The organism is Nocardiopsis sp. CC223A, from assembly GCF_030766825.1.
GTDB lineage: Bacteria > Actinomycetota > Actinomycetes > Streptosporangiales > Streptosporangiaceae > Nocardiopsis.
The window spans coordinates 57,672-113,144 of record NZ_JASFDV010000010.1; the positions used below are offsets into that span (position 1 = coordinate 57,672).

The following is a 55,473-nucleotide window of genomic DNA, read 5'->3' on the forward strand; positions in this document are numbered from 1 at the left end:
CTCATCCCGCCCTGGGTGAGGCGGCCGGCCATGACGTCAATGGGGTCGCCGGGCATGGCGCGGCCGAGGAAGAAGGTCACGTTGGCGACGACGAAGACGACGACGACCGCTTTGCGGACCTTGACCAGGGCGTAATGGCGCCAGAGCCGGAGGTGCGGGGAGAGGGGGGCGCCGTCGGGGGGCGGCGCCGCGGTCCCGGCTTCCGGCGGCGGTGGCGGTGCCGCGGTTTCGGTGGCCACGGGTCTCCTTCGAGCGGGGAGGTGGGGCTGTCGGAGGGGGCGGGGGCTCGGCGGGGGTGAGCGGAGGGTGTTCGGAATGCGCCCGACCCGTTCTATTAGGAAACTTTCCTAATAGAACGACAAAGTAGCCCGAAGTGTGTGGCGGACACCACCCTCGTGACCAAACGGCGTCCTTCGCGCGATGCGATCGGCATAGCAAAAGTCACGAAAAGTACATATGGGCATGAACTCCAATTCATCGGGTGGCCGGATCGTGCCACCGCCCGCAATACATGACTTTTGTCAGTGTTCATAGCGAATCGGAGGTACGTACGGTTACCGGGCCGATGCACACCCCCTCGGAGCCGCCCCCGCGGCCCGGGCCGGAACAGCAAAGGAACCCCCGTGCGCAGAGCACACCGACCGATCGCCGTGGGCACCCTGGTGTCCGCTCTGACCCTGTCGCTCGCGGCGGCCGCCCCGGCCGCCGCCGAGCCCGCCGACCCCCTGACCGTGTTCCACGAGCAGGAGGTCGAGTGGGCCCCCTGTGAGGAACGGCTCCTGGAAGGACTGGACTGCGCCTGGATCGAGGTGCCCCTCGACTACGCCGACCCCGGCGGCGAGCGGGCGTCCATCGCGATCAGCCGCCGCCGCGCCACCGATCCCGGGCAACGGCGCGGCATCCTGCTGACCAATCCCGGCGGCCCCGGAGGATCGGGCCGGTACATGCCCATCGAACCCCGGCCCGACCTCGGGTTCGACTACGGGTTGGGCACCCAGCGCGTCGCCGAGGTGTACGACGTCATCGGGATGGACCCGCGCGGCAGCGGCGCCTCCACCCCCTACCTCGACTGCGGCACGGACTTCCCCCTCCCGTCCCCGCGCCCCGACGACGACGGGTTCTCGGCCGTCACCCGGGAGGCCATCGCGACCCAACGGGCCTGCGAGAGCGCCCACGGCGACCTCATCCCGCTCATGACCACGGCGAACACCGCGCGGGACATGGACGTGATCCGCGCCGCCCTGGGCGAGGAGCGGACCTCCTACTACGGGGTGTCCTACGGCACCTACCTGGGAGCCGTGTACGGCAGTCTGTTCCCCGAACGGCTGGACCGCAGCGTCCTGGACTCCTCCGTCCTGCCCGAGGGCATGTGGCGGGAGCTCTTCCGCACCCAGAATCAGGCCTACAAGGCCAACGTGGACCGTTACACCGAGTGGGTCGCCGAGCGCCACGACACGTACGGGTTCGGGGCCACCCCCGAGGAGGTGCTGGCCACCGTCGAGGAGACCCGCGCCCGGCTGGAGGACGAACCCCGGGACGACGTCCCCGGCCTGCCGGAGGGCACGCCCTTCACCGCCGAGGACTTCGACTTCTACATCGGGTCGGCGTCCCGGAGCCAGATGTACTGGGACCTGGTCTCGATCGAGCTCGGGTTCTTCGTGAACGACGTGCCCTTCCCCGGGTACGAGGCCCCCGAGTACCCCGACCCCGAGGTGGAGCTCTCCAACGACTCGCTGCTCATGGCGGTGAGCTGCGAGGTCGAGTGGCCCTCGCGCCTGTCGGACTACTACCGGGACATGCGCGAGGCCCGCGAGTACAACCCGTACGGCATCGGCGCGATCTGGGACTCCCCGCAGCCCTGCACGTTCGCCTCGCGGGCACCGGCCGAACCGCTGGTGGAACTGGAGCGCGAGGGCTACGCCCCGGGTCTGGTGATCGCGGCCGAGTTCGACGCCAACACCGTCTACGAGGGCGGACCGCTCATGGCCGACCGGCTCGGCAACGCCCTCGTCACCATCACCGACGAGGGCGGGCACGGGTTCTACGGGATGCCCGGCCACGACTGTGCGACGGCGGCCGTGGACGCCTACCTGGTGGACGGTGCGGCTCCGCAGGACACGACCTGCGCCGGGCTGCCCCGGCCACAGGACGCCCCGTCGGTCCGGCGGGCACCGGAGGCGCGGGAGGCCGGGGCGGTCATCGCCGAGGTCATGTCCGAGCGCGGGGACCCGCTCCCGGTCCGGCGGCCCGGCATCGGCTGACCCGCACACGGGAACGGCCCGCACCGCCGGTGAACTGGTCCCCAGAAGTCGGACCGGTGATCGAGAGGCCAGGCCACAAGGGCCTGAGCCCGGTATCGGACCGGGCTCAGGCCCTCAAGCCGTGTGCGGATGCGCTCGGTGTCGTACCGGTGGACGTACTCCCCGGAAGCGGAACCGATTTCTCAGTCCGACTTCCGGGGAGCAGTTCAGTGCGGTGCGGGCCGTACGCCGCGGAGCACGTCCTACAGGTTGCTGCCTTCCAGGGTGCCGGTCGTGTCGCCCGCGGGGTCGTAGATCAGGCACAGCACCTCGCGGTCGCCCGCCGCCCACCCGTCCTCGGTCGGGAAGAGCGAGGTGAAGTAGAGCTCGGAGTCGTAGTAGTCGATGCCCACGAAGGGCTCGAACGCCGCCTCGCACAGCCCGTTGGCCGTGTCGGAGACGGAGGTCTCACCGGGGTAGGAGCCGGACTCGGCGATGTTCTCGACGTGGTAGACCTCGTAGACGTGCGGCTCCGCGCAGTCGATCTTGGGCACGGACGAGATCGAGTCCTCGTCCGCACCGAACTCGGTCAGGCAGTCGCCGAGGTAGATGTCGAAGACGTCGGTGTCCTCGGGGTCCATCGGGACCTCCGGGGTCTCCGCGGGAGTCTCTTCCGGGGTCTCCACGGGAGTCTCGGTCACCTCCGGGGAGGGGACCACCTCCGCGCCGGGACGCAGCGCCGGAGGCAGCAGCATCTCGGGACTGCACGCCGTCAGCGACAGTGCCGCGCCGACGACCAGGGGGCCGAGCACGAGACGCCCGTAGGGCGAACGGCGCAATTCCGACAACATGGCGACTCCAACAGGGGTTCCTTGGCACTTGTCGCCGACGGACCCGGCGACACTTATCCAGATGCGCCGGGGACGATCGTGGTTCCCGGTCCGAATGGAAAAATCCCGGCCCACCCGGTACGGGCGGGCCGGGCGGGAGGCTAGCGGGCGGCGCCGGCGAGGGTGCCGGTGACCATCTCGCCGTTGGTGATGAGGTAGCAGACGATCTCGCGGTCGTCCATGGCGGTCCAGCCCTGCTCGATCGGCGTGAGAAGGCTGAAGTAGATCTCCGACTCCTCGTAGGCGATGCCGACGAACTCCTCGAACTCGGCCGTGCAGACCTCTTCGCCGGTGGCGTTCAGGGACTCGGTGCCCGGGTAGTCGCCCTCGGGCAGCACCTCGATGTGGTAGACCTCCGCGTCGTGCTCCTCGGCGCAGTCGACCGTCGGGATACCACTGACCTCTTCGCCGCTGAAGGAGGCGTTCATCTCGGCCTGGGTGAAGCAGTCGCCGACCTCAAGCTGGAAGACGTCGTCCTGGCCGCTCGCGGCACCCAGCAGGCCGGTCACCGCACCGCAGCCGGTGAGGGCCACCGCGGCGGTGCCGGCCATCAGGGACAGGCCCAGTGCGCGGGGGAAGGAGGGGGAAAGCGACATGGGGACACTCCGGAGGATGTGGTGTGTTAGGGGAAGGGCCGGCCCGAAACGGCGGCGAGACAACATTTCACCAGGTGGGGGCCGGTGTCAATCCGTTTGTGGGAGATGCCCGGAGAGGGTGGGGTCCGGCGGGTCCGGCCGGCCTGCTTCCTTCGGGCCCGTGGGGGATGCGGTACAGCACAGCACGGGGTCACGACATTTCCCGTGTCCCCCGGGAGCGGGGTCCGGGACCCCGGGGATACGGGAAGGCCCCCGGTCCGTGACCGGGGGCCTTCCCGCAGTGTGCGTCATCAGGGACTCGAACCCCGAACCCGCTGATTAAGAGTCAGCTGCTCTGCCAATTGAGCTAATGACGCTGGTCGTCCATGCGCGGTCGGCGCCGCGCTGCGACCTGGTCGATCCTACCTGATCCACCGGAGGCCGTCGCGCCGCCAGGGCCGTGATCCGGGCCACCGCGACGCGGCCGGAGGGCCGCGACGTGATCGACCCCGGTGGAAGGTCACACCTTCTGCCGGGGCCGTTCGCCGTGCGTCATCAGGGACTCGAACCCCGAACCCGCTGATTAAGAGTCAGCTGCTCTGCCAATTGAGCTAATGACGCCAGTCGTATCCGGGGACCGGGCCCTGTGGGCCGTGCTCCCCGCGACGTCGTTAACTCTAGCAGGACTCACGGAGTGGTCGCGAACCGTTTGTCCGGCCCCCCACGCGGGTCAGGAGAAGGCCAGGACCAGCGCGACGACGACCGCGACGGCCGCGATCACACCGACGCCCGCGAGGACGAGCGGCAGGACGGGGCGGCGCTCGGGCGCCTCCGGTTCGGGGTTCTCATCGACGAAACGCTGGAAGTGCTGTGTGGCCCCGGCGGGGTCCTGATTCGGATCGTTGTTCTGTGTCATGGGATCGACACTAGCGACTCGTGTGACCCGTGAGCACCGCTGCAAACGAATTCGGGCTACATCACAGGTCCCCGCGACCGTTCACTTCGGTGAAAGGCGAACGTAAGAGGTCACCGCCAGACTCGTCACCGGCGGGCCGGAACGACCGGTACTTCCCCGCGGCCGCGACGGCCCTCCCGGGCCCGGCGCGCGAGTGCGCGGTCACACCGCGCACGGGCCGTGTGCCGGGTCCGTCCGCGCCGCTCCCCCGGCCGCACCGGCCGCCGCCCCCCTGCGGCTTCCCCACCTCATCCGGGAAACCCGAGGTCCGCGGGCTTCGGTACTTGCCGCGGAGCCGACCGCTTGGAATCCTGGAATCTCCCGCTTTTTCCCTTCCGCGCGTTGACTCTGCACCAAGACCGAAAGAAACTTTCCTCCATGGCGCACATTCCGAAGCCCACGGAAGGCCGAGTGGAATCAGGGATCCCACAGGTCCCCACCACCGTGCTCCGCATCCGTTCGCTGCTGCCCTCGCTGGCACCGGCCGAACGACGGGTCGCCCAGCGCATCATCGACGACCCGGAGCGGGCGGCGGCCTCCTCCATCACACAACTGGCGAAGGACTGCGCGACCTCCGAGGCCACGGTCATCCGCTTCTGCCGGACCATCGACTTCAGCGGGTACCGGGAGCTGCGCCTGGCGCTGGCCACCGAGGCCGGGCAGGCCCGCGGGGCCCGCACCACCGGGGCGCCCGAACCCGACGGGGACATCAACCCCGACGACACCCTGGTGACCGTGGTCCAGAAGATCGCCTACACCGACGCCCGCGCGGTCGAGGAGACCGGCGCGGCCCTGGACGTCGAGGTGCTGCGCACCGTCATCGACACGATGGCGTCCGCCCGGCGGATCGACGTCTACGGAGTGGGGGCCAGCGCGTTCGTGGGCGCCGACCTCCAGCAGAAGCTGCACCGGATCGGACTCGCCTCGTTCGCCTGGTCGGACGCGCACGTGATGCTCACCAGCGCGGCCCTGCTGGACGAGCGCGACGTGGCCATCGGCATCTCGCACAGCGGCTCCACCATCGACACCGTGCAGGCGCTGACCGAGGCCGGGCGCCGGGGCGCGCGTACCGTGGCCATCACCAACTTCCCGCGCTCGGCCATCGGGTTCGCCGACCACGTGCTGACCACCGCGGCCCGGGAGACCACCTTCCGGTCCGGGGCGACCGCCAGCAGACTGGCCCAGCTGACCGTGGTGGACTGCTTGTTCGTGGGGCTGGCCCAGAGCCGGTACGCCGACAGCAGGGCGGCCCTGGAGACCACCGCCGAGGCGGTGCGGGGACTGCGCATCAACGACGACCGCAAACGTCGCCGGGGCCGGCCCGACGACAGGACCACCGACGAGTGACCGTGAGGACATACGGCCGGACGGGTGACCGTGAGACCGTGACCTCATAGGACGCGGCCCCGCCCCCGAAGGGCGCCGGGCACGGCGGAGGAGAGGCCGTCGGCCGCAGGCCGGCCCTTCGGGGCGGGTGGTGGGCGACCGGCGGGCGGGGCAGAGGGCAGAAGCGGGTGCGGCCCCGGCGGCGGACCGGGGAGCGGACGGGAAAGGAACGGCAGCGGGTGCGGACCGAACAGGAGAGCGCTGTGGAGCACTACGGCGGGGAACCGCCCCCGGCCGACCCGTCGGCCCCCGGGGCGCCCCCGGGCGAGACGGTGATCGTGCGCGCCCCCACCGAGGCCCGCAACCCCCGCACTCTGGACATCGACCGGCTGTCGGTCCTGGAGGTCCTGCGCCGGATCAACGCCGAGGACGCCACCGTGCCCGCCGTGGTGGAGGCGGCCCTGCCGGAGCTGGCGCGGGCCGTCGAACTGGGGGTGGCCGCCCTGGAGAGGGGGGCGGCCATCCACTACTTCGGTGCGGGCACCTCCGGGCGCATCGCCGCCCAGGACGCCGCCGAGCTGCCGCCGACCTACGGGGTGCCGCCCGAGTGGGTGGTGTCCCACCACGCGGGCGGCGGTGCGGCCCTGGTCCGCGCCGTGGAGGGCATCGAGGACGACTGGGGGTCCGGGCGCTCGGACGCCTCGGGGCTGGCCCCCGGGTCGCTGGCGATCGGGCTGGCGGCCAGCGGCCGCACCCCGTACGTGGGCGGAGCGCTGGAGGCGGCCCGGGAGCGGTCCGCCGCGACCGTGCTCATCAGCGCCAACCCCCGGGCCCCGCTGGCGGACCGGGTGGACGTGCACGTGGGCATGGACACCGGCGCCGAGGTGATCGCCGGATCGACCCGGATGAAGGCGGGGACCGCCCAGAAACTGGCGCTGAACGCGTTCTCCACCGCCGTGATGGTGCGGATGGGGTACACCTACTCCAACCTCATGGTGGGCGTGGACGCCTCCAACGGGAAGCTGCGCGGCCGGGTGGTGACGATCCTGGCCCAGGCGACCGACGCCGACGAGCAGACCTGCGCGCGGGCGCTGACCGCCGCCGGGGGCGACACCCGCACGGCGCTGGTGTCGCTGCTGGCCGGAGTGCCGGCCGCCGCGGCCCGGGCGGCGTTGGCCCAGGCCCGCGGGCGGGTCCGGGACGCCCTGGCAGAGCTGTCCTGAGTCACTCCCCGTCTTCCCGGGCGGCGTCGAGGGCGTCGTCGACGGCGGTCTCGTAGCGGCCCAGGAAGGTGGGGTCGGGGCGGAACACCGCGGTGCCCAGGGCGGCCACCGCAGCGGGGACCTCCCGCGCCCAGCCGTAGCGGGTGGCCCAGACCCGTTCCCGGGCGGCGGCGTCGGCGACGCCGACCGTGTCGATGCCCGCCGCCCGGCACAGGCTCACCGCCCGGGGCAGGTGGAAGTCCTGGGTGACCACGGTCGCCTCGGTCACCCCGAACACCTCGCGGGCGCGCACGCACGACTCCCAGGTGGAGAACCCGGCGTAGTCGGCCGCGATGTGCTCGGCCGGGACGCCGGCGGCCACGAGGTGGTCGCGCATGGTGTCGGTCTCGTTGTAGTGCTCCACGCTGTTGTCGCCGCTCACCAGCACCACCTCGGCCTTGCCGGCGAAGTACAGGTCGGCGGCCAGCTCCAGCCGCCGGGCCAGCACCCGGGTGGGGAGCCCGTCGTCGCGCACCCCGGCGCCCAGGACCAGGGCCACCGGCCGCTCGGGCACGTCGGCGACGCTGGCGTGGCGGTACCCGGAGGTCCCGGCGACCACCCACACGAACGGGGCGAACGCCGCCACCAGGGCGAGGGCGAACAGCGGGAGCAGGAGGCGCCGGCGGCGGCGCGGCCGCTTCCCGGCGGTCGCGTCGGAGGTCTCGGCGGAGGAGCTCTCGGTGGAGGCTGCTTCGGAGGTCGTCACACCCGGGAGACGAGTGGGAACGGCCCGGGGTTCCGCCCTTCGCGCACCGGCCGTCATCGGTGTGCGCGCGGTGGCGGGCGTCACTAGGGTCGGGGGCATGTCACACCCCGAGAACCACGAACTCCCGCCCCGGCTGCGGGCCCTGGCCGACCTCATGCCCGGCGCCATGCGCGACGGAGCGGGCATGCACGAGTACGACGGCCGCATCGCCGACCTCTCCCCCGCGGGTGTCGAGGCCGCCCTGGAGACGCTGGGCGGCGCGGCTCTTGAGGATCCCCACGACGAGGCGCACCTGGCCGCGTTCGAGGCCGAGGCCCGGTATGCGCTGGGCGAGGCGCTACAGCACCGTGCCAACCCCCTGTACCACCTCGGGGAGCTCGACATCTCCGGCTACGACCGGGACTACGCCCCCGAGGCCGAGCGCCGCGAGGCCCGCGACGCCCACCTGGCGCAGTGGCCGCTCGGAGTGGACAACGCGATCGCCGCCCTGGACCGGATTCCCGCCCCGGTGGCGCGTTCCCTGGTCGGCGCCGTACGCGGGCTGGCCGAGGGGCTGCCCGAGGACGTGCCCGCCCGGCTGCGCGAGACCGCGCTGGCCGCGCACGCCCGCCTGGTCGCCCATGTGGAGCGGGCCGCCGAGGAGGGGCCCGAGGACGCCTCGCTGGGCGCCGAGGGGCTGGCCCGGCTGATGGGCACCGGGGAGGCCCTGGCGGTCGACCCCGAGGAGCTGGCGGAGCGGGCGCGGACCGAGCGCGACCGGCTGCGGGCGCGGCTGGCCGGGGCGGTCGGCCGGATCGCGCCCGGCGGGGACGTCATGACGGCGGTCCGGGAGCTGACCGCACAGGGCCCGAACGGCGACGAGGTGCTCGACGCCGCCCGCCGCTGGACGGAGCTGGCGCTGGAGTTCACCGCCGAGCGCGGCCTGGCTCCCTACGGCGACGGCGAGTGCCGGGTGGACCTGTCCCCGCCCGCCCACCGCTGGGCCACCGCGATGATGTCCTGGTCCGGGCCGTGGGAGGCGGACACCCCGTCCTTCTACTACATCACGCCGCCCGACCCCGCCTGGGGCGAGGCGGAGACCGCCGAGTGGCTGGAGATGTTCAGCGACACGACGCTGCCCGCGGTGAGCGTGCACGAGGTGGCCCCCGGGCACTTCTCGCACGGGCGGGCGCTGCGGCGCGCCCCCGGCCCGGTGCGGCGGGCGCTGCACTCGATGGCGTTCGCCGAGGGCTGGGCGCACTACGTCGAGGAGATGATGCTGGAGGAGGGCTTCGGGGCCTACGCCGCCGAGCGCTCCGGCGTCCGGGGGTGGACCGCCGACCACTACGAGGTGGGTGTGTGGGTGGAGGCCCTCATCCGGGTGACCCGGCTGTCGGTGGCCATCGGCATGCACACCGGGGCCATGACGGTGGAGGAGGCGGCGGCGCTGTTCTCCGAGGACACCCCGCTACAGGGCCCGGCGGCGCTGTCGGAGGCGCGGCGGGCCACGTTCGACCCCACGTACGGCCGGTACACGTGGGGCAAGCTGGAGATCCTGCGGCTGCGCGAGCAGGCCCGCGGGCTCTGGGGGGCGGAGTTCTCCCTGGGCCGGTTCCACCGGGCCCTGCTGGACCTGGGCTCCCCACCGCTCGGGCTGATCGGCGCCGCTCTCGAACAGGGTTAGCGGGCGGGGCCCGGCCCCGGGGACGGTCGCGGCCGTCCCCGGGGCCGAACACGGCTCCGGTCCGCAGGGGTGCCCGCGGAACCGGGCGGGGGTCAGCGGCCGCCGCCGAACAGGCGGCCGAAGAGCCCGCCCTGCGGCGGCTCGGGGGCGGCGGGGGCGGACGGCTCCACCACCTCGGGCTCCAGCTCAACGCCCACCGAGGTGCGGAACTCCTCGGGGTCCTCCGGCAGCCCCCAGGCCGCCAGGACCTCCCGGAACCCCGCGTCCTCCCAGGCCTGGGCGGGCAGCTCGGCGATCGCCCACATCACCTTGAGGGTCTCCTCGTCGTACTCGGCGTTGAGGTGGTCCTCGGCGGTGGACCCCTGGGTGCGCGGGCCCAGGACCAGCTCCAGCCCGGCCGCGGTGACCAGGGCGCGCGAGTCCTCCTCGCCCTTGATCAGACCGGGCAGGATGTCCAGGCGCAGGCGGCGGGCGCGGTCGCCCGCCCGGCCCAGCGCCAGGAAGCCCAGGACCTGCGGCGAGCGCTCGCCGCAGTGCGGCCACGACTCGTTGAACAGGCCCTCGTAGCCGCTGGTGGTGCCGCCGCCGCGGCCGATCCGGCGCAGCGCCTCGCGCGGGGTGTTGCGGCCGTGGATCATCACCATCGCCACCGACGCGGCGAAGGAGTTGTACAGGTTGCCGCCGGCCATCTGGTGGGTGAGGGCGACGGTGAGGTCGATGTCGTCCGGTCCGGCCAGCGCGCCCAGCGCGAACAGCTCCGCGGGCAGCGGATCGGAGCCGCCGACCAGGGCCTGGTCCATCATGTCGCGCAGGCTGGAGGGCGCCTGGCGGGCGGGGCGCAGGTCCTTGGCGAGCAGGATCTGGGAGGCGCCGGTGATGCCCGCGACGATCCGGTCGGCGTCGGGGGTGAGGAAGGCGAGCAGGTAGGAGGCCCACTCCCCGGCCCGGTCCATGCCGCCGCGGTTCTCCGCGCCCTTGAGCAGTTCCAGCAGGTCCGGGACGCGGGCGCGGATCGCCTCGAAGGTGTCCAGCTCGGCCTGGAGCAGGGCCGGGCCGTCGGGCAGTTCCAGGACGTCGAGCCGGTTGCGCATCCGGCGCCGCTGCTGCTCGTCGGGGGCCTCCTCCACCCAGGACCGGTACTGCTCGATGACCTTCCCGATGTCGGTGGAGGTGATCCAGGCCACCTCGTCGCGCCACTGCGCGAGGTCGCGGGGCTCGGGGAACAGGTCCTCGGCGTGCGCGGAGACCAGTTCCAGCAGCAGGCTCAGCGGGCGCCACCGGTCGGTGGCGGGGGTCTGCTCGGAGCAGGCGGCGTCGACGAGGAAGTCCACCGCTCTGGGGGCCGCCCGGTGGCCGGGGGCGGGGAACTCGATGATGTCGTGCAGTTCGGACAGGGCGGTGTCGCTGCCGGTGACCCCGGCCAGCAGGGAGGCGATGCGCTCGCCGCCCTCCGGGGCCAGGGCCGTCCAGTCCACGCTGTCGGGGTCGGCGTGCGCGTCGTTCGGGGTCGCGTTCATGCCCCCCAGTATCGCGGGATCAGGGGCCGGTCCGGGCGGGGGCGGGCCGCAGGACGGCGTCGCGCAGGGCCTTGACGGCGGCCCCGGCCTCGCGGGCGTACCCGATGACGGTGGAGCGGCGGCGGGCGCCCATGCTGGGGTCGCCCACGCCGACGGCGTCGATCCCGGCGGCCCGGGCCAGGGCGACGGTGCGGGGCAGGTGGAACGACTGGGTGACCATGGTGGCGGCGCGGACCCCGAACAGGTCGCGGACCCGCACGCAGGTGTCCCAGGTGCGGTAGCCGTGCGGGTCGGCGTCGATCCGGTCCGCCGCGACCCCGTGGGCGACGAGGTAGGCGGCCATGGTGTCGGTCTCCCGGCGCGATACCTCGCGGTTGTCGCCCGAGACGATGACGCGCTCCACCCTGCCCTCGGTGTACAGGCGCACGGCCAGGTCCAGGCGGCGGGCCAGCAGCGGCGAGGGGCCCTCGGCCCAGGCGGCCGCGCCCAGGACGACGGCGACCGGCCGGTGCGGGACGGTCTCCACCGTCCGGAGGCGCCCGGCGGAGGCGGCCGTCAGCCAGATGTAGGGGCTCAGCGCGACCGCGCACGCCCCGGCCGCCACGATCCACACCGACACCGCTGTTCCCCCGTCCGTTCCGGCGCCCCCGCGCGGGGGCGCACCCCATGATGGCAGCCCGCGGGTCCCGGTGGCCCGGGCCGCGTGGTCCGGGCGGGGCCGGTCACATGCCGAAGAGGGCGGACCAGGAGAAGGAGCGGCGGTGGCCGACCTGGAGGGTACCGCCGTGGCAGGTGCCGGTGATGACGAAGTGCGGGGCGGGCGGCCGGGGGATGGCGTCGGCGTCCACCTTCAGGCTCCCCAGCCAGGAGGTGTCCGCGGCGACCTCGGCGGTGGCCCTCTCGGGCAGGATCACCTCGGCGCCGCCCCAGGACACCTCCAGGTGGACCTCGACGCGCTCGTGGGGGATGTCGGCCTCGCGGAAGTCGAGCCGGGTGCCCCCGTACCTGTTGCGGACCTCGATGCGGCGCGGTACCTGCCAGCGGCCCTTGCGGACGACGCCGTCGCCGTCGGAGCGGACGATCATGACGTCCTCGGGGCGGACGGGGCCGGCCGACCGGTCGTCGGCCACGACGGGGCCGGGGCCGGCGGCCGCGCCGGGCGCGCCGGGCAGGTCGGCGGTGACGGGTTCGAGGTCGGCGTAGGTCTTGGCGCCGAGGGCGGCCTCAAGCCGCTCGTCGAGTTCGTCGAGGGTGATGCGCCCCTCGGCCGCGGCGTCCCTGAGCATCTCGGCCACCTGGTGGCGTTCGGCATCGGAGACCCGCAAACGGGTTCTGTCCTCGGAGACCACGACCGCACCGTTCCTTCCGTCGTACCGGTGGTCCAACGGTAGAGCACGGCCGCCGTGCAGAGGGAATGAGAATGTCCCGTCCCGCACGCTTTGGTGCGGGCGGGGCCGGGGTACCGGTCTGTCAGGGCGTGTGCCCGCGAGTGGTCAGGACTCTGCCGGGGTAGGACGGACCCCGGCAGAGTCCTGGACCGCACGGATGGCACGCGGCCCTCTCCCCTGTGCGTTACACGATCCCGCGCCCGGACGGCTCTGCACAGAGCGTGTCCGAAACCGGCCACTACGTGAAATGTCCCCGGAAAGCCCGTCTGCACCTGTGGGTGCCTTGGTGACCGTTCTTCCTCCGGGTTTTCGGTCGACCGGTTCTCAGCAGCCCATCCCACATCGGTGTTCCCGCGAACCCCGTCGGGATCAGGCATTGTCTCCGTGCGCTACCGAATTTCGGACAGCTGATAAACACCTTTGAGGACATCGTCGACTTCCACAGAACCGCAGGTCGGCGGGCACCCGTCCGCACAGTCGGAGAATGTTCGGGGGATGACTCGAACAGGCTTCCGCAGAACCCCCTCCCACCTGGGACGACGAACCCCCCGAAAAGCCCCGGGAACCCGACGGGAATCGGCCCGTGAGCGGCGTTTGCCGGAATTCCGCAGAGAGCATGTTCACAGGTGAGAGGGATCGCCGGCCCGGCCCCTCCGCCCCGACACCGCCCGCTCCGAACGCCTAGGCCCCGAGCCGTCACCTGGTCGAAGACCGGAGGAGACCCACGACGTGTCCGCCCTTGCGATCGCCCCGACCTTCCTCAGCGACTTCACCCGCCTCACACCCGACGTCCAGCTCGACACCCTGGCCGTGATGCGCGCCTACCAGGCCGGGGAACGGCCCGACCTGGAGCCCGTGGCGGACGCCGCCGACCCGCGGGTCCGGATCGTCGGCATCGCCCCCGACTGGTCCGGTGTCGTCGTCCCGGCACCCGCCGACGATGAGCCCGACGACGGGTCCGGCGACGGGTCCGGAGAACACCCGCGGACCCGCTACCGCCTGCTCACCGTGCTGCCGCGCGAGGAGGCGCTCCGCTTCGCCCGCCGCCTGCTCCCGGCGTCCCCGGAGATCGTCCCGCTCGGTCCCGGCGCCCCGGCCGACCCGCGCCCCAGCGGCCCGCCCGAGCTGGCCGGAGCCCTGCGCGCGCCCTTCCGGCAGTGGCAGGTCACGCTCCACCCGGACCAGCACCGGATCACCGAGGCCCACTACAACGGCGCCGTCCAGATCACCGGCGGCCCCGGCACCGGCAAGACCGTCATCGCCCTGCACCGGGCCGCCCACCTGGCCGAACGCGACGCCGCCGCGCACCCCGAGGACCACCGCGAGTCGGTCCTGCTGACCACCTACAACCGGGCCCTGGCCCAGTCCCTGTCCGACCGCCTCGACCAGCTGCTGCCCGACCCCGGGGTGCGCGCCCGGGTCCGGGTGGCGACCATCGACAGCCTCGCCCGCTCCGTGGTGCAGGCGCACGGTGTCCCGCCGCGCCTCATCGGCAAGGACGACCTGGCCCGCCGCTGGCGCGCGGTGGCGCTGGCCGACGGGCTGCCCTTCTCCGGCCGCTTCCTGGTCGACGAGTGGGAGCAGGTCATCCTCGCCAAGGGGCTGGAGCTGCTGCCCGAGTACATCCGCTGTGAGCGCAGCGGCCGGGTGCAGCACCTGGCACCCGAGCACCGGCGCCAGGTGTGGGAGACCATCCGGCGCTACGTCGGAGCCATGCGGGTGGAGGGGCTGTGGTCCTACCCGCAGCTGGCCGCGGAGGCCGCCCGCGTCCTGGGCCGCGGTGCGCCGCTGTTCCGGCACGTGGTGGTCGACGAGGCGCAGGACCTGCACCCGACCCAGTGGCGGATGCTGCGCGCCGCCGTTCCCGAAGGCCCCGACGACCTGTTCATCGTCGGCGACCCGCACCAGCGGGTGTCCGACAACCGGGTCTCGCTGGCCTCGCTCGGCATCAACGTGCGCGGGCGCGGCCACCGGCTCCGGGTGAGCTACCGGGTCACCCAGGAGATCCTCGACTGGAGCATGCCGATCCTGGGCCGCCGGGCGGCGCTGGGCATGGACGACGACGCCGACACCCTGGCCGGTTACCGCTCGCTGCTGCGCGGTCCGGCGCCGGTGGTGCGCGGCTGCGCCGACCGCGCCGAGGAGCTCACCGCCCTGGGCGACTGGGTGCGGGTGTGGCTGGAGGCGGGGGTCGACCCGACCGAGATCGCGGTGGCCGGACGCAACCACTGGGTGGTGCGCGGGATCGCCAAGGAGCTGACGGCCCGGGGCGTCCCGACCGCGCCGCTGGAGGAGTCCGGCGGCCCGGAGGCGGTGCGCGTGGGCACGCTGCACCGGCTCAAGGGCCAGGAGTTCCGCTGTGTGGCCCTGGTGGGGGTCGCCGACCACCTGCTGCCGCCCAAGGCCGCGATCGAGGCCGCCGACGGCGACCAGGTGGCCCTGGAGCACGCCTTCCAACAGGAGCGGACGCTGCTGTTCACCGCCTGCACGCGGGCGCGCGACGCCCTGTACGTGTCGCACGTGGGGCGGCCGAGCCGGCTGATCACCGAGGGCCGCTGACCCCTGCCTCCGGGCCGAACAGGGCGGGGCGCCGCGCGATCCGCGCGGCGCCCCGCCGTATCTCCCGGCCGGTCAGCCCGCGTACCGGCCGTTCAGGTCGGTGATGTTCATCCGGTCGGTGGCCGCCATCGGGCTGGAGACGTCGACGTCGGTGACGAACATGTACGGCAGCAGCAGCGGCGGCGGGAAGTCCGGGGTGAAGGTGATCGGGATGGGGATTCCGAAGATGTCGACCTTCATCCGGGTGACGTGCATGACGACGTCGCCGTCCAGGGTCATGGACGGCAGGCCCAGGCTCATCCGGGTGCCGTACTCCTGGAACCACAGGTCACCGTTGGTCACCTCGGCCCGGTTCATGGTGAGCCGGAGGTAGCGCTGGGGGCCGTTCGCGGTCGGGCACTCCACGACGCCGTCGTAGCGGGCACCGCTCATGGTCAGCACGTCGGCGGTCAGCCCGGAGGTGCGGACCGAGCCGCGGAAGCAGTCGTAGTCGGCGTCGACGGCGACCTCGGGGAGCTCGTCGGTCTCCTGGGCGGCCCGGCAGTCCAGGACCGCTTCGACGAACTCCTCCTCCGTCCGGGCCTGCGCCCCCTCGCCGGTGCGGAACTCGCATTCGGCCGGGTCGACCCCGGGCTCCTCCTCGGGCTCCTCTTCCTCTCCTTCCCCTTCTTCCCCTCCCTCCTCTGCGGGGTCCTTCTCGGGGTCCTCGGTCCCGGGGTCCCCGGTTCCGGGGTCCTCGGTCCCCGGTCCATCCGGGGCGGGGTCGCCGGGCGAGGGGGACGGTGACGGGGAGGGGGAGACCGGGGCGGAGGGATCGTCGGCGGGCTGCTCCTCGCCCCCGCCGTCCGGGAAGAACCAGTCCCAGGGCCAGCCCAGGGCGGGTGCGGGGGCCGAGGCCAGGACGAGGGCGGCCGCCAGGGGCAGGGCGAGGGCGGTCAGAGGACGGGTTCCGCCCTCGGCGCCGCCGGTCGCGGGCAGTTCGTCGGTGTCGGCGGCGTCCACCGTGTCATCGGCCGGGGCCCCCGCCCGTCGGCGCCCGCGCGGGCGCCGACGGGCCTTGGGACCCCATGCGAACACGAGCGACCCGCCGACGATACCGAGCAGCATGCCGATGACGAACCCGCCGAAGTTGGAGGTCACGAAGGTCACCAGGGCGAGCAGGACCCCGACCACCCCGAAGAACGTGTGCTGGGCGGGCTGGACCCAGCTCAGCACACCGAGCACGATCATCAGCGCCGCGATGAGGGTGCCGGAAACGCCGGCGATGCCGGCGTAGATGATCAGGTCGATCGGAAGGACGAGGGTCTGCGCGGCCGGGGCGACCAGCAGCTCGATTCCGGCCGCGATGAGGATGACGCCGCCCCAGAACGGGCGGCCGTGCCGCCACCGGCGGAACCGTCCCCATCCCGAGCGCAGGAGGGTCAGTGCACGGGTCATGGGATCAGAAGCACTCGTGGTTTCCGGGCTTGACCGCCAGTCCCAGCCCCGACAGGCGCAGGGAGCCGGAGGTGACGGCCCAGGTGGTCAGTTCCATGTCGGAGATCGTGATGCTGTCGGACTGGAGACCGAAACCACCGGCCGGGCCCTGGCCGCCCTCGGCCCTGTCGAGGGTGCTGGCGTCCCGGCCGATCTCGATCTCGCCGAACTCGGCGTTGCCCTGGAGCTGTTCGATGTCGATGACGAGGTTGGTGCCCTCGACCGGGGTGGCCTCGCCCGCGGTGATGACCAGGGTGGCCTCACCGATCGGCAGGTCCCAGAGCGAGGACAGGCAGAGGTCGTCGATCTCGGCGGTGTTGATCGCCGACAGGCCGACCGGGCGGCCGGTGCCGTCCACGGACGTGGCGACATCGCCGTACTGCGTGAAGCCGTCGCCGACCAGGCTGTCGGCGGAGAGCTTGAAGCTGTCGCCGGAGACGGCGAACGAGGCGGCGAGCAGGCCCTGCGTGGTCATCCCGCCGAGCACGGCGGCGGCGGCGAAGCCGGGCACCGCCACGAGGGCGAAGCGACGCCAACGGGTGCCACGAGAACCTTCGTGCTGCTCAGGCGCGTCCTGGGACACCTCAGGCGTCTCCTCGGAAGCCTTGGGCATGGAAACCTCCAGTGGTCCGCCGCCCGGGGGCGGCGTGGGGGAGAGGAACTTGCGCCGATGCACGCCTCGCGTGTTACATGGAACACACCTTACTCGGCGGTAGTGACGAACATTACAATAGTTAATGTCACATTTCTAGATGGCGCAAAGAATGTTGCGGACCTGTAGCCGGCGCACTACGGGCCGACCGCAACCGACCCGATAGCGAGCAGCACGTGCCCCGAGAGCGCAACGCGAACTCCCCCGCCACCACCGACAAGGCGACCGGACCGACCGAGGACGACCGCTTCGACTACGACGTCGTGGTGATCGGATCCGGCTTCGGCGGATCGGTCGCCGCCCTCCGCCTCACCGAGAAGGGTTACCGTGTCGGCGTCCTGGAGGCAGGGCGCCGCTTCACCCCCGAGACCCTGCCGTCCTCGTCCTGGGACGTGAAGAACTTCCTCTGGGCGCCCCGGGCCGGGCTGTACGGCATCCAGCGGATCCATCTGCTGCGCGACGTGATGATCCTGGCCGGCGCCGGGGTCGGCGGCGGTTCCCTGAACTACGCCAACACGCTGTACCACCCGCTGGACCCGTTCTTCGAGGACCCGCAGTGGAGCCACATCACCGACTGGAAGTCGGAGCTGGCCCCCTTCTACGACCAGGCCCGGCGCATGCTGGGCGTGCGCACCAACCCCACCGTCACCGCCTCCGACCGCCACCTCAAGGCGGTCGCCGAGGAGATCGGCGTGGGCCACACCTTCCGGCTGACCCCGGTCGGCGTCTGCTTCGGTGACGGCCGGGACGGGTCGGGGGCCGAGGCCGCCCCCGGCGAGTCCGTGGGCGACCCGTACTTCGGCGGGGCCGGGCCGGACCGCAGGGCCTGCCTGGAGTGCGGCGAGTGCATGACCGGCTGCCGGCACGGGGCCAAGAACACGCTGACCGAGAACTACCTGTACTTCGCGGAGCGTGGCGGCGCCGAGGTACACCCCCTGACCACGGTGGAGCGCATCCGCCCCCTGGCCGACGGCGGGTACGCCGTCGACGCCGTCCGCACCGACGCACCCCGGCGCAGGGAGAACGCCCGCACGTTCACCGCCCGCCAGGTCGTGGTCGCGGCCGGGACCTACAACACCCAGACCCTGCTGCACCGGATGAAGGACGCGGGGCTGCTGCCCCGGCTGTCGGACCGGCTGGGCACGCTCACCCGCACCAACTCCGAGGCCCTGGTGGGCGCGATGAGCCGCCACGTGCCGTGGAAGGAGGACCTGACCCACGGCGTGGCCATCACCTCCTCCATCCACCCCGACGAGAACACCCACATCGAGCCGGTCCGCTACGGCAAGGGCTCCAACGCGATGGGCCTGCTCACCGCCATCCAGGTGCCCGGCGGCGGCCGCGTCCCCCGCTGGGTGCGGTTCCTGGGCCGGGCGGTGCGCAACCCGGTGGTGTTCGCCCGCAGTTTCTCCAGCCGGCGCTGGTCGGAGCGGACCATCATCGGCCTGGTGATGCAGTCGCTGGACAACTCGCTGACCACGTCGGTCAGGAGGGGGCCGTTCGGCGGCCGGAAGACGCTCACCTCCCGGCAGGGGCACGGCGAGCCCAACCCCACCTGGATCCCGGCGGGCCAGGACGCGGCCACCCGGCTGGCCGAGCGGATCGACGGCTTCCCGGGCGGCACCGTCGGCGACATCTTCAACATCCCGATGACCGCGCACTTCCTGGGCGGCTGCCCGATCGGCGACAGCGCCGAGAGCGGTGTCATCGATCCGTACCACCGCCTGTTCGGGTATCCGGACCTGCACGTGGTGGACGGGGCGGCGGTCACCGCGAACCTGGGTGTGAACCCGTCGCTGACGATCACCGCGCAGGCCGAGCGCGCGCTGTCGATGTGGCCCAACAAGGGCGAGGAGGACACCCGACCGGCCCAGGGGGAGGCCTACCGCCGGGTGAAGCCGGTGTTCCCGCACTCCCCCGCGGTGCCCGCCGGAGCCTTCGCGGAGCTGCGGTACACCACCCCGCTGCCACTGTCCGTCGCCGGGACCGCGCCCGAGGAGAAGGCGGCCGAGGGCGCCGAGACGGCCGGTTCCTGACCGGCCCCCCCGGGGGGCTCCCCGGGGGAAGCGGTGAACGCGGGCGGGCCCGGACGCGGACGGATTCCGTCCGCGTCCGGGCCCGCGTGGTCCGTGCGGGGGTCGGGGGTGTCAGCCCCGCGTTTCGGGGGCGGGGGCGGGGAGGCGGTCGCGCTCCTTGTTGAGCAGTTCCAGGGCGTCGGCGAAGTGCTCGCCCATGACATTGGTGAGCTGGGTGGCCATCTCCTGGGCCAGGACCGCGTCCACGGCCTGCTGGGCCAGCGGGCGGACCTTGCGGATCACCTCGGCGACCTCGGCCGGGTCCTCGGTGTTCAGCACCGTGCCGGGGGCGTACTCGGCGATGATGTGGTCGGCGACCAGGCGCGTCATGTGCTCGGCGACGTGGCCGATCTTGTCGCGCAGGTTCTCGGCGATGTCGAGCACGGAGTCCACGGTCATGCCCATGCGCACCAGCTCGGCGCCGGCGTGCAGCAGGCGGGGGCTGGGCACCCGGAAGCGCAGGCCGTCGCGCTCGATCACGCCCAGGTCCAGCGAACGCTTTATGGTCTTGGGGTTGACCCCCTTGCCGAACAGTTCGCGCAGGTCGCCCAGGGTGAGGTAGTCGGCTATCTCGTCGCTCCAGGCGTCGCCGATCGCCGACTCGAAACCGAGGATGTCGGAGAGGTCGCCACCGCGCTCCCAGACCTGGAACATCTCGCCGATGTTGGCGAAGGTGTACCCGCGCCGCAGAAGCTGGCCGATCAGCCGCAGACGTGCCAGGTGCGCCTCGGAGTAGATGCCCACGCGGCCCTCACGGCGGGGCGGGGCGAGCAGCCCCCGGTCCTGGTACACCCGGACGTTGCGCACCGTCGTATCGGCCAGCCGGGCGAGTTCGTCTATGCGGTATTCGGCCATGGGTCCAGCCTAGAGACACCCTTGAACGTTACCTGTCAGTATCTTCCCGCTGCGGGCGCTAACGACCATGACAACAGACGTTGTCATGTTTGCGACAGGAGTGCAAGAACCTGCACATCCACCCCGAGAGGGAACATCCTTCCGGGCGATCGGATCGCGGTTCCGTGACACACCGAGTTCCTTTGTTCACACAGGGACTTCCCGAATCCCACTTCCCGGCAGCCCGAAATCCCACAGACACCCCACGGCCACACCGCCCCCGATGCGCCGCGCACGCCCGCGACGACGGACCGTGAACTTACCCGCGAGTAAATTTCCGGCTTCACCCCATTGCATTGTGACAATGCCCGTTGTAACGTTCCGGCAATGACTGTGGAGGAGATCACATGACGACCCCCCCGCCGCGCCATCTGCGCAGACTGCCGGGCCTGAACGCCATCGTCACCGGCGCCTCCGGCGCCTTCGGCAGCGCCACGGTGGCCGTCCTGCGGCACCTCGGTGTGAACGTCGTCGGCATCGACCGCAAGCCCGCCCCCGGTGTCATCGGCTGCGACATCACCGACGACGAACAGGTCCGCCAAGGCGTCGCCGAGGCCGTCGAACGGCTGGGCGGCCGCCTGGACCTGCTCATCCACTACGCGGGCGTCGGCCCGGCCGTCGACATCGGCCGGACCCCGGACGTCCACGTCCACCAGGCCCTGGAGGTCAACCTGCTGGGCACCTGGCGGGTCACCGCGGCCGCCGTGCCCGCCCTCCTCCGCAGCCGCGGCCGCGTCATCATCACCGCGTCCCTGCTCGCCGGCCTCCAACTGCCGTTCGCCGGCGCCTACACGGTGTCCAAGCGCGCCGTCACCGCCTACGCGGACTGCCTGCGCGCCGAGTACGGCACCCACCTCGGGGTCACCACCGTGTACCCCGGCTACGTGGACACCCCGATCCACAACAGCTCCCGTGCCACCGGCGTCGCGCTCGACGGCCTCGTCCCCGCCGAAACCGAACGCGACACCGTCATGGCCGTGGTCCGGGCCGCCGGGGCCGGGCGCGCACCCCGCGACGTGGCCTCCACCGCGCTCGGAACCGCCGGACTGCACCTGTTCCGGCACTTCCCCGGCACGACCGAGCAGATCGTGAACCTCCGGATCGGCCTGCTCCTCGCCGACGGAGCCTTCGCCGACGCGGAGATCGCCCAGGGACTCCACGCACGTCACGGCAGCCCCGTACCCCAGCCGACGGCGTCCTGAGGAGGACGAGAATGACCGCAGAGATCACCGCCAAGCCCAAGATCACCGACCGGGAGGACATCGCCAAGCGCCTCCTGCGCGGATCGGCCAAGGCCTCCTTCGACCCGCTGGTCGAGATCGACTGGGACGCCCCGGTCGACCCCGACATGTGGGCCATCCGCCCCGAGCGGATCTCCATCTACGGGACCCCGCTGTGGGACTCCCTCAGCGAGGAGAAGCGCAAGGAGCTCAGCCGCCTGGAGGTCGCCAGCGTCGCGACCATCGGCATCTGGTTCGAGACCATCCTCATGCAGATGCTGGTGCGGCACGCGTACCGCAACGACCCCACCACCCTGCACGTCCAGTACGCCTACACCGAGATCGCCGACGAGTGCCGCCACACGGTCATGTTCGCGAAGATGGTGGAGAAGCTCGGCTGGCAGACCCACCGGCTCGACCCGGTCGCCTACCACCTGGGCCGCGTCTTCAAGGCGATCGCCCACGGCCCGCTGATCTTCGCGGGCGCCCTGTTCGTCGAGGAGGTCCTGGACCAGCTCCAGCGGGAGGCGATCCCGGACGAGCAGATCCTTCCCCTGGTCCGCTCGGTCGCGCGCATCCACGTGACCGAGGAGGCGCGGCACATGCGCTACGCCCGCGAGGAGTTCCAGCGGGACTGGGCCGGGCGCGGCGCCCTCAACAAGGCCTACAGCAAGATCGTGCTGGGCCTGGTCACCTACTACTCGGCGACCCGCCTGATCAACCCCAAGGTCTACGAGCAGGTCGGGCTGGACCCCCGCGAGGCCTACCGGGCCGCGCACACCAACCCGCACTGGACCGACACCAAGACCTGGGCCGCACGCAAGGTCGTCGGCACGCTCGACACCGCCGGGGCCATCACCGGCCTGGGCCGCTACTTCTGGAGGAAGGCCGGCCTGCTGGGCCGCTGACCTCCCCGGGCGCCCCGGCGCCCACCACAGACCCCACCGTCGGAGGGCGAAACGCGCCACGCCCTCCGACGGTGGACCCGGCCTCCCGCAGGGCGTACGCGCCACGCTCTGCGGGAGTCGGCTCCCCGGAGGGCGGAACGCGCCACCTCCCTCCGGGGCGGCACTCCCCCGGGGGCGAAACGCGCCACGCCCCCGGGGGACCACACCACCCGGCCCGCAGCGGACCCCTCGCGCGGGCCGGTCGCACGAAGGGATCGACAGTGACCGACGCACCACCGCACTTCCGGGTGGCCATCATCGGGTCCGGGTTCGCCGGGCTCGGCATGGCCGTCCGGCTCAAGCAGGCCGGGCTGCGGGACCCGAGGGACTTCGTGGTCCTGGAGCGGGCCGACGACGTCGGCGGCACCTGGCGCGACAACTCCTACCCGGGTGCGGCCTGCGACGTCCCCTCGCACCTGTACTCCTTCTCCTTCGCGCCCAACCCCACCTGGAGCCGGACCTTCTCCCCCCAGCCCGAGATCTTCGCCTACATCAAGCGGGTGGCCGGGGAGTACGGGATCCACGAGCACGTGCGCTACGGCCACGAGGTGCTCTCCGCCCACTGGGAGCCCGCGGACAACCGCTGGCGGATCGAGACCTCGCAGGGGACGGTCACCGCCCAGTTCCTGGTCAGCGGCGCCGGCCCCCTCGCCGACCCGGCCCTGCCCGACATCAAGGGCATCGACACGTTCGAGGGCCGGATGTTCCACTCGGCCGACTGGGACCACGACCACGACCTCACCGGCCGCCGGGTGGCCGTGATCGGCACCGGCGCCTCCGCCATCCAGTTCGTTCCGCGGATCCAACCGAAGGTCGGCCGCCTGTCGCTGTTCCAGCGCACCGCCCCCTGGGTGATGTTCCGCCACGACCGCGACATCACCAGGGCCGAGAGCCTGCTGTACCGGAACTTCCCGATCGCCCAGCAGATCGCCCGCAAGAGCATCTACTGGGGGCGGGAGACCTACATCTTCGGCTTCGCCAAGAACCCGAGGCTGCTGTCGGTCGTGGAGCGGCTGGGCCGGGCCAACATCGCCCGCGGCATCAAGGACCCCGAACTGCGCGCCAAGGTCACCCCGGAGTTCCGCGCCGGGTGCAAGCGCATCCTGATGTCCAACGACTACTACCCGGCGCTCGCGCAGCCCAACGTGGACGTGGTCACCGACGGGATCGCGGAGATCCGCCCGAACTCGATCGTCACCCGGGACTCCGCGGGCCGGGAGACCGAGCACGAGGTGGACACGATCATCCTGGGCACCGGCTTCCACGTGACCGACCCGCCGGTCGCCCACCGGATCTTCAACTCCCGGGGGCGGTCCCTGGCCGACCACTGGGGCACCGACGTGCAGGCGTTCCGGGGGACCACCATCGCGGGGTTCCCGAACGCGTTCATCCTGGCCGGCCCCAACACGGGGCTGGGGCACACCTCACAGGTCTTCATGATCGAGGCCCAGATCCGGTACACCATGGAGGCGCTCAAGTACCTGTGCCGCCAGGGACTGGACCGGCTGGAGGTGCGGCCGGAGGCGCAGCGCTCCTACAACGAGATGGTCGCCAGGAGCATGGCGGGCACCGTCTGGGTGACCGGCGGCTGCGACAGCTGGTACCTCAACGAGGAGGGGCGCAACACCACCCTGTGGCCCACCTTCACCTGGAACTTCGCGCTGCGGACCCGCTGGTTCGACCCGCACAACTACGACCTGCGGGTCGACCGCGGCGCCCGAACGGCCGCCTGAGCGAAGGAGGAAGCGATGAGCGGTTTCGACGACGACGAAGAGGAGTACCGGGGCGAGGTGAGCCTCGTCCCCCTCGGCGAGGACGGCGAGCCCTCCGCCGGGCCGATCCCGGCGCAGTGCCACGTCGCGGGGCACTTCTCCCCCCTCACCGGCGACTACCGGTGGTCGGGGCGGCTGTCGCCCTCCCCGGAGGTCACCGCGGCCTACGAGAGCGGGGTGCGCACGGTCCTGATCCGCACCCCGGCGGGCGATGAGGGCGTCGCGACCCTGGCCGAGCCCAACCTGTGGGGCGGGCACCCGGTGAGCGGCTCGGGCGCCCCGCCCTACCCGGTCCCGGAGATCGACCTGAGCGACCTGCTCGACTGACCCCCCGCCCCCCGAACGAGAGGTATCCCGATGGCGATCCGACACCTGGGCCCGGCCCGCGAGACGCGGGTGGTCTCCGACGACGGCACGGAGCTGCACGTGGAGGTGCGCGGGCCCGTGAGCGGGCCGACCGTGGTGTTCTCCCACTGCTGGGCGACGTCACTGGCCTCCTGGGGGCCCGTGGTCCGGCTGCTCGACGAGAACCTGCGGGTGGTGCTGTACGACCAGCGCGGGCACGGGCGCACCCCCGTTCCCCTGACCCCGGCGGGGTACGGGGAGCACAAGCTGGCCGACGACCTGTGCGCGGTGCTGGCGGCGACCGTCCCGGACGGGGAGCGCGCCGTGGTGGCGGGGCACAGCATGGGCGGGATGACGGTCATGGCCACCGGGGCGCGGGAGGTCTTCCGGGAGAAGGCCGCGGCGGTGCTGCTCACCAACACGGGCTGCACGCAACTGACGAAGCGGACCACGGCGATCCCGCTGCCCAAGGCCCTGGGGCGGTCGGCGGTGGCCGCGCTGACGCTGCGCGCCCCGCTGCCGCTGGGGCCGCGCAATCCGGCGACCACGGCCGCGCTGAAGTTCATCGCGATGAGCCCGGGCGCCGACCCCCGCATGGTCCGGCTGTGCGCGCGCATGGTGCACGCCTGCAACCCGGTCGCGCGCGGCCGCTGGGGCGACATGATGAACCGGCTGGACCTGGACGCGACGGTCCGCGCGATCTCCGCGCCGACGGTGATCGTGGCGGGCACCGAGGACCGGATGACCCCGCCCTGGCACGCGCACCACATCGCCTCCCTGGTCCAGGACTGCACGGAGGTCGTGGAAGTGCCCGGCGCCGGGCACATGGGACCGCTGGAGTTCCCCGACCTGCTCGCCGACCGCATCGAGAAGCTGGCCGCCGAACACCTGGACGCCGCCCTGGCGGGGTGAGCGGTGTTGCCCGCGGACGCCCCCGGACCAGGACGGCCGGGGGCGTCCGCCGTGTCGCCCGGGCCTCGGAACGCCTTGTGTGCAGCGGGTTCTTGTTTGCGGAGGGACGCGGCCGAAGAGCAGAATGTCCGATGCTCCCTGGACCATCCGCAGAGCCGGAAGGCCCCATGACGAACACCCCGCGTATCCCCCTGGACACGTCCGTCCCCCACTCCGCGCGGGTGGTGAACTACCGGCTGGGCGGCAAGCCCTGAGCCCGGACGGGATCGCCGCCTTCTTCGACGGCCTGGAACTGTTGGAGCCCGGTGTGGTCTCGGTGCCGTTCTGGCGGCCCGAGGCGGCCGAGGCGGGCACCGCCCAGGAGGTCGCCCAGTACGGCGGCGTGGCCCGCAAGCCCTGAGCCCGGGCGGGACGCCCCGGCCCCGCGGCCCGGCGGTCAGGCCGGGTCGTGGATGAGGGTGGGGACCACGTGCTCGGAGACCTCCGAGTGGACCTGGTGCAGGCGGGTCTGGACGGCGCGGCGCAGCTTGGCCAGGCACTCGACCAGGGTGATGTCGTCGCCGACCAGGCCGCCCTTGGCCACCACCGGCGTTCCGTCGAGCGGGCCGCCGGTGATGTGGCCGTGGACCGCCAGGGGGACCACCTCGCCGCCCACGTCGAAGGCGTGCACGCCCAGCTCGTCGAACAGCCCCGAGACCAGGTCCCCGCCCGTCAGGTACAGCCCGCTGGGCAGGGCGTGGGCACCCGTGCTGTCGGCGATCTCGTGGACGGTGTCCGCGACCAGCCGGGCGATGCGGACCGGCAGCTCGGCGCGCACCCGCCCCGGCAGGGCGCGCACCCGTTCGGAGGTGGTGACGACCCGCAGCACGCACAGGTCGGGGAAACCGGCGGCGAGCAGCTTCTCGGTGAGTTCCACCGCGACCTCGTCGGCGTGGTCGCTGTCCGGGTCGGTGAAGGCCACCGCGTCCAGGTCCACGAAGCGGACCGCGCCGGTGCGCGCCACCGTCGCCAGCTGCCGCCGGGTCAGGTCGGTGGTGCTGGCCACCACCCCCAGCAGCGGTCCGCGGGTCCCCGCCTGGCCGCGCAGCCGCAGGGCGTAGGCCAGCAGCGCCCCGGTGGGCCCCGGGTCGACCGACACCCACACGGTGCCGTCGTCGTGGTGGGCGGCCGCGGCGGCCTCGGCGATGTCGGTGAGGTGCTGTTCGGTGGCGGCGTCGCACAGCACCACCGGCTCGTCCCCCGCCAGCAGTTCGGCGGTGAGCATGCTCTGGGTGACCTGGCGGACCGGAACGTGGCGCACGGCCAGGTCGGACTGGGCGGCGACGATGTCCGCGACCACGCCGGTGGTCATCGGGTGCAGCGGGTCGTCGGCGAGCTCGGTGTCCTGGAGGGGGACCCCGTTGAGGAGCTGGACGCCGTTCTCGGTGGTGCGCCCGCTCCCGGGGAAGGCCGGGGTGAGCAGCACCCGCACCCGGGTCCCCGCGGGCACCCGCTCGCGCACCTCCCGGTAGGCGGCCTCCAGTTCGGCGCCGATGTTGCCGCGCAGGGTCGAATCGGTCCGCTTGACCACCAGCCCCACCGGCCAGACCGCCTCCACCACGTCGGCGATCAGGTCGACCGCCTGCTCGGCCGGGACGTGCCGGCTGTCGAGGTTGGCCACCACCACGTCGTAGTCCCCCGCGACCCGGCTGACGTGCTCGGGGGTCACGGTGGCCACCCGCATGCCGGTGCGCGCGAACCGGGCCCCGGTCGCGTTGGCACCGGTGAGGTCGTCTGCGACCACGAGGACCTGGGCCACGGGAGTCTCCTTCGACGAAACGCTCGGGTAACCTCCCTCCAACATAGGCCCGGACGGGTATGCGTGGGGCCGAACGGCCCCGACCGTGGGTGTCGTACGGGCGAACCGCGGCCCGGGGCAGGCGCCCCCGGGCCGCGGCCGGTCAGTCGGCCGCCCGGTCCCGGGGCAGGTTGGTGACGAGCATGCCGCCGACGGCGACGAGCAGCAGGGTGAAGTGGACCTGCTGGACCGGGCCGAAGGTCATCCAGTACCCGAACCAGAGCCCGCCGACCAGGAACATCAGGGCCAGCCCGGCCAGGGCGCTCCAGGCGACGTTCCCCAGGAGGGTGGCGCGCACCCCGTCGCCCCGGCCGAACAGGACGAGGACGTGGGCGGCGGCGGCCCACCACAGCAGCGCCGACGTCACGATCTGGTACCCGATGACCCCGTACAGGGCGGGTGCGGCCAGGTCCGCCGACATCGCCCGGCCCAGCAGCCCCTGCCCCCGGTGCGGGTCCCCGACCAGTCCCTCCATGGTGAGGACCTGGCCGATGAGGTGGAGGTTGGTGCCGCTGTCGACGATGTTGTTGACCATGATCAGCGTCAGCCAGGCGGCCATCCCGGCGGTCACGACGATCTGGGGCAGGATCGGTCCCGTGCCGATCCCCGCCCGCGCGCGGCCCCGGATCGTGTCCGTCGTCGGTGTCATCGGTGTGCTCCTGTCGTGGTGGGGGCCTGGGCGGCCCAGTCGGCGAGGGCGCAGCCGCAGACGCAGTCGGGTCCGTGGCCGCCGGGTCCGGGGTCGCGCAGCAGCGGCCATCCGCGTCGCAGCGCGAGTTCGGTCAGTCGGGTGTCGCCGTCGGCCCGGACGTTCGGGTGGCCCACCGCCTCCAGCATGGGCAGGTCGCTGAGGTGGTCGCCGTAGGCGTACGCGCCCGCGGCGGCGATCCCGTGCCGCTCGGTGTACTCCCGCACGGCGTCCCCCTTGGCCTCACCGATCATGGGACGTTCGACCTCCCCGGTGAGCACCCCGTCCTCGGTCAGCGTCCGGGTGCCGTACACGGCCGTCGCCTCCAGGGCGTCGGCGATCGGGTCCAGGCAGGGGGAGAAGGAGCCGGAGAGGAGTACGACGCGGTGTCCGGCGGCCCGGTGGCGGTACAGCGCGAACACCGTCGCCTCCAGGAAGAAGCCGCGTTCCGCCGAGCGCCGGGCGAACCAGCGTCGTCCCCGGGCGGCCAGTTCCTCCGCCCGGGCCCCCCGGTACAGGCGGTAGTAGGCCCGGTTGACCTCCTCGCGCGGCGCCCCGGCGGCGGCGAGCTCCCGCAGACCGGAGGTGTGCCGTTCGGCCGCGCCCGGGAGCCCGTTCTCCTCCAGGTGGAAGGCGAGGAAGTCGAACATGCTCTTGAGGCCGATCAGGGTCTCGTCGACGTCGAAGAAGGCCGCCGTGCTCATCGCACGCCCCCGGCGACGGTGAGCTGCTCGTCCGGCACGGCCAGCACGTGGTCCAGGGCCCGGGCGGCCCGGCGCCGTTCGATCTCCTTGAGGCGCTCGGCGTCGAAGGCCGTGAACGCGACCTCGGTCCTGGTGCAGCGGCGGCCCGCCTGCTCGATGTCGATCCGGGCGGTGAAGCGCAGGCGTTCGGGGTCCTCCAGCTCGGCGCTCTGGATGAGGTAGAGGATGCGGGCCTGCATCGGGAACAGGAAGTTCTCGAAGTCCGTGGCGATCGACTCGATGACGAAGTACCGGGACACGGGTTCGTCGGCGGTGTAGTACCGCTCGGTGACGGCGAGGAACATCTGCCGGGACGCCTCGACCGCGACCATGCCCTGGACGTGCAGCCCGGTCTGGTGGTCCAGCAGCAGCTCGTTGTCGCCGTGCAGGCGCATGGTGGCCTCGAAGAGCTGGTCGTCGCGTCTGCCTAGGTTGGCGACGAGGACGTTGGGCTCTCGGTGCTTATGGGCTTCCGCGCGGTGCGCGGGGGTCGGGCGGGAGTGGTGGACCACGACCCGTTCGCGGATGCCGCGCCGGTTCATCTGCTCCTCCAGGTACCGCCACTCGTAGGCCCCCATGCCCTGCCCGCCCCGCAGTTCCAGGTACAGGTCGTCGTAGGCGCCCGCGCGGATCTCGGCGCTCAGCCCGCCGAGGGTGCGCACGTCGTCATGGGCGGCGAATCCGGCGAACCGGTCCCCCACCACGTACAGGGTCTTGTCGATGCGTGGCAGCATGTCCTTCTCCTTCTCTTCTTCGGTCGTTGTGGAAACCGTGGTCCGGGGTGCCCGGCGGGGTCGGGACCGAGGTGTCGTGCACCGGGGTCCTCCGGTACGCGAACGGATGGGGCGGGGGAGGTCAGACCGTCCGCGGGGAGGGACGGAGGATCGTCAGGGCCAGGGCGCAGCCCAGGGCCAGGACGGCGGCGGCGCCCAGGGCGACGGCGGTGAAGCCCCGCCCGACGAGGACCGCGGCGAGCTGCGGTCCGACGCCCGCGCCGACGAACAGCGCGAAGGTGTACAGCGCGGTGGCGGTGGCCCGGGCCCGTCCGGCGCGCGCCCCGACGGCCTGGACCAGGGCCGGGGCGGCGACGGCGACGCAGCCGGCGAAGACCAGCAGGAGGGCGCCCAGGGCGAGGGGGCCCGCGTCGGCGAGCGGGGCGAGGAGCGCGGCGGTGAGCGCCGCCCCGGCCAGGGAGGCGCCGATCCTGAGTTCGGGGGCGAAGCGGGCCAGGAGGCCGGAGAGCAGGGGGACGGCGAACATGGCGGGCAGCGCGCCCGCGCGCAACGCCAGGAGCGCGTCGGGGTCCGGGGCGGGGCCGTCCGGTCCGGCGAGTTCCAGTCCGCTGTAGACGGCGACGAAGCCGAGCAGCACCGTGGCGGTGGCGCAGTAGAGGGTGGGCAGTCCCGGGGTGCGCAGCAGGGCGGGGATGCCGCCGGAGGCCGCGGCGGCGCCGTCGGCGGGTGCTTCGTCGGAGGCCAGCGCGAACCGGAGCAGCAGGGCCGCCGCGACCAGGCAGAGCGCGCCGGCGAAGAACACCCAGTGCCAGCCCGCGGCCTGGCCGACCGCCTGGGCGGCGAGCTGTCCGATGACCGCGGAGGCGAGGAAGGAGCTGGTGAGCCAGGTGATGGCGGTGACCCGGCGGTGGACCGGGACGCTGGTCGCGATGTACCCGAAGGCGGCGGGGGCGAAGGAGGCCGCGGCGAACCCCTGGAGCACCCGCAGGGTCAGGCCGGACACGGCGTCGGGGGCGAGCGGGAGTGCGGCGGTCAGCAGTGCCGTGACGGGGGCGCCCAGGAGGATCACCCGGCGCGGGCCGTAGCGGTCGGCGGCCGGTCCCCAGGCGAGGAAGCCGACGGCGTAGGCGATGGCGAAGGCGGTCACCGCCCAGGCCGCGGTGGAGCGGTTCGTGTCCCAGTCGGCGGCGACGGGTCCCAGGACGGGGAGGACCGCGTAGAGCTGGCCGACGATCAGGACGCCGGTGACGGCCAGGGCCGGGACGGCGAGCGGGTGCGCGGACGCTCCCGGGCCCTCGGCGGTCCTGCCGGTGGTCTGTGGTGAGGACATGACACCATCGTTGGCAACCAACCAGTTGGTTGTCAATCGGGATTCGCCCCTTCCCGCGTCCGCTTCCGGACATATGGCACGCGCCACATCGTTACGGAAAGATTTGAAACCAACTGGTTGGTAATCGTTTACGATCGGGAAATGCGCAACGCCGACCGTACCGAGAACACCCGCGCCCTCCTGCTCCGGGCGGCGCGCCACGAATTCGCCGAACACGGCATCGCCGGGGCCCGCGTGGACCGGATCGCCGAACGCGCCGGAGTCAACAAGCAACGCATCTACGCCCACTTCGGTGACAAGGAGCAGCTCTTCCGCCACGTGGTCGGTCACGCCCTGGACGAGCTCTCCCAGGCCGTGACCCTCACCGACGACGCCGACCCCGGCGAGTACGTCGCACGGATCTTCGACTACCACCGCACCCGTCCCGACCTGCTGCGCCTCTTCCTCTGGGAGGCCCTGCACTACGGGGACTCCCCCCTGCCCGGCGAGGAGGAGCGCTCCCGCCTCTACGACGCCAAGGTCGCCTCGCTCTCCGAGGCCCTGGGCGGCCGGGTACCCGAGGCCGAGGTGCGGCGGATCCTGCTCACCCTCATCGGCATGGCCGCCTGGCCGCAGATCACCCCGCAGATGGCCCGCCTCGTCCTCGGCGAGAGCGCCGCCGGGACCGACCAGGAGAGCCTCCGCGAGCACCTGGTGCGCTTCACCCGCAACGCGGTCACCGCCCCGGAGCACATCTGAACAGGTCCCCCGCACCCGGTTCGGGACCCCCGGACACGGGCCGGACCCCGGGGCGGCGGCACGGCCCCGGGGTCCGGTGCGAGGGGACCGCGCCCGGCCCGCGGGCCGGGCGCGGTCCGGGTCGGCTCACTCCGCGGCGAGCGCGGCGGGGGCCGGCGGCTGCCCGCCGGTTCCCTCCACCGCCGCGATCCAGGCGTTGTGCAGCCACATCTGGGTGGCCCTGCGCTGCCGCACGGCGTCCCAGGTGACGTCGCGCTCGAAGGTGACCACGCGCGAGTCCGCACCCACGATCACCCAGGCGTAGCGACCGTCGGCGTGCCGGGTCTTGACCTTGACCCCGGGGATCACGTGCTCCTCGCCGTCGGCGCCGACGACCACCTCGTCGTGCCGGTCGACCCACTGCTCCTCCAGGCCCGCCAGGTACTCGGAGTCCTGCCGGGCGAGCCAGGAGTAGGCGGCCTCGCGCGCCTGCTCCGCGCCGGGCAGGGCGTCCGGGTCGTTCGCCTCCCGGGGGTCGAGGGCGGTGACGCCGATCAGGCGGCCGTCGGAACCGACCACGACGCTCAGGTGGGGGCCGGCCACGTCGTACTCCCCGCCCTCCTGGTAGCGGCGGACGGTCACCTCCTCCGTGTCGTGGCCGGCGCCGTGCTCGCGCACGAGCTCCCAGCCCCGCGGGACCTCCACCCCGGTCCCGGCCAGCGCCGGGTCCGCGGCCGCGTCGCCGACCGTCGGCACCTGCTCCCCCTCGGTTCCCCCCTCCGTCCCGCCGTTCGCCGTGTCCGCGTGGTCGGCCGGGGCGGTGACCCGCCGGGTGTCCGCGTAGGCCCACAGGGAGGTGCCGAGCACCAGGGCGGCCGAGGCCCCGGCGATCCCCAGGGCCACCGCGCGCGGACGGGTGCGCCGCCGCGTTCCGCCGGTCCGTGTCCGCATGTGCGTCCTCCTTCGTCATCGGATCGACACGACCATAAAAACAACCAACTAGTTGGATGTCAACGGCGGCGGGTATCCGGCACACGCAGGGCCGGGACGCGCCGCCCCGGCCCTGCGGTGACACCGGTGCGGCTAACGCCCCGGCAGGGCGACGACCGTGCCCGTGCGGGCGCTGCGCCGGGCGGCCTCGATGATCTCCAGGCCGTGGATCACCTCGTGCGGGTCCACCGGCAGCGGCTCGCCCTCGCCCACCGCGTCGCGCACGCCCGCGTAGAACTCGGGGTAGGCGCCCCGGGCGGAGGGCACCCGACGGGTGGCCCCGTCCACGCCCAGCAGCCCCCAGGCCGACTCGGGCGACACGCCCCAGTCCGCGGCGGTCGGGCTCTCCCCCGCGAGCAGGCGCGCCTCCTGCCCGTCCATGCCGTGGCTGGTGAACGCCCCCGCGTCGCCCAGCACCCGGAAACGCGGGCCGGCCTGGGCGGTGAGCGCGCCCATCCACAGCTGGGAGCGGGTGCCCCGGGCGTGGTGCAGTGACAGGAAGACGTCGTCGTCGGCCTGCACGCCCTCGCGCAGGGTGTCCACCTCCGCGTAGACCGAGGCGACCGGGCCGAACAGGTTGACCGCCTGGTCGATCAGGTGCGGCCCCAGGTCGTAGAGCAGTCCGGCGCCGCCCTCCACCGCACCGCTCTCGCGCCAGGTGCCCTTGGCCTGCGGCCGCCAGCGCTCGAACCGGGACTCGAACCGGTGCACCCGGCCCAGCGCCCCCTCCTCCACCAGGTGCCACAGGGTCAGGAAGTCGGCGTCCCACCGGCGGTTCTGGTACACCGTGAGCACCCGGCCCAGCTTCTCGGCCAGGTCGGTGAGCTCGCGGGCCTGCCCGGCGGTGAGCGCGAACGGCTTGTCCACCACCACGGACATGCCCGCCTCCAGCGCGGCCCGGGCCAGCGGGGCGTGGGTGTCGTTGGGGGTGGTGACGACGGCGATCTCGTAGCGCCCGGCGTCGGCCCACAGGTCGGCGACGGTCGGGTACACGGTGGCGTCCGGGTGGCGCTCGCGGACCGTGCGGGCGCGCTCGGGGTTCCCGGTCACCACGGCGGACAGGCGCAGTCCGGGGACCGCCTCGATGACCGGGGCGTGGAAGACCTCACCCCCCTTGCCGTAACCGATGAGGGCGACGTGCAGCTCGGGGCCGTCGTGCTCGGGGACCTGCGATGCGTTGGACATGTCTCCAATTTACGGCGCCGGGGCCCGCACACGGGAGCCTGCGGACCCGGTGTGCCGTGCGGCCGGGAAGTCATCGGGTCATGGGCGGTGACCAGGGCGTTTCGGCATCGTTACGAAAGTATTTGCAGATTTTGTAGACATTTTCATGCAATGCGGATTGCATCGTGTTTCAACGTGCCCTGAGTCACATGTCCCCTCGCACAAGGGAGAACCATGCCGAGAACAGAATCCGGGAACCGCCGCCACCTGGCGCTGATCGCCGCGGCGGGGAGCGCCGTCCTCCTCGCCTCGGGCTGCTCCTACCTGAGCGGTGAGGGCGGCGGAGGCGGCGGTACAGACGCCGCCGACGTCGATTGCACCCCCTTCGAAGCGTGGTCGGACGTGGAGGGGACCGTCAGCATCTACTCCTCCATCCGCGACGAGGAGGCCGAGCGGATGGACCGCTCCTGGGCCGACTTCGAAGCGTGCACCGGCATCGACATCCAGCACGAGGGCAGCGGCGAGTTCGAGGCCCAGCTGCCCATCCGCCTGGAGGGCGGCAACGCCCCCGACCTGGCCCTCATCCCCCAGCCCGGCCTGCTCCAGCGGGTCGTCGACGACGGCTACGCGGTGCCCGTCGCCGACGGGGTCCGCGGCAACGCCGAAGAGGGCTGGGGCGAGGACTGGCTCGGCTACGCCACCTTCGACGGCGAACTGTACGGCACCCCCTACGGCGCCAACATGAAGTCGATGGTCTGGTACTCGCCGACCTACTTCGCCGAGAACGGCCACGAGGTCCCGCAGAGCTGGGACGAGATGATCGAGCTCAGCGACACCATCGCCGAGTCCGGCACCAAGCCCTGGTGCGTGGGCTTCGAGTCCGGCGACGCCACCGGCTGGCCCGGCACCGACTGGATCGAGAACGCGCTGCTGCGCAGCGCCGGCACCGACGTCTACAACCAGTGGGTCTCCCACGAGATCCCCTTCGACGACCCGCAGGTCGCCGAGGCGTTCGAACTGGCCGGCGACATCGTCCGCAACCCCGACTACGTCAACGGCACCTTCGGCGAGGTCGAGAGCATCGCCGTCACCTCCTTCCAGGAGGCCGGGCTGCCGCTGCTCGACGGCGGCTGCGCCATGTACCTGATGGGGTCGTTCTACTCCGCGCAGTTCGAGGAGGACGTGACCGTCGCCGAGGACGGCGACGTGTACGGCTTCGTCATGCCGCCGCTGGAGGCGGGCGCCGAGGTCCCGGTGATGGGCGGCGGCGAGTTCGCCGTGCCCTTCGCCGACCGCCCCGAGGTCGCCGCGGTCCACGAGTACCTGTCCACCCCCGAGTACGCCGACAGCCGCGCCTCCCAGGGCGCCTGGGTGTCGGCCAACCGGAACATGGACCCGACCGTGATCGAGGACCCGGCCTCGCAGTTCGCCGCCGAGGTGCTGCTGTCCCCCGACACGGTCTTCCACTTCGACGGCAGCGACGCGATGCCCTCCTCCGTGGGCACCAACGTGTTCTGGAACGGCATGGTCGACTGGGTCACCGGCACCTCCACCGAGGACGTCCTGGAGACCATCGAGTCCGCCTGGCCGTAACGGTCCCGTGAGGGGACGGCGACCCACGTCGCCGTCCCCTCACCGCGCCTGTTCCCCGACCCCTCCCTCCGTTCCTCCCCGGCAATCACAAGGGGCCCACCCATGGAGTTCTCGTTCCTGGACGAGCTTCCCAAGATCGTGTGGATGCTCATCGGGATCGCCGCCTTCCTCGGCGTCATCGGCCTGCTGCTGCTCCTCGTCGACGTGCCCCGCACCCGACGCGACCGGTGGCAGGCGGTCCTGTTCCTCTCCCCGGCCCTGCTCCTCCTGGCGGGCGGGCTCGTCTACCCCGTCCTGCGCACCACCTACCTGTCCTTCCACGACCGGTCCGGCGACACGTTCGTGGGGCTCGCCAACTACATCTGGATGTTCCAGCGACCGGAGATCCTGCAGGTGCTGTGGAACACCCTGCTGTGGGTGGCGTTCGCACCGCTGCTGGCCACCGTGATCGGCCTGGTCTACGCGGTGCTGGTGGACCGGTCCCGGTTCGAACCGGTCGCCAAGTCCCTGGTGTTCATGCCGATGGCGATCTCGTTCGTCGGCGCGAGCATCATCTGGCGGTTCGTGTACGCCTACCGGCCCGCCGACCAGGAGCAGTACGGCCTGTTCAACCAGATCGTCGTGTGGTTCGGCGGCGAACCGCGGCTGTGGCTGCTGGAACAGCCGCTGAACACCTTCCTGCTCATCCTGGTGCTCATCTGGGTGCAGGCCGGCTTCGCGATGGTCGTGCTGTCGGCGGCGATCAAGGCCATCCCCGCCGAGATCGTCGAGGCCGCGCGCATCGACGGCGCCGGACCCTTCCAGCTGTTCCGGAGCATCACCCTGCCGTCGGTGTGGCCGACCCTCCTGGTCGTCCTCATCACCATCACCGTGCAGACCCTGAAGGTGTTCGACATCGTCCGCACCATGACCGGCGGCAACTACGGCACCAGCGTCATCGCCAACGAGATGTACAGCCAGGCGTTCTCCCAGGGCCAGACCGGCCAGGGGTCGGCCCTGGCGGTGTTCCTGTTCGTCCTGGTCATCCCGCTGGTGGTCCTTCAGATCCGGCGCACCCGCAAGGCGAGGGAGATGTCATGACCTCCACCCCCACCATCACCGACGTCCGCGACACGGGCCCGGCCGCCCGGGTGCGGCGCAGGCTGAGCGGATCCGCGGCGAGCCTGGCGGCGCTGGTCATCGCCGTGCTGTGGACGGTGCCCACCGCGGGGCTGTTCATCTCCTCGTTCCGCCCCGCCGACCAGATCCGCACCACCGGCTGGTGGACGTTCTTCGCCTCCCCCGAGGCGACCCTGGACAACTACCGGGACGTGCTGTTCGGCTCCGCCAGCGACGGCCGGCTGGCCAGCCACCTCATCAACTCGTTCGTGATCACGCTGCCCGCGACGGTGTTCGTGCTGGGTCTGGCGGCGCTCGCGGCGTACGCGCTGGCCTGGATCGACTTCCGCGGCCGCGACTGGGTGTTCCTGGGGATCTTCGCGCTCCAGATCGTGCCGTTGCAGATGGCGCTGGTGCCGCTGCTGCGCTTCTTCTCCCAGGGCGTGGTCGTCGGCGGCGTGCAGGTACTGCCCGCCTGGGAGCTGACGGGGGCGATGGCGTTCACCAACGTGTGGGTGGCGCACACGGTCTTCGGACTGCCGCTGGGCGTGTTCCTGCTGCACAACTTCATCTCGCAGCTGCCCAGGACCCTGTTCGAGGCGGCCCGGGTGGACGGCGCCGGACACGGCCGCATCTTCCTGCGGATCGTGCTGCCGCTGATCACCCCGGCCCTGGTGTCGCTGGGCATCTTCCAGTTCCTGTGGGTGTGGAACGACCTGCTGGTGGCGCTGATCTTCACCGGCGGCGACACCGCCACCGCCCCGCTCACCGTGCGCCTGGCCGAACTGGCGGGCACCCGCGGCGAGGCCTGGCACCGGCTGACCGCGGGCGCGTTCGTGTCGATGATCGTGCCGCTGCTGGTGTTCTTCCTCCTCCAGCGCCACTTCGTCCGCGGCCTGCTGGCGGGCAGCGTCAAGGGCTGAAGCCCGTTCGGCGGATGCCCTCGTGCGCTCGGCGCTTGCGCCGAGTGTCGGGAGCGGCCGCCGGGCGGTCCCTCGCAGAACGGCCGGCGAAGATCCACCCGGGGTTCTCCGGCCGTCCGAACACGGACGACACAACACGAGGCGACCAGACGGCCCCGCGAAGGCACCCGTCCATCGACGGTGGCGGCCACAGGCCTCCCCGCCTGCGGCCACGGCTCTCCCACGCGCCGCCCTCAGCCTTTGAGGGCGGCGCGGGCCGCCTCCAGGGCGGTCGTGCGGTAGGCGGCGCCGAACAGGCACACGTGGACCAGCAGCGGGTACAGCTGGTGCAGGGCCACCCGGGAGCGCCAGCCCGCCGACAGCGGCGCCACCTCGTTGTAGGCGTCGCGCACCCGCTCCAGGTGGGGCAGGCCGAACAGGGTGAGCATGGCCAGGTCGGCCTCCCGGTGTCCGCCGTGGGCGGCCGGGTCGATCAGCACGGCGTCCTGGGCGCGCCACAGCACGTTGCCGTTCCACAGGTCGCCGTGGATGCGGGCGGGCGGCTCGGGCTCCCCCGCCAGGTCGGCGACCCGGTCCACCACCTTCTCCACGGTGCGCCCGTCGACGGGGGTGAGCCCGCCCTGGTCGACGGCCCGGCGCAGGCAGGGGCGCAGCCGCTGCTCGGCGTAGAACGTCGGCCAGTGCCGGGCGGGCGTGTTGTCCACCGGCAGCGGCCCGATGTAGCCGGGCCAGTCGGCGCCGAAGTGGTCCGCCCCGGTCAGGTGCAGCCCGGCCAGCCGGCGGCCCAGGCGCTCGGCGGCGCCCGGCGTGGGGTCGCGCTCCTCCACCCAGGGCAGCACCAGGATGCGATCGTCCCAGGCGACCGGCTCCAGTACCGGGGATCCGAAGGCGCGGCCCAGCCACTCCAGGCCGCGGGCCTCGGAGGTGAACACGGCGCTGGGCGCGGCGTTGCGCGGCAGCGACTTCACGAACAGGCGGGTGCCGTCCTCCAGCTCCGCGTAGGAGATGTCCCAGTCGTGGCTGCGCTGGGCCCGCGCGGCCCGGCGCACCGGACGGCCCAACAGGACGGTGAGCCGCTCCGCCATGGTCCCCTTGACCGGATCACGGCGCCGGCCCTCACCGCCCCCCGCGGCGCACACCGATCCCTCCTCCACCCGGCCCCCGCTACCGCTGCTTCAGCAACGCGGTGAGTTCCCCGGTCAGGCCCTTGGCCGCGGCCTCCACCATGTTGAGGACGGCGGTGAACCCGTCGTCGCCGCCGTAGTAGGGGTCGGGCACCTCGGGGTTGGGGCCCGTCCCCGGGGCGAAGGAGCGGAACAGCCGCAGCCGGGCCGGGTCAAAGCCGTGCCCGGCCCCGTACCGGTCGACGATGCGGCGCAGGTCGTCGAGGTTGTCCAGGTCCATGGCCAGCAGCAGGTCGAACCGGGCCAGGTCGGCCGGGTCGAACTGCCGGGCGGTGTGGTCGGTGAGGTATCCGTGCACGCGCAGGGTGGAGGCGGCCCGGGGGTCCATCGCCCCGCCCACGTGCCAGTCACCGGTGCCGGCGCTGTCCACCTCGACGAGGTCGCCCAGCCCGGCCCGCTCCAGGTCGGCGACCAGCACCTTGGCGGCCATCGGCGAGCGGCAGATGTTGCCCAGGCACACCACGCCGACACGGTAGGGACCGTCGGGGTGGCGGGGTTCCGGCAGGCTCATACCTCTTACCGTAACGAAAAACCGGCGCGGCCACCCGCTTCACGGCGGGCGCGTTCGCCGCGGTCCGGTAACGCCCACTACCCCTTGGGCAGGCGCACCACGGTGACGAAGAAGTCGTCGATCTGGCGGATGACCTTGATGAACTGGTCGAAGTCCACCGGCTTGGGCACGTAGGCGTTGGCGTGCAGGCGGTAGCTGCGCAGCACGTCCTCCTCCGCCTCGGAGGTGGTGAGCACGACGACGGGGATGTGCGCGAGCTCCTCGTCGTTCTTGACCTCCTGTAGGACCTCCCGCCCGTCCTTGCGGGGCAGGTTGAGGTCGAGCAGGATCAGGTGCGGCCGCGGGGCCTGGGCGTACTCGCCCTCCCGGCGCAGGAAGCGCAGGGCCTCGACCCCGTCGGAGACCACGTGCAGGCGGTTGCCCAGCTTGTGTTCCTCGAACGCCTCCTTGGTCATGAGGACGTCGCCCGGGTCGTCCTCGACCAGCAGCACCTCGATGGGATGCACCAACATGACCTCGCTCAAGCCTCAGAACCCCTGTCAGGGTCCGCCCCGCCGTCGGGGGGAACCGTACCGCCATCGGACACGGGCGCGGTGGAGGCCGACCCGGGGGTCCGCCCCCCGGATGCGTCCGCCTCCGGGCCGTCCCGACCCGTGGACCATCGTGCGGCCGTCGGTGCCGGGTCCGCGGGGGCGGTCCCGGCCTCCTGAACCCCGCCGTCGGTGAGCGCCTCCCGGGCGGCGGGTGCGCCGTCCGCGTCCGCGGTCTCCTCCTGCCCGGGGTCGACGGGCAGAGACCAGCATATGCGCGTTCCGGTGCCGGGGGCCTCCCCCTCACGGGAGGTTTCCGGCCCGTGTGAGGTGTCCAGCCAGATCCGGCCGCCGTGGAACTCGACGATCTTCTTGCACATCGCCAGGCCGATCCCGGTTCCCGTGTACTTCTCCCTGGTATGCAACCGCTGGAAGATCACGAAGATGCGCTCGGCGTACTGCGGTTCGATCCCGATTCCGTTGTCCTGGCAGCTGAAGATCCATTCGTCGCCCTGGCGCTCGACGCCGATGCGGACGCGCGGGTCCTCCTCGCCGCGGAACTTGACGGCGTTGCCCACCAGGTTGAAGAACACCTGGGTGAGCAGGGTGCGGTCGCCCTGGACGGTGGGCAGCCCGTCCCAGATCACCTCGGCACCGGTCTCCTCCAGGCGGGTCGACAGGCTGCTGAGGGCGTCGTCGAGGGCACGGTCGAGGTCGACCGCGGCGAAGTTCTTGGTGCGGCCGACCCTGGAGAAGGCGAGCAGGTCGTTGATGAGGGTCTGCATGCGCTTGGCGCCCTCGACCGCGAAGTCGATGTAGGAGTCGGCGCGCTCGTCGAGCTGTCCGTGGTAGCGGCGCTGGAGCAGCTGGCAGAAGCTGGCGACCTTGCGCAGCGGTTCCTGGAGGTCGTGGGAGGCGACGTAGGCGAACTGCTCCAGTTCGAGGTTGGAGCGGCGCAGTTCCTCGGCCTGGTGCTCCAGCAGGGCGGACTGCTCCTGGAGCTTGCGCCGGGCGGAGGCGACCTCGTCCAGGTCCTGGACGATGCGCTCGCGCATGGCGTCCACGTCCCGGCCCAGGCGGACGATCTCGGGTGGGCCGTGCAGGGAGATGCGGTGGGCGTAGTACCCCTCCGACACCTGGCGCATGTGCCCGGCCAGCTCCTCCAGGGGGCGCAGCACCCACTGCTGGAGCATCACCCACAGGAACACCGACAGGAACACCACGACCAGGCCGACCAGCACCAGCAGGGCGACGACCTGCTGGGTGGCCAGGGTCAAGCCGCTGCGGGCCTCCTCGATCTCGTTCTGGAGGTTGCGGAGGGCGGCCTCGCTGGCTCGGGTGAGCTCCAGGTAGAGGACCCGGCCGCGGCGCAGGTCGTCCTGGCTGGGCTCCTGCCCGTTGCCGACCTGCTCCAGGGTGGGCTCGGCGAACTCGTCGGTCCAGATCTCCCCGGCGCGCAGCAGGGCGTCGATGTTCGACGCCAGGACCGGGTCCTCCTCGCGGCGGCTGTCGGCCAGCTCGCGCAGCAGTGCCCGCTCCTCGGTGATCTTGAGGCGGGCGTCGATGTAGGGCTGGAGGAACTCGCGCTCCTCGGTGAGGATGTAGCCCCGCAGGGCGTGGTCCTGGGTCAGGTAGGCCGAGCGGAGCTGCTCGACCGAGCCGACGGCCGGGGTGAGCTCGTCGACCTGGAGGGCCAGGGAGTCGCGGGCGCTGAAGGCGGCCAGGGTGATGATCGAGACGGCGACCACCAGGACGACGGCGACCACGGTCAGCAGGCTGGTCACCCGGCGGCGCAGGCTCCACGACTCGTGGGGCACGGCCGGGCGGCCCCGGTCGCCGTTGACGAAGTGGACGCCGCCGACGGAGGGGGTCGGGGGCGCGCCGGTGTCCGCGGGGGCCTCGGCTCCGTCGGTGTCGGTCGCCATGGCCGTCCCCTCCTCGGGAGCCGTCACTCCCGGTCTCCGTTGTTCTCCCCGTGGTCGTCGTGGGTGATGAGGAGCATCGCCACGTCGTCCTGGAGAGGACCCCCGTTGCTGCGTTCGGCCTCGTCCACCGCGTGCTCGGGCAGCCGGGCCAGGGAGACGCCCTGTTCCAGGATGCCGGTGACCAGCCGACGCAGGCCCGCGACCTCCAGGCGCGCGGGCGGCTCCTCGTCGTAGGCGTCGACGAGGCCGTCCGTGTACATCAGCAGGCTGGAGCCGCGCGGCAGGCGGACCTCGTCGACGTCGGCGTCCTCCACCGGGAAGACACCGAGCGGGGGCTGGGGGGTGACCGGGGTCTCCGCCACGGAGGTGCCCCGGACGATCATGGGCGGCGGGTGGCCCAGCACGCGCAGCCGGACCCGGTCGTCACCGGTGTCCATGCTGGCCATGCACAGGGTCGCGTACATCTCCTCCTGGGCCCGCTCGCTGATGAGGATGGCCTCCAGGTTGGGCAGCACCGTGGACTCGGCGACCCCGGCCATGATGAGCGTCCGCCAGGCGATGCGCAGGCTGACGCCCAGAGCGGCCTCGTCGGGGCCGTGGCCGCTGACGTCGCCGATGATGATGTGGGTGGTGCCGTCCTTCTCGACCGCGTCGTAGAAGTCGCCGCCGACGATGGCGCGCTTGCGGCCGGGCCGGTAGTAGGTGCGGTGGCTGAGCGGCGAGCGCTGGAGCAGTACCTGGGGCAGCAGGCCGCGTTCCAGGCGCATGTTCTCGCGGGCGCGCAGGCGGGCCTCGCGGAGCTGGTGGGCGTTCTCGTCGGCGCGGCGGCGCTCCAGGGAGTAGCGCAGGCTGCGGCCCAGCAGGGAGCCGTCGACCTGGCCCTTGACGAGGTAGTCCTGGGCTCCGGCGGCGACGGCGGCGATGCCCTCGTGCTCGTCGTCCAGGCCGGTGAGGACCACGACGGCCGCGGAGGGCGCGCTCTGGAGGACCTCGCGGAGCAGGTCCAGGCCGTGCGCGTCGGGCAGGTTGAGGTCGAGCAGGACACAGCCGCGGAAGCCCTTGAGGTGGGCCCGGGCCTCGTCGAGGGTGGCGACCCAGGTGATGTCGGTGGTGAGCGCTGTCTCGGCGAGCAGTTCCTCGGCCAGGAAGGCGTCGCCCGCATCGTCCTCGATCAGCAGGACGTCAACCGATTCGACGGCAGCCTCCACCCGTTCGCTCAGGACGGCGTCGCCCAGGGCGGCGTGGCCGTCGGAGGCCACGCCGTCGACGGGGGCGGCGTGCGCCGTCCCCGTGTCGATCACCGCTGCGGGATCGTGCCCTGTTCTCCTGGTATCCACTCATCGCCTTCGGTCTGACGGTCCGCGGGCGCTCGCCGTCGCGCCGCGTGGGCCCGAGACGGACACCCCGGGGCGGTTCGGACCGCATGGCTCCCCAAAAGATAAACGCCCCGGGGACCTGTTGACCAGCAGGCGTGGGGGAGACACATCCGACGGGCCCGCCGGGAACCCGGTCGTCGGAGGGGGTCGGCGGGCCGGAACCGGCTGGGGTCAGGGGTTTGCGCGAGGACCGCCGGGGCGGCCCGCAGGCGCGTGCAGGGGCATGTGCACGGGGCGTGGCGCTTGTGAGGACGCACACAGGCTAAGCGACGCCGCCGCGCTTTTTGATGACAGGTTGTCGTATCCTCCTTGAAGGAAGGATCGCCTAAATGACATCATGTCATCAAAGGCACCGATCGAGGAAGTACGGAGAACGCGGATGAGCGTCACGGCCGAAGCCCCCGCCACGGCCCCCGACTCGGAGCTGTTCTCCGAGCGGCTCAAGGCGGCCACCTGGAGCGACCACCAGGCCGCCGAGGACCACGGGTTCACCCGGGCCCTGATGTCCGGCACCCTTCCCCTGGCCGGGTACACCGCGATGGTCGCCCAGCACCACTTCGCCTACGTCGCACTGGAGGAGGTCGGCCGCTCGCTGATCGGCGACCCCCTGGCGGGCCGGTTCCACTACCCCGAGCTGGAGCGGGTACCCGCCCTGGAGGCCGACCTGGAGCACCTGCTCGGCGCCGACTGGCGCGAGCGCGTCGAGCCGACCCCCGCCACCCGCACCTACATGGCGCGCATCGAGCAGATGGCCGACCGCCCCGAGGGCTTCATCGCCCACCACTACACCCGGTACATGGGCGACGTCTCCGGCGGCCAGTTCATCCGCCGCACCGCCGCCGAGGCCTACGGGCTCACCGACGGGGCCGGGGTCGCCTTCTACGTGTTCGACCGCCTGGGCAGTCTGCCCAGGTTCCGCGCGGGCTACCGCGAGCGCCTGGACTCCCTGGAGATGGACGCCGCCACCGCCGACCGGCTCATCGCCGAGACCCGCCTGGCCTACCAGCTCAACACGGAGGTGTTCGCCGACCTGGGCCGGCTGTACACCGCCCACTGACGACCCCGACACCCCGAGCGCGGACCGCGGCGCCTCGCGCCACCTGGGCGGACGCCGCCGAGCAGGCCGGACCGTGCGGTCCGGCCCCTTCGGCGTGCCACCATAGAGGAATGCCCAAGATCACGGCGCCCACCATCGCCGCCCACCGTGCCCGCACACGGGAGCGCATCATGGAGGCTGTCGACGAGCTCATCCGCTCGCAGGGGATCGACCGCGTCTCCATGACCGACGTCGCCAACGCCGCGGGCATCACCCGCACCGCGCTCTACAACTACTTCCCGGACAAGCCCACGCTGCTGCTGGCGTTCACCGAGGAGGTGAACAACCGCTTCGTGGAGGACTACCGTCGCGAGCTGCCCTCGGGGGTCTCCGCGGCCCGGCGGCTGTCGGCGTTCGTCCGCCTCCAGCTCGAAGGCATCGTGGCGCACCCGCACCCGCCCGCCGCCGAGCTCGGCGCCAGCCTGGGCCCGCAGGCCTACCAGGCGCTGGCCGCCCACGTCGCCCCGATGCAGAGCCTGCTCACGGAGATCCTGGAGGAGGGGATCGCGGGCGGCGAGTTCGACGCGATGCCCCCCGAGGCGGTCGCCCGGCTGACCCTGTCGATGGTCGGCTCCCAGCGCATCCCCCTGGTGAGCGGGGAGATCGACCCGGAGGAGACCCACGCCCTGGTCACCCGGTTCGTGCTGCGCGCCCTGGGGGTGGAGACCGAAACCGTGGACACCATCGTCCCCGATCGGACCAGGACGGATACCGTCGGCGATGACACATGAGCGACGGGTGATAACGGACCGCCCGTAACGGGCGCTCCCGTGGTGATCGGGTGATACCGAGTCGAGAACCGCGGCCCGGATCCGGTAGGAATCATGGTCCCGGACCCGAGTCGTGAAGGTTCTCCCCCGTCGTGTCTCTCGTGCTGCTGGCGATCGGCGCCGTGTTGGTGCTGGTCGCGATGTTCAACAGACTGCCCCGCTACGTCCCGCCCCGGACCGCGCGCGCACCCGCCCGCGGCGGGACCGCCACGCGCACCCGCGCCGAGACGGCCGCCGGCCCGCGGCTGCGGCTGGCCCCGGCCCGCCTCACCGAACAGGGCCGCGCCCTGCTCACCACCCTGGGCGGCAGCGCGATGATCGTCGCGTTCTTCCTCGCCCTCTCGGGTCACTAGGGCCTGTTCGGCGGATGCCTTCGCGCGGCCCGGCGCTCGCGCCGGGTGCGGGGAGCGGCCGTCAGGCGTTCTCCGGCGAGACGACCGGCGGGGTCGACCGTCCGAGCGCAGACGGCGCGGTGAGAGCGCCCCTACCGTGCGGTGCCTCGCAGGCCCGGCGGCATCGCACAGCGGGGCCGACGGCCGCGGGCCGTCCGTCGAGGACCTGCCGCCACCGGACGGGCGGCCTCGGTGAAGCGGCGGCCCGGAAGGTCAGGGGCGGCGCAGCCGGCGGGCCACCCCGGCCAGCAGACCGCCGGCCGCCAGGCCGCCGGCCACCGCGGCGGCCGTCACGAGCCGGCGGCGGGCCCGTGCGTCCCGGTGCGCAGCCATCTCCGCGATCGCCCGGTCCGAGGGGCCGAACGCCCCTCCGCACAGGAACGGATCCAGTTCCAGGGGGCGCCAGCGCGCGCCCGTCCACGGGCGCGGGACGAACAGGTCCGGCGGGGTCGAGGTGCGCGGCTTCCAGCGCACGCCCTCCAGGGGCGCACCCGAAGGCACCGGGATCCGGCGGAGCAGCGGGATCGCGATCGGCTCGGGCCGCGCACCGTGGTAGCGCAGCTCACCCGGGGCGTTGGCGATCATCTCCACCAGCAGCCGGGCGCAGGCGCGGGCATCGCCCAGAGCGGTGTGCTGACCGGTCGGCCACACGCCGCCGAGTGCGTGCGAGGCCTTGGGCAGCGAGTAGCGCTCCAGCTTGACCTGCGAGCGCAGGGCCCGCAGCGTGCACAGCCCCGGCAGCCCCTCGGGCAGGCCGAAGGGGATCAGCTCCGAGGTCAGGAAGCGCTGCTCGAAGTCGAGGTTGTGGCCCACCACCACGGCGCCCGAGAGCAGCCGGACCAGTTCCGGTACGACCTCGTCGACGGTCGGGGCGCCGATGACGTCGCCGTCGCCGATGCCGTGGAACTCGCGGCCGGTCACGTCCGTGCGCGGGTCCACCAGGGTGGTGAACTCCCGCAGCAGGGTGCCGTCGCCGCGCACCCGCACCACGGCGATCTCGACGATGCGGGCGCCCGTGCGCGGGTCCAGCCCGGTGGTCTCGGTGTCGAGCACCGCGTACTCCAGGTCCGCCGCCCGGACACCGCCCCTGCGCCGGGTCAGCGTCCCCATCCGCAGCGTTCCCATGCCCGTCCCTTCGTCGCACACCGCCGGTTCCACGGGCATGACCCTACTCCCCGGCGCCGACTTCCCGGCCCACCGTGCTCCCGCGCTCCCGGTGGAAACGGAAGAAAGAGACCCGGGGTAACGTTTTGACACGCATGTCCGTACATCCTCGGACACTCCACACACCCCTCGACGATGAGGAGACCCGTATGTCCAGAACCCCGCTGCCCGAGTACGTGCCCCTCGCCGAGGCGACCCGTTCCGGGATGCGCGAGAGTGTGCACTACGGGGCGGTCGTCGGTCTGGCCGCCGACGGGAGAGTCGCCCACGCACGCGGCCCGGTGCACCAGCCGATGTTCCCCCGCTCCTCCGCCAAGCCGTTCCAGGCCGTGGCGATGCTGCGCGCCGGCGCCCCGCTGACCGGGCCCTCCCTGGCGATCGCGGCGGGCAGCCACGGCGGCGAGCCGATCCACGAGGAGCGCGCCCGGCTGATCCTCGCCGAGGCCGGGCTCACCCCCGACGCGCTGCGCTGTCCGCCCGACATCCCCGGCGGCTCCGCGGCCCGCCGCGATTTCGTCCGCGCCGGGCGCGAGCCCGAGCGCCTGCTCATGAACTGCTCGGGCAAGCACGCGGGCATGCTCGCCGCCTGCGTCGCACAGGGCTGGACCACCGAGGACTACCTCGACCCGGAGCACCCCCTCCAGGTGCTCGTCCGCGAGACCACCGAGGACCTGTGCGGCGAGAAGGTCGCCCACACCGCCGTCGACGGCTGCGGGGCACCCCAGCTGGCCGTGTCCCTGGCCGGCCTGGCCCGGGGGCTGTGGCGGATGCGCACCGCCCCCGACGGGTCGCCCGAGCGCGCGGTCCTCGCGGCCATGAGCGCCCACCCCGAGTACGTGTCCGGCACCGGCCGGGTGGACACCGACCTGATGACCCGCATGCCCGGCCTGGTGTCCAAGATCGGCGCCGACGGGGTGTTGGTCCTGTCCGCGCCGTCCGGGGAGGCCGTCGCCGTCAAGATCAGCGACGGGGACGCCGCGGAGCGGGCGCGTACGCTGGTCGCACTCGACGCCCTGCGCACCCTGGGCGTGGACGTCTCCCCCGTCCGGGACCGGCTGCGGGTGGACGTCTACGGCGGCGGCGCGCCCGTCGGCGAGGTCCGTCCGCTCTGATTCGGAGGCACAGTGCGAAACATCGTCATCGTCGGCGCCGGGATGGCGGGGCTGCACACCGCGGCGGCCCTGCGCGAACGCGGCTTCGAGGGGCGGATCACCCTCATCGGCGAGGAGCCGCACCGGCCCTACTCCAGGCCGCCGCTCTCCAAGGAGGCGCTGACCGGGGTGGGCCTGGACCCGGGCCCCCTGGCGGGCAACCGGGCGCTGCGGCTGCTCGATGACGCCGAGATCGACGCCCTGGACCTGGACTTCCGTCCGGGCACCCGGGCGATCGGCCTGGACACCGCCTCCCGCACGGTCAAGCTCGACGACGGCGACGCCCCCTACGACGGCCTGGTCGTCGCGACCGGCGCCCGGGCCCGCCGCCCGGACACCGGCCTGGCCGGGGTGCACGTGCTGCGCACCCTGGAGGACGCCGAGGCCGTGCGCGCCGCGATCGCCGAGCACGGGCGCCTGGTGGTCGTGGGCGCCGGGTTCGTCGGCGCGGAGGTGGCGGCCAGCGCCCGCACCCTGGGCGCCGAGGTCACCCTGGTGGAGGCGGCCCCCACGCCGCTGACCCGGGTGGTCGACCCGCGGCTGGGCCCGGTGCTGACCGACCTGCACCGCGAGAACGGCGTGGACGTGCGCCTGGGCGTCGGGGTGGCGGCCTACGAGGGCTCCGGCCGCGTCGAACGCGTGCGGCTCGCCGACGGGGAGGCCGTCGAGACGCCCCTGGTGGTGGCGGGCATCGGCGTGCACCTCAACACCGAGTGGCTCCAGGGGGCGCTCGACCTCATGCCCGACGGGTCGGTGCGCTGCGACGAGTACTCGGCGGCGTCCGCGCCCGACGTGTACGCGGTCGGCGACCTCGCGAACTGGCCGCACCCCCGCTACGGCGGACGCATCCGCCTGGAGCACTGGACCAACGCCGGGGAGCAGGCCGCGGCGGCCGCGCACAACCTGCTCGCCGCCCCCGAGGAGCGCAGGCCCTTCACTCCGGTGCCCTACTTCTGGTCGGACCAATACAAAATGAAGATCCAGCTGCTGGGACAGGGCGCCCCGGCCGATGAGGTCGCCATCGTCCACGGATCCGTACAGGACCGTAAGTTCGTGGCGTTCCTCGGCCGGGGCGGCATGCTGACGGGCATCATGGGGCTGCGCTCCACCCCGCGCACCATGCGGCACCGGGGGCTGTTGGAGCGGCCCACCACCTGGGAGGACGCCCTGGCGGCGGTTTAGCCCGTGACCGTGATGGCCCGCTTGGGGCACAGCTTCTCGGCCTGGCGGACCCGGTCGTGGAGCTCGGCGGGCGGCTCCTCGGTGAGCAGGTACAGAAAGTCGTCGTCCCTGACCTCGAAGACCTCCGGGGCGACGCCCATGCACAGGGCGTTGCTCTCGCACAGGTCGTAGTCGACCTCGACTCGCATGGTGTGACTCCTCGCGCGGATGGAAGTGTCCCACCGCACACTACGCCGGTCCCGTCGTGAACCGACGGGACGCACCCGGAGTCCCACCCTGTACGGGGATCCCCCCGTGCAACGTCCGAGCCGAGGGGCACCATGGCAGTTCCCGAAACCCCGCACACCCATCACCCTCCGTATCCGTCGTACCTGCCCCCGGCCTACCGGCCCCGGCCGCCGCTGCCCAAGGCACCGGCCTGGCTGCTCATCGCGGTCCTGGCGGTGGGCGTGTTCTCCTCGCTCTTCGCCGCGCTGGCCCGCCCCGGCCTGGGGCTGGTGCTCACCGGTGTCCTGGCGGGACTGACCGCCCTGGTCGCGCTCCTGGTCCGTCCGGCCATCCCGGAGAACCCGGTGGCCGGGACGGACGAGGACGCCGACGAGGACGAGGATGCCGAGGCCGAGTCGGCCGCGGTGGAGCCGGAGAAGGCGGAGGCGGAAGAGGCAGAGGCCACCGGCCCCGACGGATCGGACACCGGACCCGGTACCGAAGGCGCCTGCGGGGAGACCGCCCGGGGCGAGGACACGGACGCCGGCTCCGCGGAAGGGGACTCCGCCGCGACCGCCGCCGAGGACACCGGCGCACCGACCGGATCCGCCGCAGCGCACCCGGTCCCACCCGCCGCGCCCGGCGGGTACCCGCCCCCGCCCGCCTGGAACGGCTGGGAGCCCGCCCCCGGCGGCGGCCGGCGCCCCGCGGGCGGCCCGGTGGTGGAGGAGGACGGCGGACCCGACCGCTACTCCCACGCCTGGGCGGCGATCTTCGGGACGATCGCGGCGGCCCTGCTCTTCACCGCCCTGTTCCGCGACGCCGGATGGCTGCTGTTCTGGACGCTCACCGGCGCGTTCCTGACCGCCTCGCTGGCCTTCGCCGTCCGCGGCCCCCTCTCCCGCAGCGGAACGGTGGGCGTCGCCGCGGGCGCGTTCGCGCTGGTGCGCAATCTCTTCGCCACGCCGCGCTTCCTGTTGAGCCCCCTCCGGAACAGCCGGACCCGGCGGCTGCTGGGGCCCGCACTGCTCACCGCCCTGGTCACCGGAGCGCTGCTGATGGTCTTCGGGCTGCTGTTCGCGTTCGCCGACGCCGTGTTCGCCCGCTACCTGACCGATCTCTTCACCCCGCTGACCGAGACCTCCTCGTTCACCGAGGGGATCGGCCGCCTGTTCTTCCTGGTGCTCACCGCCCTGTTCACCGGGTCGGCGGTGCTCACCGCGCGGCGCCGCCGCCCCGCCGCCACGGCACGCCCCGAGCGGGAGTCCCGGCTGCCGGTGTGGGCGTGGACCATCCCCCTGGGCGCGCTCACCGCCCTGTTCGCCGCGTTCCTCGCGGTGCAGGCCGTCACCCTGTTCGGCGGCGACGACCACGTGCAGCGGGTCGCCGGGGTCACCTACGCCGAGTACGCCCGGCAGGGGTTCTTCCAGCTGGTGGCCGTCAGCATCCTGGTCCTGGGCGTCATCGGCCCGGCCGCGCGCATCATCCCCGCGCGCCCGCGCGGCGTCCGCGTCCTGCGCAACGCCCTGCTGGGGGCGCTGTGCGTGCTCACCCTGGTCATCCTCGCCTCGGCGATGTACCGCCTACAGCTGTACATCGACGTGTTCGGACTCACCCGGCTGCGGGCCGTCGCGGAGGCGTGGATCGTGTGGAGCGCCCTGGTGTTCGGACTGGTCATCGCCGCGGGCGTGCTCAACACCCTGGGCCGGCCCGCGGTGTGGCTCCCCCGGGTCGTGGCCGCCACGGCCGGGGTGTCCCTGGCCGTGTTCGCCTACGCGAACCCGGACCTGCGCATCGCCGAGAGCCACCTGGGCACCGAGCTGAACCGGACGGACATCCGTTACCTGCGGGACCTGTCCGCCGACGCCGTCCCGGCCCTGGTCCGCCTGGAGGGCGATGACCGCACCTGTGTGCTGCACCAGAAGTACGACCGGCTCGGGAACGACGGCTTCGCCTCCTGGAACCTGTCCCGGGAACGGGCGGAGGACCTGCTGCCCCCGCCCGCCGACCCCTACGCCTGCGTCGACCGTTACGGGTGGTGACCCTACCCGGGCGCACCGCGGCGCGCCCGGGGCCCGTCACCGCGCGAAGCGGTCCGTCGCCTCGATGAGGCGGTCGAGGATGCCGGGTTCGCTGAACGCGTGCCCGGCGTCGTCGACGATGTGGAACTCCGCCTCCGGCCAGGCCCGGTGCAGGTCGTAGGCGGTGCGCACCGGGGTGCACACGTCGTAGCGGCCCTGTACGATCACCCCGGGGATGTGCCGGATCCGCTCGGCGCCCTCGATCAGCTGCCCCGGCGTGAAGAACCCCCTGTTGACGAAGAAGTGGTTCTCGATCCGGGCGAACGCCAGCGCGTACTCGTCCTCGGCGTGCTGCTCCCGCAGCTCCTTGTTCGGAAGCAGGGTCACCGTGGAGCCCTCCCACACGCTCCACGCCCGCGCCGCCGCCACCCGCGTCCCGCGGTCGGGCGACTCCAGCCGCCGGGCGTAGGCGGCGATGAGGTCGTCGCGCTCCTCCTCGGGGATGGGCGCCAGGTAGGACTCCCACAGGTCGGGGAACATCATGGACGCCCCCTCCTGGTAGAACCAGCGCAGCTCCTCGTCGCGCAGCGTGAAGATGCCGCGGACGATCAGCTCGGTGACCCGGTCGGGGTGGGTCTGGGCGTAGGCCAGGGCCAGGCAGCTGCCCCACGACCCGCCGAAGACCTGCCAGGCCTGCACGCCGATCATCTCGCGCAGCCGCTCCATGTCCTGTACCAGCGTCCAGGTGGTGTTGGTGGACAGGTCGGTGTCCATCCTCCCGGCGTGCGGGGTGGAGCGGCCGCAGTTGCGCTGGTCGAACAGCAGGATCCGGTACCGCTCCGGGTCGAACAGCCGCCGGTGGTCGGGGGTGCAGCCGCCGCCGGGCCCGCCGTGCAGGAACACCACGGGCTTGCCCGCGGGGTTGCCGCACAGCTCCCAGTAGACGCGGTGTCCGTCGCCGACGTCGAGCATGCCCGAGTCGTACGGTTCGATGGGCGGATACAGGGTGCGCACAGCGTGGCCTTTCCTGGGTGTTCGTCGTGTGCCCCGAAAAGGGTCTTCCGGGGCGGTCCGGACGGGGGGCGGCCGGGGTCCCTCCGGCGGGGGAGCGAGGGGGTCAGAGGCGGTCCAGGAGTTCGGCCTTCTTGTCGGCGAACTCCTGGTCGGTGAGCAGGCCCTCGGCGTGCAGGCGGCCCAGCTCGCGGATCTTGCCGAAGATCTCCTCGGCGCCGCCCGACTCACCGCTCTCCAGAGCGGGCGCGGCGGGCGCCTCCCCGACGTACGCGTTGAGGGTGGCCGCCATCAGGAAGGTCTCCTCGGCGCCTTTGGAGCCGTGCGAGGCGAGCGTGAAGAAGTCGTTCTCCAGGGAGGTCGCCTCGGGCAGGGTGACCCCGCGCAGCACGACGCGCATGTACCCCTCGGTGACGTCGACCTGCGGGTGCCAGGCCACCGACTCGATCTCCGCCAGCCGGTACTCGCGGGACTTCTCCTTCTCCTTGGCGGTGCTGGCCAGCCACCCGTCCCACTGGAGGCGCACCTTCTCGCCGTCGAAGGAGGCCGACCCCTCGGCGGTGCGCGCCTGCACCGGCGGCCGGGCCACCAGGGCCCGGGCGACCTCGGTGCGGTCCAGCTCCCCGGAGAGGGTCTCGCGGGCGTAGCGGGCCAGGTCCCGGATCTTGTCGGCGACGTACTCGGCGACCAGCTCGGTGTCGTGGGGACCGCTCAGGACCAGCGGGGTGAGCGCGTCGCGGGCGGACGCGCCCAGCATGGTGTAGGGGTCCAGCCCGGGGAGCAGGTCCAGCCGCAGCCGCCACCCGTGCCTGCGGTCGCCCTGGTAGAAGTCCACCTCGCGCACCGCGGCCAGCGGGACCTCGGCACCGCCCAGTGCCTTGAAAAGCGTCGGGACCTTGCGCCCGGAATCGAAGCGGATCCGGACCGTCTCGTCGTCGATCCTCCAGAGGGCGTGGTGCCCGCGCAGTTCCTCCATGGCTCACCATCCTAGGGCGGACCGCCGCCCGGTAGCGGTGGTGCGGCGCGGGGTGAGGGGTCGCCGAGGCGCATCGGGGGTAGAAATCGCAGCACACCGGTCCCGGAACGAGGCGGGCGGAGATCCGAAAGGTCGAAGCGATGTCCAAAGAGGCGGCGGCCGAGGGTGCCGCGGAGTTCCGTACGGCGCGCGATCTGCTCCTGCGGCTGCGGGAGGACCGCGAGGGCGCGCACCGGGAGTTCGCCTGGCCCCGGCCCGAGGTGTTCAACTGGGCGCTGGACCACTTCGACGAGGTGGCCGGGCGGCGGCCGGACCGCACGGCGCTGTGGATCGTCGACGAGGACGGCTCGGAGGAGAAGCACACCTACCGGCGCATGTCGGAGCGCTCCTCCCAGGTCGCCAACTGGCTGCACGCCCAGGGCGTGCACGCGGGCGACCGCATCCTGGTGATGCTCGGCCCCCAGGTGGAGCTGTGGGAGATCACGCTGGCGGCCGTCAAACTCGGCGCCGTGGTGGTGCCGACCGCCACCAACCTGACCGAGGGCGACCTGCTGGACCGGCTGGAGCGCGGCGAGATCAGGCACGTGGTGTGCTCCCCGGTGGACACCGAGAAGTTCGAGGGCCTGAGCGGCCACTGGACCCGCATCTGCGTGGGGTACATGGACGGCTGGCTCGGCTACCCCGACTCCGAGCACGCCGGCCTGGAGTTCCACCCGCCGCACCGGGTCGGGCCCGACGACCCCCTGCTCGTGTACTTCACCTCGGGCACCACCGCCAAGCCCAAGCTCGTGGTGCACACCCAGCGCTCCTACCCGGTCGGGCACCTGTCCACCATGTACTGGTTGGGCGTGCGGCCGGGGGACGTGCACCTCAACGTGTCCGTCCCCGGCTGGGGCAAGCACGCCTACAGCAGCGTCTTCGGCCCCTGGAACGCCGAGGCGACGGTGCTGGTGGTGCGCCAGGACCGCTTCTCCCCCGAGCGGCTGCTCGACGAGATCGTGCGCTGCGGCGTCCACACCTTCTGCGCGCCGCCGACGGTGTGGCGGATGCTGGTGCAGACCGACCTGGCATCGTGGAAGGTCCCCCTGCGCGAGGCCCTGGCCGCCGGGGAGCCGCTGAACGCGGAGGTGGTCGAGCACGTGCGCAAGGCGTGGGGCCTGACGGTGCGCGACGGGTTCGGCCAGACGGAGACCACCCTGCTGGTCGGCAACTCCCCCGGCCAGCGCGTCGTCCCCGGGTCGATGGGCCGCGAGATGCCCGGCTACCGGATCGTCCTGGTGGACCCGGTCACCGAGGAGCCCGGCGACACCGGCGAGATCTGCGTGGACCTGTCCGACGAGCCGGTGGGGATCATGCAGGGGTACGTCGACAGCCCCGAGTTGACCCGGCTGGCGACCCGTAGGGGCCTGTTCCACACCGGGGACCTGGCCGCCCGGGAGCCGGACGGGCACATTACCTATATCGGCCGCAGCGACGATGTGTTCAAGGCGTCGGATTACCGCATCTCACCATTCGAACTCGAAAGCGTGCTCGTCGAGCACGAATACGTGGCCGAGGCCGCGGTGGTCCCCTCCCCCGATCCGCTGCGGCTGGCGGTCGCCAAGGCGTTCGTGACCCCGGCCCCCGGGGTGCCGCCCACGGCGGAGACGGCACGGGCGATCATGGAACACGTCCGCGGCCGCCTCTCCCCGTACAAGAGGGTCCGCCGCCTGGAGTTCGCCGAGTTGCCCAAGACCGTGTCGGGCAAGATCCGCCGGGTGCAGCTGCGCCGGGAGGAGGCCGACCGCGGACCCGTCGCGGAGGGCTCGCGCCGCCCGGCCGAGTTCTGGGAGGAGGACTTCACCGACCCGGAGTCCTGAACCCGATCGGGCGCATCCGAAGAAATTCGTCTCGATCGCTGAGACGAATATTTCGCCATTGTCACCGTTGGCGGCCTCCCATGTGTGACCCTCGTCCGAAATACCGGCGTAACCGCGTTCCGGCCCCGCGGCCGCGCTAGTGTGCAAGGTGGCGGCACCGCACGAGCGAGGACACAGGGGAGCAGCAGCATGCCCAGCACCAACGACACACGGGTGGTCGACTACAAGCCGCTCATCGCCCCCCGGGACCTGCTCGCCGAGCTTCCCCTGGGATCGGAGCGCACCTCCCTGGTCGAGCGCTCCCGCGCCGAGGTCAAGCGGGTCCTGGACGGTGAGGACGACCGCCTGCTGGTCGTCGTCGGCCCCTGCTCCGTGCACGACCGCGAGTCGGCCATGGAGTACGCCCACCGGCTGATCGAGCTGGCCCCCTCGCTGAGCGAGGAGCTGTGCGTGGTCATGCGCGTGTACTTCGAGAAGCCGCGCACCACCGTCGGCTGGAAGGGTCTCATCAACGACCCCGACCTCAACGACACCTACGACGTCCAGCGCGGCCTGCGCCTGGCCCGCGAGATCCTGCTGGACATCAACTCGCTGGGGCTGCCCGCGGGCACCGAGTTCCTCGACCCCATCACCCCGCAGTACATCGCCGACGCCGTGTCCTGGGGCGCGATCGGCGCCCGCACCACCGAGAGCCAGGTGCACCGCCAGCTGAGCAGCGGCCTGAGCACCCCGGTGGGCTTCAAGAACGGCACCGACGGCGACGTGCAGGTGGCCGTGGACGCGGTGGGCGCCGCCGCGGCCTCCCACACGTTCTTCGGTGTGGACCCGGCTGGCGCGGGCTCGGTGGTCGTCACCGAGGGCAACCCCGACTGCCACGTCATCCTGCGCGGCGGCCGCACCGGCCCCAACCACGACACCGCCTCGGTG

51 protein-coding genes, 2 tRNA genes and 2 pseudogenes (2 of these 55 running past the window's edge) are annotated in these 55,473 nt (G+C 72.6%); 25 read left to right on the forward strand and 30 right to left on the reverse strand.

The window, feature by feature from the left end; translation table 11 throughout:
• Positions 1-239 carry the beginning of an ABC transporter permease gene (locus QJS33_RS06110; RefSeq protein ID WP_306366870.1) on the reverse strand. 853 nt of this gene lie to the left of the window's left edge, so 239 of the gene's 1,092 nt are visible here — the first part of the coding sequence; its start codon is at positions 237-239; its stop codon lies beyond the left edge, outside the window.
• 384 nt (positions 240-623) lie between these two features.
• Between QJS33_RS06110 and QJS33_RS06115 the strand changes: the two genes are divergently transcribed.
• Positions 624-2,261: an alpha/beta fold hydrolase gene (locus QJS33_RS06115; protein WP_306366871.1), complete on the forward strand. Its 1,638-nt coding sequence runs from the start codon at positions 624-626 to the stop codon at positions 2,259-2,261.
• A gap of 89 nt (positions 2,262-2,350) precedes the next feature.
• Here the strand turns inward: QJS33_RS06115 and QJS33_RS31365 are convergent.
• From QJS33_RS31365 to QJS33_RS06140, 6 genes and pseudogenes are all read right to left on the reverse strand, one after another.
• A pseudogene (locus QJS33_RS31365) lies at positions 2,351-2,440 on the reverse strand (IS3 family transposase); the annotation flags it as partial.
• A gap of 63 nt (positions 2,441-2,503) precedes the next feature.
• Complete coding sequence (locus tag QJS33_RS06120) at positions 2,504-3,091, reverse strand: septum formation family protein (RefSeq protein WP_306366872.1); 588 nt, start codon at positions 3,089-3,091, stop codon at positions 2,504-2,506.
• 140 nt (positions 3,092-3,231) lie between these two features.
• A complete protein-coding gene (locus QJS33_RS06125) occupies positions 3,232-3,726 on the reverse strand; it encodes a septum formation family protein (protein WP_306366873.1) in 495 nt (164 codons plus the stop codon).
• A gap of 283 nt (positions 3,727-4,009) precedes the next feature.
• Positions 4,010-4,082 (reverse strand) — tRNA-Lys (locus tag QJS33_RS06130).
• Positions 4,083-4,253: 171 nt separating this feature from the next.
• Positions 4,254-4,326 (reverse strand) — tRNA-Lys (locus QJS33_RS06135).
• Between the two features lie 109 nt (positions 4,327-4,435).
• Positions 4,436-4,621 carry a hypothetical protein gene (locus tag QJS33_RS06140; RefSeq protein WP_306366874.1) on the reverse strand — a complete coding sequence of 62 codons (186 nt, stop codon included), beginning with the start codon at positions 4,619-4,621 and terminating at the stop codon, positions 4,436-4,438.
• 417 nt (positions 4,622-5,038) lie between these two features.
• Here QJS33_RS06140 and QJS33_RS06145 point away from each other — a divergent pair, with 417 nt between their 5' ends.
• Positions 5,039-6,007: a MurR/RpiR family transcriptional regulator gene (locus QJS33_RS06145; protein ID WP_306366875.1), complete on the forward strand. Its 969-nt coding sequence runs from the start codon at positions 5,039-5,041 to the stop codon at positions 6,005-6,007.
• Between the two features lie 218 nt (positions 6,008-6,225).
• A complete protein-coding gene (locus tag QJS33_RS06150) occupies positions 6,226-7,209 on the forward strand; it encodes an N-acetylmuramic acid 6-phosphate etherase (RefSeq protein WP_372339598.1) in 984 nt (327 codons plus the stop codon).
• Position 7,210: 1 nt separating this feature from the next.
• Here QJS33_RS06150 and QJS33_RS06155 read toward each other — a convergent pair whose 3' ends face one another.
• The gene (locus tag QJS33_RS06155) at positions 7,211-7,954 is read right to left on the reverse strand and encodes a vancomycin high temperature exclusion protein (RefSeq protein ID WP_306366876.1); all 744 of its coding nucleotides are present in this window, start codon (positions 7,952-7,954) and stop codon (positions 7,211-7,213) included.
• 97 nt (positions 7,955-8,051) lie between these two features.
• Between QJS33_RS06155 and QJS33_RS06160 the strand changes: the two genes are divergently transcribed.
• Complete coding sequence (locus tag QJS33_RS06160; protein WP_306366877.1) at positions 8,052-9,617, forward strand: DUF885 family protein; 1,566 nt, start codon at positions 8,052-8,054, stop codon at positions 9,615-9,617.
• A gap of 92 nt (positions 9,618-9,709) precedes the next feature.
• Here QJS33_RS06160 and QJS33_RS06165 read toward each other — a convergent pair whose 3' ends face one another.
• The 3 genes from QJS33_RS06165 to QJS33_RS06175 all read right to left on the reverse strand — a co-directional run bounded on the left by QJS33_RS06165 (position 9,710) and on the right by QJS33_RS06175 (position 12,459).
• Entirely contained in the window at positions 9,710-11,134 is a 1,425-nt protein-coding gene (locus QJS33_RS06165; protein ID WP_306366878.1) for a hypothetical protein, read from the reverse strand.
• Between the two features lie 19 nt (positions 11,135-11,153).
• Entirely contained in the window at positions 11,154-11,753 is a 600-nt protein-coding gene (locus tag QJS33_RS06170) for a vancomycin high temperature exclusion protein (protein WP_306366879.1), read from the reverse strand.
• A gap of 103 nt (positions 11,754-11,856) precedes the next feature.
• Positions 11,857-12,459 (reverse strand): DUF1707 domain-containing protein, encoded by a 603-nt coding sequence (locus tag QJS33_RS06175; RefSeq protein ID WP_306366880.1) that lies wholly within the window; start codon positions 12,457-12,459, stop codon positions 11,857-11,859.
• A gap of 792 nt (positions 12,460-13,251) precedes the next feature.
• On the opposite strand from QJS33_RS06175, the gene QJS33_RS06180 reads away from it, so the two are divergent.
• Positions 13,252-15,081, forward strand: coding sequence for a UvrD-helicase domain-containing protein (locus QJS33_RS06180; RefSeq protein ID WP_306366881.1), 1,830 nt, complete (start codon positions 13,252-13,254; stop codon positions 15,079-15,081).
• Positions 15,082-15,153: 72 nt separating this feature from the next.
• Here QJS33_RS06180 and QJS33_RS06185 read toward each other — a convergent pair whose 3' ends face one another.
• Both QJS33_RS06185 and QJS33_RS06190 read right to left on the reverse strand, forming a co-directional pair.
• Positions 15,154-16,518, reverse strand: a complete 1,365-nt coding sequence (locus QJS33_RS06185; protein ID WP_306366882.1) for a DUF6114 domain-containing protein — start codon at positions 16,516-16,518, stop codon at positions 15,154-15,156.
• Positions 16,519-16,522: 4 nt separating this feature from the next.
• Positions 16,523-17,170, reverse strand: coding sequence for a DUF6230 family protein (locus QJS33_RS06190; RefSeq protein WP_306366883.1), 648 nt, complete (start codon positions 17,168-17,170; stop codon positions 16,523-16,525).
• 215 nt (positions 17,171-17,385) lie between these two features.
• Here QJS33_RS06190 and QJS33_RS06195 point away from each other — a divergent pair, with 215 nt between their 5' ends.
• Positions 17,386-19,245 carry a GMC oxidoreductase gene (locus QJS33_RS06195; protein WP_372339599.1) on the forward strand — a complete coding sequence of 620 codons (1,860 nt, stop codon included), beginning with the start codon at positions 17,386-17,388 and terminating at the stop codon, positions 19,243-19,245.
• A 111-nt stretch (positions 19,246-19,356) separates the two neighbouring features.
• Here the strand turns inward: QJS33_RS06195 and QJS33_RS06200 are convergent, their stop codons facing one another.
• Positions 19,357-20,139, reverse strand: a complete 783-nt coding sequence (locus QJS33_RS06200; RefSeq protein WP_306366884.1) for a MerR family transcriptional regulator — start codon at positions 20,137-20,139, stop codon at positions 19,357-19,359.
• A 386-nt stretch (positions 20,140-20,525) separates the two neighbouring features.
• On the opposite strand from QJS33_RS06200, the gene QJS33_RS06205 reads away from it, so the two are divergent.
• From QJS33_RS06205 to QJS33_RS06235, 7 genes and pseudogenes are all read left to right on the forward strand, one after another.
• Positions 20,526-21,380, forward strand: a complete 855-nt coding sequence (locus QJS33_RS06205) for an SDR family oxidoreductase (protein WP_306366885.1) — start codon at positions 20,526-20,528, stop codon at positions 21,378-21,380.
• An 11-nt stretch (positions 21,381-21,391) separates the two neighbouring features.
• Positions 21,392-22,306, forward strand: a complete 915-nt coding sequence (locus QJS33_RS06210) for a diiron oxygenase (RefSeq protein ID WP_306366886.1) — start codon at positions 21,392-21,394, stop codon at positions 22,304-22,306.
• A 260-nt stretch (positions 22,307-22,566) separates the two neighbouring features.
• Positions 22,567-24,078: an NAD(P)/FAD-dependent oxidoreductase gene (locus QJS33_RS06215; RefSeq protein ID WP_306366887.1), complete on the forward strand. Its 1,512-nt coding sequence runs from the start codon at positions 22,567-22,569 to the stop codon at positions 24,076-24,078.
• Positions 24,079-24,093: 15 nt separating this feature from the next.
• Entirely contained in the window at positions 24,094-24,444 is a 351-nt protein-coding gene (locus QJS33_RS06220; protein ID WP_306366888.1) for a DUF4873 domain-containing protein, read from the forward strand.
• A gap of 30 nt (positions 24,445-24,474) precedes the next feature.
• Positions 24,475-25,374: an alpha/beta fold hydrolase gene (locus tag QJS33_RS06225; RefSeq protein ID WP_306366889.1), complete on the forward strand. Its 900-nt coding sequence runs from the start codon at positions 24,475-24,477 to the stop codon at positions 25,372-25,374.
• A 131-nt stretch (positions 25,375-25,505) separates the two neighbouring features.
• Positions 25,506-25,628, forward strand: coding sequence for a hypothetical protein (locus QJS33_RS06230; protein ID WP_306366924.1), 123 nt, complete (start codon positions 25,506-25,508; stop codon positions 25,626-25,628).
• Positions 25,628-25,774, forward strand: a pseudogene (locus tag QJS33_RS06235) (SAM-dependent methyltransferase); the annotation flags it as partial. The gene QJS33_RS06230 and the pseudogene QJS33_RS06235, both read left to right, overlap by 1 nt.
• A gap of 36 nt (positions 25,775-25,810) precedes the next feature.
• On the opposite strand, the gene QJS33_RS06240 reads toward QJS33_RS06235, so the two are convergent.
• The 5 genes from QJS33_RS06240 to QJS33_RS06260 form a co-directional block, all read right to left on the reverse strand.
• Positions 25,811-27,172 (reverse strand): four-carbon acid sugar kinase family protein, encoded by a 1,362-nt coding sequence (locus QJS33_RS06240; RefSeq protein ID WP_306366890.1) that lies wholly within the window; start codon positions 27,170-27,172, stop codon positions 25,811-25,813.
• A gap of 142 nt (positions 27,173-27,314) precedes the next feature.
• Positions 27,315-27,860, reverse strand: coding sequence for a DUF2165 family protein (locus tag QJS33_RS06245; protein ID WP_306366891.1), 546 nt, complete (start codon positions 27,858-27,860; stop codon positions 27,315-27,317).
• A complete protein-coding gene (locus QJS33_RS06250) occupies positions 27,857-28,603 on the reverse strand; it encodes an HAD family phosphatase (RefSeq protein WP_306366892.1) in 747 nt (248 codons plus the stop codon). Before QJS33_RS06250 ends, QJS33_RS06245 begins: the two co-directional genes overlap by 4 nt.
• The gene (locus QJS33_RS06255) at positions 28,600-29,376 is read right to left on the reverse strand and encodes an AfsA-related hotdog domain-containing protein (RefSeq protein WP_306366893.1); all 777 of its coding nucleotides are present in this window, start codon (positions 29,374-29,376) and stop codon (positions 28,600-28,602) included. The genes QJS33_RS06250 and QJS33_RS06255 overlap by 4 nt, the downstream gene beginning before the upstream one ends.
• Positions 29,377-29,497: 121 nt before the next feature.
• The gene (locus QJS33_RS06260; RefSeq protein WP_306366894.1) at positions 29,498-30,706 is read right to left on the reverse strand and encodes an MFS transporter; all 1,209 of its coding nucleotides are present in this window, start codon (positions 30,704-30,706) and stop codon (positions 29,498-29,500) included.
• A gap of 141 nt (positions 30,707-30,847) precedes the next feature.
• On the opposite strand from QJS33_RS06260, the gene QJS33_RS06265 reads away from it, so the two are divergent.
• Positions 30,848-31,444, forward strand: coding sequence for a TetR/AcrR family transcriptional regulator (locus QJS33_RS06265; RefSeq protein WP_306366895.1), 597 nt, complete (start codon positions 30,848-30,850; stop codon positions 31,442-31,444).
• Positions 31,445-31,570: 126 nt separating this feature from the next.
• Here QJS33_RS06265 and QJS33_RS06270 read toward each other — a convergent pair whose 3' ends face one another.
• Complete coding sequence (locus QJS33_RS06270) at positions 31,571-32,374, reverse strand: hypothetical protein (RefSeq protein WP_306366896.1); 804 nt, start codon at positions 32,372-32,374, stop codon at positions 31,571-31,573.
• Positions 32,375-32,506: 132 nt separating this feature from the next.
• Positions 32,507-33,598 (reverse strand): Gfo/Idh/MocA family oxidoreductase, encoded by a 1,092-nt coding sequence (locus QJS33_RS06275; RefSeq protein WP_306366897.1) that lies wholly within the window; start codon positions 33,596-33,598, stop codon positions 32,507-32,509.
• A 213-nt stretch (positions 33,599-33,811) separates the two neighbouring features.
• On the opposite strand from QJS33_RS06275, the gene QJS33_RS06280 reads away from it, so the two are divergent.
• From QJS33_RS06280 to QJS33_RS06290, 3 genes are all read left to right on the forward strand, one after another.
• Entirely contained in the window at positions 33,812-35,170 is a 1,359-nt protein-coding gene (locus QJS33_RS06280; RefSeq protein ID WP_306366898.1) for an ABC transporter substrate-binding protein, read from the forward strand.
• Positions 35,171-35,272: 102 nt separating this feature from the next.
• Positions 35,273-36,250: a carbohydrate ABC transporter permease gene (locus QJS33_RS06285; RefSeq protein WP_306366899.1), complete on the forward strand. Its 978-nt coding sequence runs from the start codon at positions 35,273-35,275 to the stop codon at positions 36,248-36,250.
• On the forward strand, positions 36,247-37,191 hold the full coding sequence (locus QJS33_RS06290; RefSeq protein ID WP_306366900.1) for a carbohydrate ABC transporter permease: 945 nt from the start codon (positions 36,247-36,249) through the stop codon (positions 37,189-37,191). Before QJS33_RS06285 ends, QJS33_RS06290 begins: the two co-directional genes overlap by 4 nt.
• Before the next feature lie 233 nt (positions 37,192-37,424).
• Here the strand turns inward: QJS33_RS06290 and QJS33_RS06295 are convergent, their stop codons facing one another.
• From QJS33_RS06295 to QJS33_RS06315, 5 genes are all read right to left on the reverse strand, one after another.
• On the reverse strand, positions 37,425-38,276 hold the full coding sequence (locus QJS33_RS06295; protein WP_306366920.1) for a fructosamine kinase family protein: 852 nt from the start codon (positions 38,274-38,276) through the stop codon (positions 37,425-37,427).
• Positions 38,277-38,355: 79 nt separating this feature from the next.
• Positions 38,356-38,886: a low molecular weight protein-tyrosine-phosphatase gene (locus tag QJS33_RS06300; RefSeq protein ID WP_306366901.1), complete on the reverse strand. Its 531-nt coding sequence runs from the start codon at positions 38,884-38,886 to the stop codon at positions 38,356-38,358.
• Positions 38,887-38,963: 77 nt separating this feature from the next.
• On the reverse strand, positions 38,964-39,398 hold the full coding sequence (locus QJS33_RS06305; RefSeq protein ID WP_306366921.1) for a response regulator: 435 nt from the start codon (positions 39,396-39,398) through the stop codon (positions 38,964-38,966).
• A gap of 8 nt (positions 39,399-39,406) precedes the next feature.
• Entirely contained in the window at positions 39,407-41,341 is a 1,935-nt protein-coding gene (locus QJS33_RS06310; RefSeq protein WP_306366902.1) for an ATP-binding protein, read from the reverse strand.
• 23 nt (positions 41,342-41,364) lie between these two features.
• Positions 41,365-42,642: a PP2C family protein-serine/threonine phosphatase gene (locus QJS33_RS06315; protein WP_372339600.1), complete on the reverse strand. Its 1,278-nt coding sequence runs from the start codon at positions 42,640-42,642 to the stop codon at positions 41,365-41,367.
• A 454-nt stretch (positions 42,643-43,096) separates the two neighbouring features.
• Here QJS33_RS06315 and QJS33_RS06320 point away from each other — a divergent pair, with 454 nt between their 5' ends.
• The 3 genes from QJS33_RS06320 to QJS33_RS06330 all read left to right on the forward strand — a co-directional run bounded on the left by QJS33_RS06320 (position 43,097) and on the right by QJS33_RS06330 (position 44,936).
• Positions 43,097-43,774, forward strand: a complete 678-nt coding sequence (locus tag QJS33_RS06320; protein WP_306366903.1) for a heme oxygenase (biliverdin-producing) — start codon at positions 43,097-43,099, stop codon at positions 43,772-43,774.
• Between the two features lie 110 nt (positions 43,775-43,884).
• Positions 43,885-44,544, forward strand: coding sequence for a TetR/AcrR family transcriptional regulator (locus QJS33_RS06325; RefSeq protein WP_306366904.1), 660 nt, complete (start codon positions 43,885-43,887; stop codon positions 44,542-44,544).
• Between the two features lie 131 nt (positions 44,545-44,675).
• Complete coding sequence (locus QJS33_RS06330; protein ID WP_306366905.1) at positions 44,676-44,936, forward strand: hypothetical protein; 261 nt, start codon at positions 44,676-44,678, stop codon at positions 44,934-44,936.
• Positions 44,937-45,188: 252 nt separating this feature from the next.
• Here QJS33_RS06330 and QJS33_RS06335 read toward each other — a convergent pair whose 3' ends face one another.
• Positions 45,189-46,100 carry a 3'-5' exonuclease gene (locus QJS33_RS06335; protein WP_306366923.1) on the reverse strand — a complete coding sequence of 304 codons (912 nt, stop codon included), beginning with the start codon at positions 46,098-46,100 and terminating at the stop codon, positions 45,189-45,191.
• 188 nt (positions 46,101-46,288) lie between these two features.
• Here QJS33_RS06335 and QJS33_RS06340 point away from each other — a divergent pair, with 188 nt between their 5' ends.
• Positions 46,289-47,251: an asparaginase gene (locus QJS33_RS06340; protein WP_306366906.1), complete on the forward strand. Its 963-nt coding sequence runs from the start codon at positions 46,289-46,291 to the stop codon at positions 47,249-47,251.
• 12 nt (positions 47,252-47,263) lie between these two features.
• Positions 47,264-48,472, forward strand: coding sequence for an NAD(P)/FAD-dependent oxidoreductase (locus QJS33_RS06345; RefSeq protein WP_306366907.1), 1,209 nt, complete (start codon positions 47,264-47,266; stop codon positions 48,470-48,472).
• Here the strand turns inward: QJS33_RS06345 and QJS33_RS06350 are convergent.
• Entirely contained in the window at positions 48,469-48,660 is a 192-nt protein-coding gene (locus QJS33_RS06350) for a ferredoxin (RefSeq protein ID WP_306366908.1), read from the reverse strand. The two genes, QJS33_RS06345 and QJS33_RS06350, sit on opposite strands and share 4 nt — an antisense overlap.
• A 132-nt stretch (positions 48,661-48,792) precedes the next feature.
• On the opposite strand from QJS33_RS06350, the gene QJS33_RS06355 reads away from it, so the two are divergent.
• Complete coding sequence (locus QJS33_RS06355) at positions 48,793-50,721, forward strand: DUF4153 domain-containing protein (RefSeq protein WP_306366909.1); 1,929 nt, start codon at positions 48,793-48,795, stop codon at positions 50,719-50,721.
• 36 nt (positions 50,722-50,757) lie between these two features.
• On the opposite strand, the gene pip is transcribed toward QJS33_RS06355, so the two are convergent.
• Positions 50,758-51,714 (reverse strand): prolyl aminopeptidase, encoded by a 957-nt coding sequence (pip, locus tag QJS33_RS06360; RefSeq protein WP_306366910.1) that lies wholly within the window; start codon positions 51,712-51,714, stop codon positions 50,758-50,760.
• A gap of 103 nt (positions 51,715-51,817) precedes the next feature.
• Positions 51,818-52,687 carry a DUF4429 domain-containing protein gene (locus QJS33_RS06365; protein ID WP_306366911.1) on the reverse strand — a complete coding sequence of 290 codons (870 nt, stop codon included), beginning with the start codon at positions 52,685-52,687 and terminating at the stop codon, positions 51,818-51,820.
• Between the two features lie 140 nt (positions 52,688-52,827).
• On the opposite strand from QJS33_RS06365, the gene QJS33_RS06370 reads away from it, so the two are divergent.
• Positions 52,828-54,546 (forward strand): AMP-binding protein, encoded by a 1,719-nt coding sequence (locus QJS33_RS06370; protein WP_306366912.1) that lies wholly within the window; start codon positions 52,828-52,830, stop codon positions 54,544-54,546.
• A 189-nt stretch (positions 54,547-54,735) separates the two neighbouring features.
• Positions 54,736-55,473 carry the 5' portion of a 3-deoxy-7-phosphoheptulonate synthase gene (locus QJS33_RS06375; protein ID WP_306366913.1) on the forward strand. It continues 321 nt past the right edge of the window, so only the first 738 of its 1,059 coding nucleotides appear in the window; the start codon lies at positions 54,736-54,738; the stop codon falls past the right edge of the window.

Excerpts from the sequence above, each read along its gene's own strand:
- QJS33_RS06350 (WP_306366908.1), bottom strand. The coding sequence starts at position 48,660 with ATGCGAGTCGAGGTCGACTACGACCTGTGCGAGAGCAACGCCCTGTGC.
- QJS33_RS06210 (WP_306366886.1), top strand. The coding sequence starts at position 21,392 with ATGACCGCAGAGATCACCGCCAAGCCCAAGATCACCGACCGGGAGGAC.
- QJS33_RS06225 (WP_306366889.1), top strand. The coding sequence starts at position 24,475 with ATGGCGATCCGACACCTGGGCCCGGCCCGCGAGACGCGGGTGGTCTCC.
- QJS33_RS06335 (WP_306366923.1), bottom strand. The coding sequence starts at position 46,100 with ATGGGAACGCTGCGGATGGGGACGCTGACCCGGCGCAGGGGCGGTGTC.
- QJS33_RS06295 (WP_306366920.1), bottom strand. The coding sequence starts at position 38,276 with ATGGCGGAGCGGCTCACCGTCCTGTTGGGCCGTCCGGTGCGCCGGGCC.
- QJS33_RS06325 (WP_306366904.1), top strand. The coding sequence starts at position 43,885 with ATGCCCAAGATCACGGCGCCCACCATCGCCGCCCACCGTGCCCGCACA.
- QJS33_RS06205 (WP_306366885.1), top strand. The coding sequence starts at position 20,526 with ATGACGACCCCCCCGCCGCGCCATCTGCGCAGACTGCCGGGCCTGAAC.
- QJS33_RS06125 (WP_306366873.1), bottom strand. The coding sequence starts at position 3,726 with ATGTCGCTTTCCCCCTCCTTCCCCCGCGCACTGGGCCTGTCCCTGATG.
- QJS33_RS06220 (WP_306366888.1), top strand. The coding sequence starts at position 24,094 with ATGAGCGGTTTCGACGACGACGAAGAGGAGTACCGGGGCGAGGTGAGC.
- QJS33_RS06190 (WP_306366883.1), bottom strand. The coding sequence starts at position 17,170 with ATGCCCAAGGCTTCCGAGGAGACGCCTGAGGTGTCCCAGGACGCGCCT.
- QJS33_RS06305 (WP_306366921.1), bottom strand. The coding sequence starts at position 39,398 with ATGTTGGTGCATCCCATCGAGGTGCTGCTGGTCGAGGACGACCCGGGC.
- QJS33_RS06165 (WP_306366878.1), bottom strand. The coding sequence starts at position 11,134 with ATGAACGCGACCCCGAACGACGCGCACGCCGACCCCGACAGCGTGGAC.
- QJS33_RS06260 (WP_306366894.1), bottom strand. The coding sequence starts at position 30,706 with ATGTCCTCACCACAGACCACCGGCAGGACCGCCGAGGGCCCGGGAGCG.
- QJS33_RS06310 (WP_306366902.1), bottom strand. The coding sequence starts at position 41,341 with ATGGCGACCGACACCGACGGAGCCGAGGCCCCCGCGGACACCGGCGCG.
- QJS33_RS06185 (WP_306366882.1), bottom strand. The coding sequence starts at position 16,518 with ATGACCCGTGCACTGACCCTCCTGCGCTCGGGATGGGGACGGTTCCGC.
- QJS33_RS06250 (WP_306366892.1), bottom strand. The coding sequence starts at position 28,603 with ATGAGCACGGCGGCCTTCTTCGACGTCGACGAGACCCTGATCGGCCTC.
- QJS33_RS06355 (WP_306366909.1), top strand. The coding sequence starts at position 48,793 with ATGGCAGTTCCCGAAACCCCGCACACCCATCACCCTCCGTATCCGTCG.
- QJS33_RS06365 (WP_306366911.1), bottom strand. The coding sequence starts at position 52,687 with ATGGAGGAACTGCGCGGGCACCACGCCCTCTGGAGGATCGACGACGAG.
- QJS33_RS06200 (WP_306366884.1), bottom strand. The coding sequence starts at position 20,139 with ATGGCCGAATACCGCATAGACGAACTCGCCCGGCTGGCCGATACGACG.
- QJS33_RS06300 (WP_306366901.1), bottom strand. The coding sequence starts at position 38,886 with ATGAGCCTGCCGGAACCCCGCCACCCCGACGGTCCCTACCGTGTCGGC.
- QJS33_RS06270 (WP_306366896.1), bottom strand. The coding sequence starts at position 32,374 with ATGCGGACACGGACCGGCGGAACGCGGCGGCGCACCCGTCCGCGCGCG.
- QJS33_RS06340 (WP_306366906.1), top strand. The coding sequence starts at position 46,289 with ATGTCCAGAACCCCGCTGCCCGAGTACGTGCCCCTCGCCGAGGCGACC.
- QJS33_RS06140 (WP_306366874.1), bottom strand. The coding sequence starts at position 4,621 with ATGACACAGAACAACGATCCGAATCAGGACCCCGCCGGGGCCACACAG.
- QJS33_RS06280 (WP_306366898.1), top strand. The coding sequence starts at position 33,812 with ATGCCGAGAACAGAATCCGGGAACCGCCGCCACCTGGCGCTGATCGCC.
- QJS33_RS06245 (WP_306366891.1), bottom strand. The coding sequence starts at position 27,860 with ATGACACCGACGACGGACACGATCCGGGGCCGCGCGCGGGCGGGGATC.
- QJS33_RS06230 (WP_306366924.1), top strand. The coding sequence starts at position 25,506 with ATGCTCCCTGGACCATCCGCAGAGCCGGAAGGCCCCATGACGAACACC.
- QJS33_RS06265 (WP_306366895.1), top strand. The coding sequence starts at position 30,848 with ATGCGCAACGCCGACCGTACCGAGAACACCCGCGCCCTCCTGCTCCGG.
- QJS33_RS06285 (WP_306366899.1), top strand. The coding sequence starts at position 35,273 with ATGGAGTTCTCGTTCCTGGACGAGCTTCCCAAGATCGTGTGGATGCTC.
- QJS33_RS06370 (WP_306366912.1), top strand. The coding sequence starts at position 52,828 with ATGTCCAAAGAGGCGGCGGCCGAGGGTGCCGCGGAGTTCCGTACGGCG.
- QJS33_RS06160 (WP_306366877.1), top strand. The coding sequence starts at position 8,052 with ATGTCACACCCCGAGAACCACGAACTCCCGCCCCGGCTGCGGGCCCTG.
- QJS33_RS06290 (WP_306366900.1), top strand. The coding sequence starts at position 36,247 with ATGACCTCCACCCCCACCATCACCGACGTCCGCGACACGGGCCCGGCC.
- QJS33_RS06320 (WP_306366903.1), top strand. The coding sequence starts at position 43,097 with ATGAGCGTCACGGCCGAAGCCCCCGCCACGGCCCCCGACTCGGAGCTG.
- QJS33_RS06145 (WP_306366875.1), top strand. The coding sequence starts at position 5,039 with ATGGCGCACATTCCGAAGCCCACGGAAGGCCGAGTGGAATCAGGGATC.
- QJS33_RS06120 (WP_306366872.1), bottom strand. The coding sequence starts at position 3,091 with ATGTTGTCGGAATTGCGCCGTTCGCCCTACGGGCGTCTCGTGCTCGGC.
- QJS33_RS06255 (WP_306366893.1), bottom strand. The coding sequence starts at position 29,376 with ATGCTGCCACGCATCGACAAGACCCTGTACGTGGTGGGGGACCGGTTC.
- QJS33_RS06275 (WP_306366897.1), bottom strand. The coding sequence starts at position 33,598 with ATGTCCAACGCATCGCAGGTCCCCGAGCACGACGGCCCCGAGCTGCAC.